50 protein-coding genes and 1 tRNA gene (1 of these 51 only partly in view) are annotated in these 56,697 nt (G+C 60.3%); 14 read left to right on the top strand and 37 right to left on the bottom strand.

What is annotated here, in order from left to right:
* Positions 1-318: 318 nt before the first annotated feature.
* Positions 319-2,487, bottom strand: a complete 2,169-nt coding sequence (locus tag B3229_RS07495; protein WP_286870238.1) for an ornithine decarboxylase — start codon at positions 2,485-2,487, stop codon at positions 319-321.
* A gap of 569 nt (positions 2,488-3,056) precedes the next feature.
* Here B3229_RS07495 and B3229_RS07500 point away from each other — a divergent pair.
* A complete protein-coding gene (locus B3229_RS07500; protein ID WP_286870239.1) occupies positions 3,057-4,040 on the top strand; it encodes an MDR family oxidoreductase in 984 nt (327 codons plus the stop codon).
* Here the strand turns inward: B3229_RS07500 and B3229_RS07505 are convergent.
* From B3229_RS07505 to B3229_RS07530, 6 genes are all read right to left on the bottom strand, one after another.
* Complete coding sequence (locus tag B3229_RS07505; protein WP_048782143.1) at positions 4,037-4,546, bottom strand: CinA family protein; 510 nt, start codon at positions 4,544-4,546, stop codon at positions 4,037-4,039. The genes B3229_RS07500 and B3229_RS07505 overlap by 4 nt on opposite strands.
* A gap of 96 nt (positions 4,547-4,642) precedes the next feature.
* Entirely contained in the window at positions 4,643-5,422 is a 780-nt protein-coding gene (locus B3229_RS07510; protein ID WP_286870240.1) for a heme ABC transporter ATP-binding protein, read from the bottom strand.
* Positions 5,419-6,417, bottom strand: coding sequence for a FecCD family ABC transporter permease (locus B3229_RS07515; protein WP_286870241.1), 999 nt, complete (start codon positions 6,415-6,417; stop codon positions 5,419-5,421). Before B3229_RS07515 ends, B3229_RS07510 begins: the two co-directional genes overlap by 4 nt.
* Positions 6,410-7,234 carry a heme/hemin ABC transporter substrate-binding protein gene (locus B3229_RS07520; protein WP_286870242.1) on the bottom strand — a complete coding sequence of 275 codons (825 nt, stop codon included), beginning with the start codon at positions 7,232-7,234 and terminating at the stop codon, positions 6,410-6,412. Before B3229_RS07520 ends, B3229_RS07515 begins: the two co-directional genes overlap by 8 nt.
* Complete coding sequence (locus tag B3229_RS07525) at positions 7,231-8,262, bottom strand: hemin-degrading factor (protein ID WP_286870243.1); 1,032 nt, start codon at positions 8,260-8,262, stop codon at positions 7,231-7,233. Before B3229_RS07525 ends, B3229_RS07520 begins: the two co-directional genes overlap by 4 nt.
* A 55-nt stretch (positions 8,263-8,317) precedes the next feature.
* Complete coding sequence (locus B3229_RS07530) at positions 8,318-10,660, bottom strand: TonB-dependent receptor domain-containing protein (protein ID WP_376781167.1); 2,343 nt, start codon at positions 10,658-10,660, stop codon at positions 8,318-8,320.
* A 248-nt stretch (positions 10,661-10,908) separates the two neighbouring features.
* Here B3229_RS07530 and B3229_RS07535 point away from each other — a divergent pair, with 248 nt between their 5' ends.
* Complete coding sequence (locus B3229_RS07535; RefSeq protein ID WP_286870244.1) at positions 10,909-11,196, top strand: SelT/SelW/SelH family protein; 288 nt, start codon at positions 10,909-10,911, stop codon at positions 11,194-11,196.
* 10 nt (positions 11,197-11,206) lie between these two features.
* On the opposite strand, the gene B3229_RS07540 is transcribed toward B3229_RS07535, so the two are convergent.
* The 8 genes from B3229_RS07540 to B3229_RS07575 all read right to left on the bottom strand — a co-directional run bounded on the left by B3229_RS07540 (position 11,207) and on the right by B3229_RS07575 (position 18,191).
* Positions 11,207-11,743: a PadR family transcriptional regulator gene (locus tag B3229_RS07540; protein WP_286870245.1), complete on the bottom strand. Its 537-nt coding sequence runs from the start codon at positions 11,741-11,743 to the stop codon at positions 11,207-11,209.
* A gap of 81 nt (positions 11,744-11,824) precedes the next feature.
* Entirely contained in the window at positions 11,825-12,616 is a 792-nt protein-coding gene (locus B3229_RS07545) for a siderophore-interacting protein (RefSeq protein ID WP_286870246.1), read from the bottom strand.
* Between the two features lie 232 nt (positions 12,617-12,848).
* Positions 12,849-13,052 carry a hypothetical protein gene (locus B3229_RS07550; RefSeq protein WP_048782150.1) on the bottom strand — a complete coding sequence of 68 codons (204 nt, stop codon included), beginning with the start codon at positions 13,050-13,052 and terminating at the stop codon, positions 12,849-12,851.
* Positions 13,053-13,237: 185 nt separating this feature from the next.
* Positions 13,238-14,104, bottom strand: coding sequence for a helix-turn-helix domain-containing protein (locus B3229_RS07555; protein ID WP_286870402.1), 867 nt, complete (start codon positions 14,102-14,104; stop codon positions 13,238-13,240).
* A 459-nt stretch (positions 14,105-14,563) separates the two neighbouring features.
* Positions 14,564-14,731, bottom strand: a complete 168-nt coding sequence (locus B3229_RS07560; RefSeq protein ID WP_065426289.1) for a DUF2474 domain-containing protein — start codon at positions 14,729-14,731, stop codon at positions 14,564-14,566.
* Position 14,732: 1 nt separating this feature from the next.
* Positions 14,733-15,737, bottom strand: a complete 1,005-nt coding sequence (cydB, locus tag B3229_RS07565; protein WP_033752337.1) for a cytochrome d ubiquinol oxidase subunit II — start codon at positions 15,735-15,737, stop codon at positions 14,733-14,735.
* 1 nt (position 15,738) lies between these two features.
* The gene (locus tag B3229_RS07570) at positions 15,739-17,163 is read right to left on the bottom strand and encodes a cytochrome ubiquinol oxidase subunit I (RefSeq protein ID WP_033752340.1); all 1,425 of its coding nucleotides are present in this window, start codon (positions 17,161-17,163) and stop codon (positions 15,739-15,741) included.
* Positions 17,164-17,819: 656 nt separating this feature from the next.
* Positions 17,820-18,191, bottom strand: a complete 372-nt coding sequence (locus tag B3229_RS07575) for a winged helix-turn-helix transcriptional regulator (protein WP_048782123.1) — start codon at positions 18,189-18,191, stop codon at positions 17,820-17,822.
* A 103-nt stretch (positions 18,192-18,294) separates the two neighbouring features.
* Between B3229_RS07575 and B3229_RS07580 the strand changes: the two genes are divergently transcribed.
* The 4 genes from B3229_RS07580 to B3229_RS07595 all read left to right on the top strand — a co-directional run bounded on the left by B3229_RS07580 (position 18,295) and on the right by B3229_RS07595 (position 23,572).
* Complete coding sequence (locus B3229_RS07580; RefSeq protein ID WP_286870247.1) at positions 18,295-19,149, top strand: SDR family oxidoreductase; 855 nt, start codon at positions 18,295-18,297, stop codon at positions 19,147-19,149.
* A 208-nt stretch (positions 19,150-19,357) separates the two neighbouring features.
* Complete coding sequence (locus tag B3229_RS07585) at positions 19,358-20,458, top strand: NADH:flavin oxidoreductase/NADH oxidase (protein ID WP_048782119.1); 1,101 nt, start codon at positions 19,358-19,360, stop codon at positions 20,456-20,458.
* 398 nt (positions 20,459-20,856) lie between these two features.
* Positions 20,857-22,515, top strand: coding sequence for an alpha,alpha-trehalase (locus tag B3229_RS07590; RefSeq protein ID WP_277268915.1), 1,659 nt, complete (start codon positions 20,857-20,859; stop codon positions 22,513-22,515).
* A 103-nt stretch (positions 22,516-22,618) separates the two neighbouring features.
* Positions 22,619-23,572 carry an aliphatic sulfonate ABC transporter substrate-binding protein gene (locus B3229_RS07595; RefSeq protein WP_286870248.1) on the top strand — a complete coding sequence of 318 codons (954 nt, stop codon included), beginning with the start codon at positions 22,619-22,621 and terminating at the stop codon, positions 23,570-23,572.
* A 202-nt stretch (positions 23,573-23,774) separates the two neighbouring features.
* Here B3229_RS07595 and B3229_RS07600 read toward each other — a convergent pair whose 3' ends face one another.
* From B3229_RS07600 to B3229_RS07610, 3 genes are all read right to left on the bottom strand, one after another.
* Positions 23,775-24,014 carry a hypothetical protein gene (locus B3229_RS07600; protein WP_286870249.1) on the bottom strand — a complete coding sequence of 80 codons (240 nt, stop codon included), beginning with the start codon at positions 24,012-24,014 and terminating at the stop codon, positions 23,775-23,777.
* Between the two features lie 388 nt (positions 24,015-24,402).
* Positions 24,403-24,567: a general stress protein gene (locus B3229_RS07605; RefSeq protein ID WP_071997459.1), complete on the bottom strand. Its 165-nt coding sequence runs from the start codon at positions 24,565-24,567 to the stop codon at positions 24,403-24,405.
* A 601-nt stretch (positions 24,568-25,168) separates the two neighbouring features.
* Complete coding sequence (locus B3229_RS07610; RefSeq protein ID WP_048780943.1) at positions 25,169-25,990, bottom strand: alpha/beta fold hydrolase; 822 nt, start codon at positions 25,988-25,990, stop codon at positions 25,169-25,171.
* 238 nt (positions 25,991-26,228) lie between these two features.
* Here B3229_RS07610 and B3229_RS07615 point away from each other — a divergent pair, with 238 nt between their 5' ends.
* On the top strand, positions 26,229-27,818 hold the full coding sequence (locus B3229_RS07615) for an MFS transporter (RefSeq protein WP_286870250.1): 1,590 nt from the start codon (positions 26,229-26,231) through the stop codon (positions 27,816-27,818).
* A 36-nt stretch (positions 27,819-27,854) separates the two neighbouring features.
* Here the strand turns inward: B3229_RS07615 and B3229_RS07620 are convergent, their stop codons facing one another.
* Positions 27,855-28,763, bottom strand: coding sequence for a LysR substrate-binding domain-containing protein (locus B3229_RS07620; protein ID WP_048780941.1), 909 nt, complete (start codon positions 28,761-28,763; stop codon positions 27,855-27,857).
* A 132-nt stretch (positions 28,764-28,895) separates the two neighbouring features.
* Here B3229_RS07620 and B3229_RS07625 point away from each other — a divergent pair, with 132 nt between their 5' ends.
* Positions 28,896-29,453: an antibiotic biosynthesis monooxygenase gene (locus B3229_RS07625; RefSeq protein ID WP_286870251.1), complete on the top strand. Its 558-nt coding sequence runs from the start codon at positions 28,896-28,898 to the stop codon at positions 29,451-29,453.
* 17 nt (positions 29,454-29,470) lie between these two features.
* Here B3229_RS07625 and B3229_RS07630 read toward each other — a convergent pair whose 3' ends face one another.
* On the bottom strand, positions 29,471-30,415 hold the full coding sequence (locus B3229_RS07630; RefSeq protein WP_286870252.1) for a sensor domain-containing diguanylate cyclase: 945 nt from the start codon (positions 30,413-30,415) through the stop codon (positions 29,471-29,473).
* A gap of 238 nt (positions 30,416-30,653) precedes the next feature.
* Here B3229_RS07630 and B3229_RS07635 point away from each other — a divergent pair, with 238 nt between their 5' ends.
* From B3229_RS07635 to B3229_RS07645, 3 genes are all read left to right on the top strand, one after another.
* A complete protein-coding gene (locus tag B3229_RS07635; RefSeq protein ID WP_286870403.1) occupies positions 30,654-31,439 on the top strand; it encodes an MBL fold metallo-hydrolase in 786 nt (261 codons plus the stop codon).
* A gap of 72 nt (positions 31,440-31,511) precedes the next feature.
* Positions 31,512-32,036 (top strand): TetR/AcrR family transcriptional regulator, encoded by a 525-nt coding sequence (locus tag B3229_RS07640; protein ID WP_048780938.1) that lies wholly within the window; start codon positions 31,512-31,514, stop codon positions 32,034-32,036.
* Positions 32,033-33,169 (top strand): MFS transporter, encoded by a 1,137-nt coding sequence (locus B3229_RS07645; protein WP_048780937.1) that lies wholly within the window; start codon positions 32,033-32,035, stop codon positions 33,167-33,169. Before B3229_RS07640 ends, B3229_RS07645 begins: the two co-directional genes overlap by 4 nt.
* Positions 33,170-33,394: 225 nt before the next feature.
* On the opposite strand, the gene B3229_RS07650 is transcribed toward B3229_RS07645, so the two are convergent.
* Positions 33,395-33,470: transfer RNA gene (locus tag B3229_RS07650), tRNA-Phe, on the bottom strand.
* A 194-nt stretch (positions 33,471-33,664) separates the two neighbouring features.
* Here B3229_RS07650 and B3229_RS07655 point away from each other — a divergent pair.
* Positions 33,665-34,987 carry a methyl-accepting chemotaxis protein gene (locus B3229_RS07655; protein ID WP_286870253.1) on the top strand — a complete coding sequence of 441 codons (1,323 nt, stop codon included), beginning with the start codon at positions 33,665-33,667 and terminating at the stop codon, positions 34,985-34,987.
* Positions 34,988-35,045: 58 nt separating this feature from the next.
* Here the strand turns inward: B3229_RS07655 and mrdA are convergent, their stop codons facing one another.
* From mrdA to B3229_RS07720, 13 genes are all read right to left on the bottom strand, one after another.
* Entirely contained in the window at positions 35,046-36,923 is a 1,878-nt protein-coding gene (gene mrdA / locus B3229_RS07660; protein ID WP_286870254.1) for a penicillin-binding protein 2, read from the bottom strand.
* A gap of 190 nt (positions 36,924-37,113) precedes the next feature.
* A complete protein-coding gene (gene deoD, locus B3229_RS07665; protein WP_286870255.1) occupies positions 37,114-37,827 on the bottom strand; it encodes a purine-nucleoside phosphorylase in 714 nt (237 codons plus the stop codon).
* A gap of 34 nt (positions 37,828-37,861) precedes the next feature.
* Positions 37,862-39,085, bottom strand: a complete 1,224-nt coding sequence (gene deoB / locus B3229_RS07670) for a phosphopentomutase (RefSeq protein WP_033752381.1) — start codon at positions 39,083-39,085, stop codon at positions 37,862-37,864.
* Between the two features lie 180 nt (positions 39,086-39,265).
* The gene (deoA, locus tag B3229_RS07675) at positions 39,266-40,597 is read right to left on the bottom strand and encodes a thymidine phosphorylase (protein WP_286870256.1); all 1,332 of its coding nucleotides are present in this window, start codon (positions 40,595-40,597) and stop codon (positions 39,266-39,268) included.
* A 59-nt stretch (positions 40,598-40,656) separates the two neighbouring features.
* Positions 40,657-41,436: a deoxyribose-phosphate aldolase gene (gene deoC / locus B3229_RS07680; RefSeq protein WP_033752383.1), complete on the bottom strand. Its 780-nt coding sequence runs from the start codon at positions 41,434-41,436 to the stop codon at positions 40,657-40,659.
* A 171-nt stretch (positions 41,437-41,607) separates the two neighbouring features.
* Positions 41,608-42,384 (bottom strand): TatD family hydrolase, encoded by a 777-nt coding sequence (locus B3229_RS07685; protein WP_048780967.1) that lies wholly within the window; start codon positions 42,382-42,384, stop codon positions 41,608-41,610.
* Positions 42,381-43,433 (bottom strand): patatin-like phospholipase family protein, encoded by a 1,053-nt coding sequence (locus B3229_RS07690; RefSeq protein ID WP_286870257.1) that lies wholly within the window; start codon positions 43,431-43,433, stop codon positions 42,381-42,383. The genes B3229_RS07685 and B3229_RS07690 overlap by 4 nt, the downstream gene beginning before the upstream one ends.
* A gap of 216 nt (positions 43,434-43,649) precedes the next feature.
* Complete coding sequence (locus B3229_RS07695) at positions 43,650-43,811, bottom strand: DUF1328 domain-containing protein (RefSeq protein WP_065426276.1); 162 nt, start codon at positions 43,809-43,811, stop codon at positions 43,650-43,652.
* Positions 43,812-43,910: 99 nt separating this feature from the next.
* Complete coding sequence (gene osmY / locus B3229_RS07700) at positions 43,911-44,525, bottom strand: molecular chaperone OsmY (RefSeq protein WP_033752389.1); 615 nt, start codon at positions 44,523-44,525, stop codon at positions 43,911-43,913.
* Positions 44,526-44,784: 259 nt separating this feature from the next.
* Positions 44,785-46,368: a peptide chain release factor 3 gene (gene prfC / locus B3229_RS07705; protein WP_033752390.1), complete on the bottom strand. Its 1,584-nt coding sequence runs from the start codon at positions 46,366-46,368 to the stop codon at positions 44,785-44,787.
* Positions 46,369-46,634: 266 nt separating this feature from the next.
* Positions 46,635-47,738 carry a M20 peptidase aminoacylase family protein gene (locus B3229_RS07710; protein ID WP_286870258.1) on the bottom strand — a complete coding sequence of 368 codons (1,104 nt, stop codon included), beginning with the start codon at positions 47,736-47,738 and terminating at the stop codon, positions 46,635-46,637.
* A 10-nt stretch (positions 47,739-47,748) separates the two neighbouring features.
* On the bottom strand, positions 47,749-48,222 hold the full coding sequence (locus tag B3229_RS07715; protein WP_286870259.1) for a YjiG family protein: 474 nt from the start codon (positions 48,220-48,222) through the stop codon (positions 47,749-47,751).
* The gene (locus B3229_RS07720; protein WP_286870260.1) at positions 48,212-48,883 is read right to left on the bottom strand and encodes a nucleoside recognition domain-containing protein; all 672 of its coding nucleotides are present in this window, start codon (positions 48,881-48,883) and stop codon (positions 48,212-48,214) included. The genes B3229_RS07715 and B3229_RS07720 overlap by 11 nt, the downstream gene beginning before the upstream one ends.
* A 443-nt stretch (positions 48,884-49,326) precedes the next feature.
* Here B3229_RS07720 and ftnA point away from each other — a divergent pair, with 443 nt between their 5' ends.
* The gene (ftnA, locus tag B3229_RS07725) at positions 49,327-49,839 is read left to right on the top strand and encodes a non-heme ferritin (protein ID WP_048780956.1); all 513 of its coding nucleotides are present in this window, start codon (positions 49,327-49,329) and stop codon (positions 49,837-49,839) included.
* A gap of 163 nt (positions 49,840-50,002) precedes the next feature.
* Here ftnA and B3229_RS07730 read toward each other — a convergent pair whose 3' ends face one another.
* Both B3229_RS07730 and B3229_RS07735 read right to left on the bottom strand, forming a co-directional pair.
* Complete coding sequence (locus tag B3229_RS07730) at positions 50,003-52,363, bottom strand: glycoside hydrolase family 31 protein (RefSeq protein ID WP_286870261.1); 2,361 nt, start codon at positions 52,361-52,363, stop codon at positions 50,003-50,005.
* Between the two features lie 10 nt (positions 52,364-52,373).
* On the bottom strand, positions 52,374-53,684 hold the full coding sequence (locus tag B3229_RS07735; RefSeq protein WP_286870262.1) for an MFS transporter: 1,311 nt from the start codon (positions 53,682-53,684) through the stop codon (positions 52,374-52,376).
* A gap of 238 nt (positions 53,685-53,922) precedes the next feature.
* On the opposite strand from B3229_RS07735, the gene B3229_RS07740 reads away from it, so the two are divergent.
* A complete protein-coding gene (locus B3229_RS07740) occupies positions 53,923-54,987 on the top strand; it encodes a LacI family DNA-binding transcriptional regulator (protein ID WP_286870263.1) in 1,065 nt (354 codons plus the stop codon).
* On the opposite strand, the gene B3229_RS07745 is transcribed toward B3229_RS07740, so the two are convergent.
* On the bottom strand, positions 54,984-56,697 hold the 3' portion of the coding sequence (locus B3229_RS07745) for an EAL domain-containing protein (protein WP_286870264.1). It continues 1,148 nt past the right edge of the window; 1,714 of the gene's 2,862 nt are visible here — the last part of the coding sequence; its start codon lies off the right edge, out of view; it ends in the stop codon at positions 54,984-54,986. The genes B3229_RS07740 and B3229_RS07745 overlap by 4 nt on opposite strands.

Genomic DNA, 56,697 nt, shown 5'->3' on the forward strand with positions numbered 1-56,697 from the left:
GTGGCGGCGGGGGGTGTGGGGGCCATCGCAGCCGCTGGGCGGAGGAAGGAGTCCAGGATGAGGCGACAGGACGTCGCCGAAAGCGCGGGCCAGGCCAGGACGGCCTGGCCTGCGCGGGCCGTCAGAAATCCTGGGAGAGCGAAGGGACCCGCGCAGCGGGCGGATGAGCTGGCCCGGGGCGCGGGTGCAGGGCCGGCGCCTACCGGCCCTGCTCGGTCGCCCGCAGCGGGCGAAATGAAACCCCCTCGCTGTCAGGCGAACGAAACCCGCACTGCTGTCAGGCAAACCTCCCGTCAGGCGGGACGGCCCCCGCCGCCGCTACCGCCCGGCCAGGCGCCCCTCCACCATCATATTCGCCACCAGCTGCAGACGCCCCTGCCCGTCATCCTCGGTATAGACCCCCTGCAGCTCCGGCGAGAAGCCCGGCAGCTGGTTGACGCCCTCTTCCAGCGCCAGGAAATAGCGCTGCACCGCGCCGCCCCACACCTCGCCCGGCACCACGCAGAGCACGCCTGGCGGATAAGGCAGCGCGCCTTCGGCGGCGATGCGCCCTTCGGCCTGCGCGATCGGCACCAGCTCGACGTCGCCGCGAATATAAGCCTGATGCGCGTCCTGCGGGTTCACCTTCACCGCCGGGAAACTCTTCTGGCGGAACATCGCCTTCTGCAGATCCTTTACGTCGAAGCTGACGTAGAGATCGTGCATCTCCTGGCACAGCTGACGCAGGGTATAGCCCTTGTAGCGCGCCTGATTTTTGCGATAAATCGTCGGCAGCACCTCCGCCAGCGGTGCATCCTCTCTGACGTGCTGTTCGAACTGCGCCAGCATCGCCACCAGATGCGCCATCTTCTCCGCGCTCTCCGCCGGCGTCAGCAAAAACAGAATAGAGTTAAGGTCGCACTTCTCCGGCACGATGCCGTTTTCGCGCAGATAGTTCGCCAGAATCGTCGCGGGAATGCCGAAGTCGGCGTATTCGCCGCTCGCCGCGTCGATGCCCGGCGTGGTCAGCAGCAGCTTGCAGGGATCGACCAAATACTGATCCTGCGCGTAACCGGCAAAGCCGTGCCATTTTGCCTCCGGCTCGAAGCTAAAGTAGCGGCTGTCGCGCGCAATGGTCTCCGTGGGCGCATCCTGCCATCGCATGCCGTCTACCTGCTCCGGCACAAACGGCAGGATCATCTCGCAGCGATCGAGGATCGCCTTGCGCGCCTCGATGCCGAGCGTCACGCATGACTGCCACAGCTGGCGGCCCGCTTCGCCCTGATGCATTTTGGCATTAACGTCCAGCGCGGCGAACAGCGGATAAAAGGGACTGGTAGAAGCGTGCAGCATAAAGGCGTTGTTCAGCCGCTTGTGCGGGCAAAAGCGCTTCTGACCGCGAATATGGTTATCTTTTTTATGGATCTGCGACGTCTGCGAAAAACCGGCCAGCTGCTTATGCACCGACTGGGTAACGAAGATGCCCGGGTCTTGCGCGGTAAGTTCCAGCGTCAGCGGCGAGGTGCCCGCCATCACCGGAATAAACTGCTCATAGCCGAGCCATGCTGAGTCGAACAGAATGTAGTCGCAGAGATGCCCGATGCGATCTACCACCTGACGCGCGTTATAAACCGTGCCGTCGTAGGTGCCGAGCTGAATAATCGCCAGCCGGAAAGGACGCGCTTCGCCGGCGCGCTGCGGCGCTACTTCTTTGATCCGCTCGCGCAGCCAGCCCTCGTCGAAGCAGTGCGCGTCGATGCCGCCGATAAACCCGAAAGGATTACGCGCCGCCTCCAGATAGACCGGCGTCGCGCCCGCCTGGATCAGCGCGCCGTGATGGTTCGATTTATGGTTATTGCGGTCGAACAGCACCAGATCGCCGCGCGTCAGCAGCGCGTTGGTCACCACTTTGTTGGCGCTGGAGGTGCCGTTCAGCACGAAGTAGGTTTTATCCGCGTTGAACACCTTTGCCGCGAACTTCTGCGCATCTTTCGCCGAGCCTTCGTGGATCAGCAGATCGCCGAGCTTTACGTCGGCGTTGCACATGTCGGAGCGAAAAACGTTCTCGCCGTAAAAATCGTAAAACTGCCGTCCCGCCGGATGCTTACGGAAAAACGCCCCGCCCTGATGTCCCGGACAGGCGAAGGTGCTGTTCTGCATATCGACATAGCGCGTCAGGGTGTCGAAAAACGGCGGCAGCAGGTTCGCCTCATACTCCGCCGCGGCCGCTTCCAGCGACGCCCACTCTTGCGCGGAGCCGTTCAGCTCGCCGGTCACGCCCGGCAGATGCAGCACCTCCTCTTCATAGGCGTTGGCGACAAATACCGGCAGATTGAAGCCGGTATGGCGCAGCAGCGCCAGCACGCCGCTGCGCGTATCGGCCAGCGAGACGACCACTGCCGCCACGTCGGTAAAGTCGGTGTTGTCCAGCGTCACTACGTCACGCCCGGTATTAAGGGTAAGGCTGGGAGCCACAGCGGCGCTGGCGGCAATTTTCAGTGGTGTCATAACACAAATCCCCAACGGTGAAGGATGAGTGGGTGCCAGAGGCACGGCAATAGGGAAGATTCCCCGGCGAATAACGTCAGGCGGAAGCGGAGCAAAAGGTAAAGCCGCACCCGATAGACATCAGTAAAGCCAGATCGCGTCTGTCTTTACGCATGCCCAACAGCGAACGTTTAGCTGGCCTCACCGCATGGCGCGCGGGAACGGCTGAAAGCGGCGAGCAGAGAGGAGCGCCTTGCGCAGAGGGCAAAGCGAGCGGAGGCAGGTGCGGCTGTGCATTGTTCCGGCCATAGCGACATCCTCGACGAACAGGCAAAAAGAGGCGCAATCATGTCATTTTTTTAGCATGGGAACAACCCGCCCAAATTAATAATCTCGCAAGGCATAAAATCTCAACACATTGATAAATAATAAATTAAATCAAGATAAGCTGAAATAAACGCTTAATTATCTTTGCTTTATGAAAAGTTATGCATTTATTAGCGCTTTCAGGCAGCGCCTGCGCCCTCTCTACCCCTTCCCGCCGAGGAGGAGTAGACTGGCCGGCACATTTCCTGATTGCCGGAGGCTGCATGTTTAAAGCATTAGTCATTGAAAATGATGAGCAAGGCTACCGCACCAACCTGAAAGATCTCAACGAATCCCAGCTGCCCGACCATGACGTCACCGTCGACGTCGCCTACTCCACGCTGAACTACAAAGACGCGCTCGCCATCTGCAATAAAGGCCCGATCGTGCGTCAATTCCCGATGGTGCCGGGCATCGATTTCGTCGGCCGCGTCACCGCCAGTCGCCATTCAGAGTGGCGGCTGGACGATGTGGCGCTGCTGACCGGCTGGGGCGTCGGCGAGAAACAGTGGGGCGGCCTGGCGCAGAAGGCGAGCGTGCCTGGCGACTGGCTGGTTGAGGTGCCCGCCACGCTTAGCCCGCTACAGACTATGGCGATCGGCACCGCGGGCTTTACCGCCATGCTGTGCGTGATGGCGCTGGAGAAACAGGGCGTGACGCCGGATCGCGGCCCGGTGCTGGTCACCGGCGCGAGCGGCGGCGTCGGCAGCTTCAGCGTCAGCCTGCTGGCGCGCCTGGGCTTCGAAGTGATCGCCGCCAGCGGACGCGCCAGCGACGAAGGTTATCTGATCGATACGCTCGGCGCGCATTCGGTCATCGACCGCAGCGAGCTGTCGCAGCCCGGTAAGCCGCTGGCGAAAGAGCGCTGGGCGGCGGCAATCGACAGCGTCGGCAGCCATACGCTGAGCAACGTGCTGGCCGCCACCCAGCGCGATGGCGTGGTCGCCGCCTGCGGCATGGCGCAGGGGCTGGATCTGCCCGCCAGCGTCGCGCCCTTTATCCTGCGCGGCGTGACCCTGACCGGCGTCGACAGCGTGATGTGTCCGAAACCGCTGCGCCAGCAGGCGTGGCAGCGCCTCGGCGAACTGCTGAACAGCGACACGCTGACCCAGCTGACGACGCTGATCCCGCTCAGCGAAGCGAAACAGGGCGCGCAGGATCTGCTGGACGGCAAGGTGCGCGGCCGCCTGATTGTCGACTGCCGTTAAGCGTTCTGATGCAGGGCGACGTCGCGCAGCAGCACCGCAAGGCGCTCCAGCGCGAACTGCGCGCCCTGCTCCATCACCGATTTCGGCTCGCCCTCGAAGCGTCGCATCTCCGCCACTACGCTGCCGTCGGGCAAGGTCCAGCCAAACCAGATGGTGCCTGCTGGCGTGCCGTCTTCGCCGCCATCCGGTCCGGCATAGCCGGTAATCGACAGGCTGACCGGCTCGCCAGAGCGCTCGCGCGCGCCGATCGCCATCTCGCGCGCCGTCTGTTCGCTCACCGCAGTATGTGCTTCCAGCGTTTCCGGCCGCACCCCGAGCAGCTGGCTTTTCGCGTTATCGCTGTAGGTGACGAAGCCGCTGGTATAGAAGTTGCCGCTGTTTTCCACTTTCGCCAGCGTCATGCTGATCAAGCCGGCGGTGCAGGACTCGGCGGTCGCTAACCGCCACTCAGAGGAGAGAAGCCGCTCGCCAAGCTGTTCGGCGGCCTGATCTAATGCATCGTTCATATCTTGCTTCCCTGTTCAGTGATTCAGAGTAGAAAGTATGGTCGAAAATCGGCGCGCCGCTAAGCGCTAACGCCATGAATAGTAAGCCAAACGGCTTTACGCACGCAGCTGGATCGTCGGCCTGCCGCTTTCGTGATGAGCGGAGACGCGCAGGTCCGCCCGATACCAGCGCGTCAGCGTCGCCTCGGTCATCACCGTCTGCGGCGCGCCCTGCGCCACCAGAGTGCCCTGATGCAGCAGCAGAATGCGATCCGCCCAGAGCGCGGCGAGGTTGAGATCGTGCAGCACGGCGCAAACGCCGAAATCGCCCCGGCGCGACAGCTGGTACAGCAGCCGCAGCGTCTTCTGCTGCCAGTAGAGATCGAGCGCCGAGGTCGGCTCGTCGAGAAACAGCCAGCCGCGCGGCGCCCCGTCGCGCCAGAGCTGCGCCAGCACGCGCGCCAGCTGCACGCGCTGCTGTTCGCCGCCGGAAAGCTGCCGATAGTCGCGCCCGGCCAGCTCGCTGCAGCCGGTCAGCGCCATCACCTCCTCGACGATGGCCGCCGCGCCTGCGGCAGGCCAGGGTGCGCGGCCCATCGCCACCACGTCGGCGACGGGCAGCGCGAAGGCGACCGGATTCTGCTGGCGCGTCACCGCGCGCCGCTGCGCCAGCTGCGCGCGCGGCCAGGCCGCTAAGGGACGATCGCCCAGCCGACACTCGCCCTCATCGGGCGTCAGAAAGCCGGTCAGCATCCGCAGCAGCGTCGATTTGCCTGCGCCGTTCGGGCCAATCAGCGCCACCAGCTCGCCCGACGCCAGCGACAGATCCAGCGCGTCGATCAGCACTCGCCCGCCGCGCGCATAGCGCAGGCTGCGCGCCTCTAACTGATCCATCATTCCACTCCTCGCTGCTGGCGCAGGATCTGCCAGAGAAACCAGGGACCGCCCAGCAGGCTGGTCAACAGTCCTACCGGCATCTCGGCGGGCACCACAAGGGTGCGCGCCAGCGTATCCGCCAGCAGCAGCAGGATCGCGCCCGCCAGCGCCGAACCGGGCAGCATCCAGCGGTGATCGCTGCCGAGACAGAAGCGCATCACGTGCGGCACGACCAGGCCCACGAAGCCGATAATGCCGCTGACCGAAACCGCCGCGCCCACCAGCAGTGCGCTCAGCGTCAGCAGCTGCCGCTGGGAGCGCCTGACGTCGAGTCCCATATAGTGCGCATCCTCTTCGCCCAGCTGCAGCAGGTTAAGATGGCGCGCGCGTCGCTGCGTCAGCAGCAGCGCGGGCAGGATAAAAACGGCGCAGACCGCCAGCACCGGCCACTGCGCCTGGCTCAGGCTGCCCATGCCCCACAGCGAAAGCTGACGCAGCTGCTGGTCGTTGCTGAGCCAGGAGAGCACGCCCACCGCCGCGCCGCACAGCGCGTTAATGGCGATGCCCACCAGCAGCAGACGCGCCAGGCTGCCGTGCGCCCGCTGGCTGAGGCTGAAGATCAGCGCCATTACCGTCAGGCTGCCGAGAAAGGCCGCCAGGGTCGGCAGCCAGAGCGCCAGCAGCGGGGGCAGCGTCAGCGGCAGAAGAAGAGCGATCGCCACCGCCAGCCCTGCGCCGCTGCTGATGCCGAGCAGGCCGGGATCGGCGAGCGGATTGCGAAACAGCCCCTGCATCACCGCGCCGGAGACCGCCAGCGCCATGCCAGTCAACACTGCCAGCAGCACGCGCGGCAGGCGGATATGCAGCCAGATCTGCCAGACCATATCGCTGAGCGGCGCCCGCCACAGCGCACGCAGCGACAGCGGCATCGCGCCGAGATTCGCCGCCAGCGCCATCGCCATCAGCATGCTCATCAGCATCAGCGCCAGCCAGCGCGGCGCGGCGGCATTACTCATGCCGCGCCGCTTCCGCCGCTTTACGCAGTTTAACGATGGCGCCTGGCGTATCCAGGCCGAAACCGAGCAGCGCCATCTCGTCGATCACCAGCAGGTTCTTATGCTGGCCAGCCGGGGTCAGCGCCAGGCCCGGCAGCTGCCACACCTTCTCTTCGTCGCCGAGGGTTTTCAGCCCATCGTCGCCGATCACCACCAGATCCGGCGCGGCGGCGATGACGCCCTCCTGCGACAGCGGCTGATAGTGCGGCACTGCCGCCATGGCGTTGATCAGGCCCGCGCTGCGGATAGCGCCGTCGGCGGCGGTATCGCTGCCCGCCGCCAGCGACTTCATGCCGCTGTGCGACATGATAAACAGCACCTTCACCGGCAGCGGCCGCTTCGGCAGCGCCGCCAGCGTCCGGTTAACCTGCTGCACCAGCGCCTGCGCCTCTTCGTCGCGGTGCAGCGCCTTGCCGATGGCGGCGATCTTTTTGGGGATCGCCGCCAGGCTGTTCTCACCGTTTATCTCCACCACCTTAACGCCAGCCTGAGCGACCTGCTGCAGCGCCAGCGACGGTTTCGCCAGCTCGCTGCTCAGCACCAGCGTTGGCTTCAGCGCCAGAATGCCTTCGGCGTTGAGTTGACGCATATAGCCGATATCCGGCAGCCGCTTCGCCAGCGCCGGATGCTGGCTGGTGCTGTCGCGCGCCACCAGCGCCTGCTGCGCGCCCAGCGCGTAAACGATCTGCGTAACGTCGCCGCCGATGGAAATCACGCGCTCCGCCGCCAGCGACGGCAGCGCCAGCAGCAGCGTTAGCCCGGCGATTATCCCTTTCATACGGCTTCTCCCGCCGCGCTCAGCGAGGTCACCTGCTCGCGCCAGCGCGCCTGCTCCGGCGTGCCTTCGCTGCGCTGGCCGTAGAGCTGGGCGATCTGCGTGCCGTCGGCCGCGAACAGCTCCAGGCTGGTGACGAAGCCGTCGCCGGTCGGTTTGCGCGTCACCCAGCTCTCATGGATCTGATCTGCCATCAGGTGCAAGGTAAAGTGTGGATTGAACAGATTGAGCCAGTTATCCATCGGCGCCACTTTTTCCACCGCGCCGGTAAAGATCTGGGTGCAGCCGCGATTGCCGACGAAAATCATGATTTCGTTGCCGTCTCGCTGCGCCAGCGTCAGCAGCCGCGCCAGCGCGTCGTTATCCACGCGCCATGCCAGATCGCTGCCCGCCGCGCGAAACGCCTGCGGTCGCGAGACGTTATGACGCTTCAGCAGAGCAAAAAACTGATGCACGTCGGTCATGGCGCGCCATTCGCTGTCGATAGCGGCGGCGTCGATATGCTCAGCGAAGCGGGCAGTTTCCACAGGCTCTGTATGCAGCGCGGCGGGCGCGTCGTCGACAAAGCGCGCGATCAGCGCCTGCCAGGCCGCCATATCGGTATAGTCGGTGGCGTAAATTTTCAGCACCGCGTCGCCGTGACGATCGAAGATCTGAATGCTCTGCCGCTCGCCGTGCGCGCTCTGCTCGCGCAGAAAGAAAGCGCTGCGCCACTGGTTGAGAAAGATGCGCTGATCGAGCGCGCGCGGATTCAGCACCAGCCCGGCGTGATCGCCCAGCGTCAGGTTCTGGTAACGGCCAAGATGCTCATGCACCGCATAGTCATTGCGGGTGATGCTTTTCGTTTCGCCCACCGCCTCCAGCGCCGGCAGCAGCTCGCGAAACTGCGGCTTTAGCGGCTGCGCCTCCTGGCCAACGCGCGCTGCGCACAGCTCCGCTTCGCTAATGCCCATCAGCGAAGCCAGCTCGCGGGCGTATTTTTTCGGATGACGGCTTTTCAGCGTCTGGTAGTGCTGCCAAAGTGAATTCATTGCGCCTTGCTCCCCTAAGAGATGCGCCCTGCGCCTGCGCAGGGCGTTCCAGTGATTAGAAATCGACGTTGACGCCCAGCTGGTACGTCCGGCCCGGCATCACCGCCAGCGCCACGTCGTTGCGATCCTGCGCCGTGTCGCTGGTCAGCTCGCGGCTGCTGGTGTAGTCCCAGTATTTGCGGTCGGTCAGGTTATAGACGCCGCCGCTCAGCCGGACGTTCTTCGCCACCTGCCAGTAGGCCGTTGCATCCACCATGCCATAACCCGGCACGCGCATATACTCGCCGGCGGCGTCAGCGAGCGCCGCGCCGCTGTTGCTGTAGCTTTCGCGGCCGGTCTCGGTGGCGCGCTTGCCTTTCACGAAGGTCGCGGTCACGGCCGCGCCATAGCCGCGCTGCACGTCGTCCCACGCCAGGCCGACAATCGCCTTCAGCGGCGCGACGCTGTCGAGATCGACATATTTGTCGCCTGAGTAGCTCGACTTCGACTTCCCTTCGTTATAGCCCAGCGCAAAGGTGGCGCTCAGCCCGTCGACCGGCTGGAACCAGCTGCCGAAGTTAAGTTTCGTCGCCAGTTCGGCGCCGTAGATATAGGCCTTGTCGCGGTTTTCCGCCTGGTAGGTGGTATAGATGTTGCCCGGCACGTTGACGAACTTATCGGGGTTGCCGGCGCGGGTATAGCGCGTGTAGGCGATAAAGTTTTTGTACTGGTTGTAGAACAGCGAGGCGTTTACCGTCACGCCTTCCACCGCCTGGCCTTTCAGTCCCCATTCGAAGTTATTGCTGGTTTCCGTATCGAGATCCGCATTGCCGACCAGCGCGTACTGGGCGCGCCCTGCGTAGCTGGATCCAAGGTTCCAGGAGCCGTAAAGCTGACTGGCGGTCGGGAATTGCACGCCGCGCTTGTACTGCAAATAAGTGATAAGCGCAGGGGTCAGATCGTACTGAAAGGTGAGCGACGGCAGCACCTCGGTGTCGCTGTTGCCGGAGCCGTAGAGCGTTTCCAGCTGTTCTTCGGTCAGCACGCTGCTGCCGGCGGTGAGATCGGCGAGGTTGCGCGGTTTGGTGTTCTGGTACATCACGCGCACGCCGGGGATCACCGCGAAGCCGTGGCTGTCGAGGTCGAAGTTGATCTTATCCTGCACAAAGCCGGCGACAGTGTAGCTGCGGCTGTCGGCCTGCGGCTGCATGATCACGCTGTACTGACTCGGCGTGGGCGACTGGCGGAACGGACGCTCGGTATCCTCAATGTGCGCGTTGACGCCAGCGCTCAGCTCGTGGCGGCCGGCGATTTTCGTGGCGCGCGTGTCGAAGCCGAGGCTGCGCGTGTTGTAATCCGAGTAAACCCGTTCCCAGGCGCTGGCGCTGCTCGGCATCCAGGTATTGTCGTGCGACTCGGTTTTCTGCCAGTAGAGGCGCGTGGTCAGCGTATCGAGCAGGTCGTTATAGGGCGTCCACTCGTCCGCCAGGCTGACGCCGAAGCGGCGCGTGTCGCTCTGCTGCTGCGAGGTGCCCCAGACGGTATTGCCAGAGGTGTCCCAGCCGTCATAGTGGGTGTGGTTAGTTTTATGGTAGTAGTCGAAGGTGGCGCTCAGCTTGTGCTGGTCGTTGGGCTGCCAGATGCCAGAGGTCATAACGGCGTCGGAGTGCCAGTTGGCCGGATAGGCCTGCTTCACGCCGCTGTTGTTTTGGGTTTCCTGCCCGTCGCGACGGCTGTAGACGAACAGGCCGCGCAGTTCCTCGTCGCCCGCCGCGGCCGTAATGCCGTTGTGCCAGCTGCGGTCGGCGGAGTTGTAGTTGCTCTGATAGCCGAAGTACGTGTTTTTGCTGCCGCTCAGGTAGTCGTCGGCGCTTTTGTTATGAAACGAGACGTTGCCGCCAATCGAGGCGTTGGGCTGATCGACCGCAGTCGCGCCCTTCTCAATCTCAATGCTGCCGAACATATAGGGATCGATGTAGTCGCCGCGGCCGATGCCGAAGGTATTGTTGCCGACGCGGCTGACGTAGGGACGGCCGGTGGCGTCGGGCAAGGGAATGCCGTCAACGTCAAGTCCAACGCGGTTGCTCTCCAGACCGCGAATGTTGTAGCCGCTGTAGCCTGCGCGGTCGAAGCCGCTTTTGCCCGAAGAAGAGCCGCCCGCCGAGCCGGTGGCGCTGATCAGCGGCTCGTAACGCATGATGGAGCCAAAGTCATTCGCGCCGCGCTTTTGCAGATCGGCTGCGGTCAGGGTGGTTTTATTGCCCGCTTTGGGCTTCGGCGCGGTAACGGTCATTACCGCATCGCCGCTGGTCGAGTCAACGAGAGGCGAATCGCTGGCGGCGTAGCCGCAGGCGGCATGAACAGATGAGGCGAGCAGCGCGATTTTACACAGACGCTGTTGGGTCAATCCCTGAAACATTAAAGACATAAGCGCAAATACCTTTTGATTGTTAGTATTTGCTCACTTACTTGCTGTCAGTAGCTAAATTTCGGCTTCGCACATAAAAACCGTAAAGAGAAACGTCATTTTTATAGGAATTATTTCGCCAGAAATGTAATGTAAGTGGTAATCATTATCAACTAGCTTTAGAGTAAGATGTATCTTACACCGCACGAATTGCCAAGCTGCGCCGTGCGCCCCCTCTCTTTTTCGCTACGGAAAACCCTATGACTGAGAAACCGTCCGTCACCATCCACTACTGCACGCAGTGTAACTGGCTGCTGCGCTCCGCCTGGATGGCGCAGGAGCTGCTGCAAACCTTCGCGGACGACCTGTCAGCGGTGACGCTTAAGCCGGGCACCGGCGGCGTTTTCGTCATTACCATTGATAGCGAGACGCTCTGGGAGCGTAAGCGCGACGGCGGTTTCCCCGATGCGGCGGCGCTGAAGCAGCGCGTGCGCGATCTCTGCTTCCCGGAGCGTTCGCTGGGGCATGTAGACAAGAAGAAGCCCTGAGGCAGCGGCGTTAGCTGGCGGCGATTTTATCCGCCGCCGCATTCAGCGCGTCGACCACCTTTTCCAGCGTTTCCGCCGAGATATCTTGCTGCGACAGGCGGCTATTGAGCGTGGTGCGTATGCGATGAATCGCCCGATCGACGTCGGGAAGGCTGCGGTTGTTCACCAGCACCGCCAGCGAGGAGAGACGCTCGATAAGGTGCGCAATATGCGCCTGCTGTTCAGCCAGCCGCGCGCGCCCTGCCGCATTTAACGTATAGGCCTTGCGCGACGCCTGCGCGTCCACCACGCGGATAGCGTCCATCTCTTCCAGCAGCGTCAGGTTGGGGTAAATAATGCCGGGGCTGGGAGAATATTCCCCTCTGGAAAGCTCTTCGATCGACTTGATCAGCTCATAGCCGTGCGCATCGTTTTGCGCGAGGAAGTGCAGCATTAACAGGCGGATATCGCTGGCGTCCAGCATCTTCTCACGACGTTTGCGACGACCGCCGCACTCACCGCGCGGAGCGGAATCCTGGTGACACAAGAAAGCCGGATCCTGTTTCATTGCCTGCCTGAAGGGAGTTTTTACGGGAGGATGATAGTAGTCCGCCGCCTGGCAAAATTCAACACGGGCGGCGGCGGCGGCCTATCTGGCGTGCCAGTAAGCGACGGCGCGCACGAAGGCGGCATCCAGGCCGCGACGCTCGACAAAGTATTCGCCGAGCGCTTTCGTGAACGCGCCTTCGCCGGTCAGCCAGATAAAGTAATCCTCCTGCGGCAGCCTGATGTTATCCAGCTCGGCGATGAGCGCCTCAAGCTTACCCGACTGCGCGGCGCCGCTGCCGAGCCAGCGCACATTCACCCCGGCCAGATCCGGCAGGTAGTCGCGGCCGGTCGCTTCATCCACGCAGGCGAACAGATGCATCTCCTGCGCCTCGGCAGCCGCCACGCGGCGCTTAAAGGCTGGCAGGCTGGTTTCGTCGCAGACGTAGAGCTGAAACGCGTAGTCGGTCGGCACCACCAGCGAGCCGCGCGGGCCGCCGATGATTAACCGATCGCCCTCTTGCGCCTGCTGCGCCCAGCTGCTGGCGACGCCGCCCTCATGAATATAGAAATCGATGGTCAGCGATGATTCGCCGTCAAAGGCGAGCGGCGTGTAGTCACGCGCCGGCGGACGCGCGCCGTCCGCCCATACCACGCCCTCGTCGGTCATCTGCGGCAGCGGCAACTCCGCGCCGCTCTCCTGCGGGAAAAAGAGTTTGATATGGTCGTCAAAGCCGGGTGAAGCGAAGCCCGCCAGATCGCTGCCGTGAAACACTACGCGCCAGAATTCACCGGCGACAAGCGTTTTGCTGGCGACGCTAATGCGACGGAAACGCAGTTCATTGCGCACGCGCTGCGGCGCGCGGCTGCGGGAGGCTCGGTTGTCGGAATGCATAAGTTCTCCTGTTACGCAGCTGGCTAGCGCCCTCGGCTGCAAACGTCAGTACGTGAGATATTTTTTAGAAATGATTCTCATTTGAGACGCTCAGATTACTCATGATATATCTTACGCGCAAGGATCGATTGTGCTGTTTTCGCGCAGCCGAAAGCCTGCGCGGGCAAATGCCTGCACAGCGATAAAAGAAGGGAGAAAGCGAAAGCGCGCGCCGGATGGGCGCGCGCGGCGATCAGACGTTGTCGTTTAACACGTCTGAGCTGAACTGTTTTTGCGACTGCTGCGGCAGCGCATTGTCGCCCAGGATTTCGTGCTGGGTCGGCTGGGCATGCGGGTGCAGGCCGGCAGGCGGCGTAAAGGGTTCAGCCATCTGGGCGCTGGCGAAAAGCGGCAACGCAGCAAGCGCCGTAACAAGGAACAGCGTAGAAAGTTTCATGATTGTCGTCGTTTTAACTGTCTGGTTCGGAACGAACCTGAAAGGCAGATGAATATCCAGTCCGGCAGGCCAAATGCACGATATCTGCATGGCTCCCGGGTTAAGGCAGGAATTTTACGCCAGAAAGCGCATCTATTTTATAAAATCGTGCGGTTTATCACACTTCACCGCACGAAAAGCCGTTTTCAGCTCTGGGCGACCGGTATCGAGAAGAGCCCCACCAGCGCATCCGGCGTCGAGGCTTTCATATCGAGCCGCAGCAGATCTTTGCCCTGACGGCGCGCGACGCCCAGCGCGGGCAGATGCACGTAGTAGAGATCGGCGATAAAGCGCGTTAGCTGCTCGGGCGCGCCCTGCCAGGGAAAGGTGGCGTAGAGGCCGCGCGCCGAGGTCCAGTTAACGATTTGCGATCCCAGAATGTCGGCGTGCTGGCACTCCAGCGCCTGGAGCAGGCTGATATGCTGCTGCTCCGCCGCCGAGCTGCCCGGGCCGTACTGAAAGCCGAGCCAGCCGCGTTCAACATGGGGCGCGGCCAGCTGCACGAAGTGGCGCGCCTGCTGCGCGACAGTTTGCGCATGGTCGCGCACGTAGTCGCCGAATTTGCACTCCCACTCGATCAGTTCGCCGCGCAGCTGCAGTTCATCGCGCTCCACCAGCTGCGCCTGCAGCATTTCGCCATATACGGAGATAGGCCCGTGAAAGCTTTGCAGCTGCAGGTCAGGCACGCGGCGGAAGGCGCCCGGCGTAAGCGAGAAGTGACTTTTGAAGACGCGAGTGAAGTTTTGCTGGTTATCAAAACCAAAACGCACCGCGATGTCGATCAGCGGCATGCGGGTCAGGCGCAGCGCCATAGCGGACATGGTGAGACGACGCTTGCGCGTGTAGGCCGCCAGCGTCTGGCCGGTCATCTCTTTGAACATGCGCTGCATGTGCCATTTGGAGTAGCCGGATTTCAGGGTAATCAGATCGATATTAAGATCGTCGGTCAGATTCGCCTCAATCCAGTCCACCAGATCGCTGATGTACTGTTTTTTAACGTTCAGGCTGAGCATTTCGGTGCGGATCGTAGAAAGTATTGCGAGATTAGTCACATAATCATAACAAAAACGTCTTACGCATGTAAGGAAGGGTAAAGGGAGCGTAAGCAAAGCGCGGAGAAAAGGCATTTAATGCTTAGCCTGATAACCAAACAGAACAGGCTGGCAAAGCTGGCCTTCTTATTATGGATGATGGTGATGGTGCGGTGCGGTGCGGTGCTGGTGCAGACGCGGATGGCATGGCCCGATCGCAAAGTCGCTTTACGCATCCCTGCTCGCTCGGCCCGCGACATCCCTGTCGCGGGACGCTTTGCTCTTCGGTCCATGCTATCCGCGTTTCAATATCTGTGCGGTTTTTACAAGGCTAAAACCCCGGATGCTCTTCGGTCCATGCCATCCGCATCCACTCCAATACTCACACCAGCATAAAAAAAGGCTGGCAGAGCCAGCCTTCACATCATCAACCAGAAACCACTAGTGGCTGCGCATCCCTGCCGCTGTCATCATCATCCGGAACAGCGTGGCCACGACGCCGAGCGCCAGCACGCTTGCTCCATAGATCACCACCAGCCACAGAATGCGTTTCCACAACGGGGCTTTGGGTTCCTTGTGGTTTTTCACGCTGCCGACCTCGGTTCGCATATCAATGGTATCCTTCGTCTGCTTTGACTTTCCCGCGGAACACGTAGTAGCTCCAGAAGGTGTAGCCCAGGATCATCGGAATAATCAACAAACTGCCCACCAGCATAAAGGCCTGGCTAATCGCCGGCGACGCCGCCTGCCAGATAGTCACCGAAGGTGGAATAATATTCGGCCACACGCTGATACCCAGGCCAGAGAAGCCGAGGAAAATCAACGCCAGCGTCAGCAGGAACGGCGAATAGTGCGCCTCGCGCTTAATGGCGCGCACAATGCCCCACGAGCAGAGCAGCACCAGCACCGGAACCGGCAGGAACCAGTAAAGGTTTGGACGGGTAAACCAGCGCTGCGCGATGGCGTCATGGCTGAACGGCGTCCAGAGACTGATAATGCCGACCACCACCAGCAGCGCGATCACCAGCGGCGTCGCTAGCGCGGACATCTTACGATGCAGCTCGTTCTCGGTTTTCATGATCAGCCAGGTACAGCCCAGCAGCGCATAGGCGATAACCAGACCCACGCCGCAGAACAGCGGGAACGGCGCCAGCCAGTCCATCGCCGAGCCGCTGAAGTGACGGCCCGTCACCTTAATGCCGTCGAGCATGGCACCGACCGCCACGCCCTGACTAAAGGTCGCAAGCACGGAACCTGCAACGAACGACTTGTCCCAGAATGCGCGGTGCGTCTCGGTCGCCTTGAAGCGGAACTCGAAGGCGACGCCGCGGAAGATCAGGCCGATCAGCATCGCCGTCAGCGGAATAGAGAGCGCATCGGCAATCACCGAATAGGCCAGCGGAAAGGCGCCATACAGGCCCGCGCCGCCCAGCACCAGCCAGGTCTCGTTGCCGTCCCAGACCGGCGCGACGGTATTCACCATCATGTCGCGCTCAACCGCGTCCTTATTAAAGGGAAACAGCAGTCCGATACCGAGATCGAAACCGTCCATGACGATATACATCAGGGTGGCGAAAACAATAATCGCGAACCAGATAATGGAAAAATCGATCATTTTATTTTCCCTCCTGCGGATCGTTCAGACTTTCATGGGCCGCAGAGAGCGGACGAGCCGGGGTCTTGCCGTGGCCTGGACCGCCGTGACGCACATCCTTGCCTTCGCCGGTAAGCGGGCCTTTCTTAATCAAGCGCACCATATAGACGTAACCCACGCCAAACACCGCGGAGTAAACCACGATAAAGGCCAGCAGGCTGATGCTCATATGCAGATCGCCATGACCGGAAACCGCGTCGATAGTGCGCTGCACGCCGTAAACCACCCACGGCTGACGGCCGATTTCCGTGGTGAACCAGCCCGCCAGCAGCGCGATCAAGCCAGACGGCCCCATCAGCAAAGCAAACCACAGGAAAGGACGCGACTGATAGAGACGGCCTTTATAGCGCAGCCACAGGCTGACCACGCCGAGCGTAATCATCAGCAGCCCCATCGCCACCATCACGCGGAAAGACCAGAAGATAATCAGCGAGTTAGGACGATCCTCTTTCGGGAAGGTCTTCAGCGCCGGCACCTGCTTATCGAGGCTGTGGGTCAGAATCAAACTGCCGAGATAGGGAATTTCCACCGCGTATTTGGTGCGCTCTTCATCCATATCCGGGATACCGAACAGGATCAGCGGCGTCGCTTCGCCCGGCGGGTTTTCCCAGTGGCCTTCAATCGCGGCGATCTTCGCCGGCTGATGCTCAAGGGTATTCAGGCCGTGCGCATCGCCGATCATCGCCTGAATCGGCGCGACAATCAGCGCCATCCACAGCGCCATGGAGAACATCTTGCGGATCGCCGGATTGTCGTTGCCGCGCAGCAGATGCCATGCGCCGGATGCGCCGACAAAGAAGGCGCTGGCGAGGAACGCCGCCACCGACATATGGAACAGGCGATAGGGGAACGAGGGGTTGAAGATGATTTTAAACCAGTCCTCCGGCACCACAATTCCGTTCTGGATCAGGTAGCCCTGCGGCGTATGCATCCAGCTGTTGGAGGCAAGGATCCAGAAGGTGGAGATCAGGGTACCGAGCGCCACCATACAGGTTGCGAAAAAGTGCAGACCCGGACCGACGCGGTTCCAGCCGAACAGCATCACGCCGAGGAAGCCCGCTTCAAGGAAGAAGGCGGTCAGGACTTCATAGGTGAGCAACGGACCGGTAATACTGCCCGCAAACTGCGAGAAGCCGCTCCAGTTGGTGCCGAACTGATAGGCCATCACCAGACCCGAGACCACGCCCATACCAAAGTTAACGGCAAAGACTTTGGACCAGAAGTGATAGAGATCGCGATAGGTTTCGTTACGACTTTTCAGCCACATCCCTTCGAGCACGGCCAGAAAGCTGGCGAGACCGATGGTAATGGCGGGAAAAAGGATGTGAAAGGAGACAGTAAACGCGAACTGTATCCTGGCCAGGTGAAAGGCGTCTAATCCGAACATTGCTTACCTCGTTGCCACATATAACACCATATATTTACTTATAGTTAACAACTAAAGCACAGCGTTAATATTTACGCTGCGCTTAAGCCAATTGCTGACGCGAATTTATAAGAACTCGCGCCTGACAAACAGAAACAGTCTGGGATGCAAAAACTATAACAGCGTTTTTTGATTTTGGTCATTGTTTTTGTCCGCAATTACCTATTTTAACGCAATGCTTTAGGTTAATTCACAGGCATCAATGTGACATCTTTGTTATTTATTGTTGCATGATTACAGCGGAGAAGAAGGTGTGCGGCGCAGCGCCTCTTTACTGGCGCAACGCCCTGTTTAGGCATGTTATTTTATCTATACCCACAGCTGAAAAGCGGTCAATTTTGCGGTTCGACGCGGCGCTTAATGAAAGCAAATTAGGCATTTAGGCCATTAAGAATTCTTTTTAAGGCGTTACGTTTAAAAAACGTCATTTATCACCTTCAGCCATTATCGCTATTTCCGCCACGTTTAATTAACCCGCTGCGCAAACATGAAATAAAGTTGTTAATAACAATCGGAGGTTGCGCAGCGGGAATAAATGAATCAGCGCCGCTTTTTATTCAGGACGAATATTGCCCATACCCCTTTGCCTGCCGTCGCGCTGCCGGGCGGGAACGCCGTCAGACTTTTTCCCGCTGCGCCAGAATCCGGTCGACGTTAAGCTCCAGCCAGTCCGCCAGGCCGACCACCTGCCCTTCCAGCTCGCGGCCGAGCGGCGTCAGGCGATATTCTACATGCGGCGGCACGACGTTATAGGCGATGCGCTCGACGAAGCCGTCCTCTTCCATATGGCGCAGCGTCTGCGCCAGCATGCGCTCGCTGACGCCGCCCACCGCGCGGCGCAGTTCGCTGAAGCGCAGCGTATCGTTACGCAGCGCGAGAAAAATCAGCACGCTCCAGCGGCTGGTCACGCGCTTTAGCACCTCGCGCGACGGACAGTTGACGTTGAGCAGTTCGCCGCGGCTAAATTTTTCACTTATCTTTTCAGACATTTAATCTCGTTTCTCTAAACTAACAAAGTTGTAAGTACTTACGAAAAGTTAGCTTATATCCTACTCTTGCTTTCGACAACGACAAACGCAAAGGAGAGAGAAAATGATTGCAGTGACAGGCGCAACCGGCCAGCTAGGCCGTCTGGTTATTGAAGCCCTGCTGAAAAAAGTGCCGGCAGAGCAGATCGTCGCCGCCGTGCGCTCGCCGGAAAAAGCCGCCGATCTGGCAGCGAAAGGCGTGACGGTGCGTAAGGCGGACTACAGCCAGCCGGATACCCTGATGTCAGCCTTTTCCGGCGTGGATAAGCTACTGCTGATCTCCAGCAGCGAAGTGGGTCAGCGCGAAGCGCAACATAAGGCGGTGATTAACGCGGCGAAATCGGCCAGCGTAAAATTCATCGCCTACACCAGCCTGCTGCACGCCGACAGCTCGCCGCTGGGCCTCGGCGTAGAACATCGCGCCACCGAAGCGCTGCTGCAGGCCTCCGGCATCCCCTTCGCGCTGCTGCGCAACGGCTGGTACACCGAGAACTACGCGGCCAGCATCGCGCCTGCGCTGACGCATCACGCCTTTATCGGGTCGGCTGGCGAAGGACGCATCGCCTCGGCGGCGCGCCAGGATTACGCCGAAGCGGCGGCAGAGGTAATCAGCCGCGACGACCAGGCGGGCAAAATCTATGAGCTGGCGGGCGACGACAGCTATACGCTGGCGGAATTCGCCGCAGAGATTGCGCGCCAGTCCGGCGAGCAGGTGGAGTACGTTAACCTCTCTCCTGCCGAATTCGCCGCCGCGCTGAAAGGCGCTGGTCTGCCGGACGGCCTGGCGGAGATGCTGGCGGATTCTGATAAGGGCGCGTCGCAGGGCGGCCTGTTCGACGACTCACGCAGCCTGAGCAAACTGATCGGCCGCGCCACCACGCCTTATCAGGAGGTCATTAAGGCGACGCTGGCGAAATAAGGCGAAAACCAGAGGCGCGATGCTTGAGTGCATCCGCGTCGCGTCTCTGACGCAGCACAGGCAGCGTAGGCTGCGGGAGATGTCTCAGGGTACAGTGCTCGGCGAATCGGTCCTGATATTTCCCTTTCCGCCTCCGCCTGTGGCGCTTCGGCGGCGCGCTCTGACGGGAAAACCAGCGGCTGAAATACCATATGACCAAGAGGGTGCTATGTCTCTGTTTTCTGAATTTCGTCTGAAAGAGGTTACGCTGCGCAACCGCATCGCGGTGCCGCCTATGTGCCAGTACAGCGCCGAGCAGGGTCTGATCAACGACTGGCATCGCGTGCACTACGCGGCACTGGCGCGCGGCGGCGCGAGCCTGGTGATTGTCGAAGCGACCGCCGTTTCGCCGGAAGGCCGCATCACCCCCGGCTGCCTGGGCTTATGGAATGACGCGCAGGCCGAAGGGCTGGCGCAGGTCGCACAGGCGATCAAAGCGGCGGGCGCCGTGCCGGGCATTCAGATCGGCCACGCCGGTCGTAAAGCGAGCGCAAATAAACCCTGGGAAGGCGACGACCATATCGCGGCTGACGACGGACGCGGCTGGGAGACGATTTCGCCTTCCGCCGTTGCTTTCGGCAACAACCTGCCGCAGGTGCCGCGCGCCATGACGCTCGACGATATCGCGCGCGTGCGCAACGACTTCGTGCAGGCGGCCATCCGCGCGCGCGACGCAGGCTATGAGTGGCTGGAGCTGCACTTCGCGCACGGCTATCTGGCGCAGAGCTTTTTCTCGGTGCACGCCAACCAGCGTACCGACCAGTACGGCGGCGACGCTGCGGGACGCAGCCGCTTCCTGCGCGAAACCTTCGACGCGGTGCGCGAAGTCTGGCCGGAAAATCTGCCGCTGACCGCACGCTTCGGCGTGCTGGAGTATGACGGCCGCGACGAAGAGACGCTGGCGGAAGCAATCGATCTGACGCGCTACTGGCGCGCCAACGGTCTGGATCTGCTGAGCGTCAGCGTCGGCTTCTCCACGCCGGACGCCACTATTCCGTGGGGCACGCCCGCTTTCCTGGCGCCGATTGCCGAGCGCATTCGCCGCGAAGCGGATATCGCCGTCGCCTCTGCATGGGGTATCGACGCGCCGCAGATCGCTAACGCCACCATCGAGAAAGGTCAGCTTGATCTGGTGATGGTCGGCCGCGCGCACCTGAAGAATCCGCACTGGCCATATCAGGCGGCGCTGGCGCTCGATAAGCCGCAGCCGTCATGGGTACTGCCTGCGCCCTATGCACACTGGCTGGAGCGCTACCGCGTCAGCGAGTAAAGCGGCATCGCTTTTAAAGCGCGATAAGCGACGCCGCATACCTGTATGCGGCGGGCAATTTCGCGCTCATCCCGATGCCCTCGCTAGAGGGCATCGCCGTTAACTGCGCAAAAATGCCACAAACTGCTCAATTCGCAGCGCAACGGCAACGTCGGTTTTTGTCAATTTTTGCCGCTTTTTTTCAACTCTCCGCGATTTATTTCTGTTCTTGAAAGATTACTCCTAAATAGATGTTTTAAGCGCAGCGAGTTATTTACTTGATAACCAGAGCAATTCCGCTAAATAACCCATTGATAGACAATTTTTATTACGTTCATAGATATTCTGCATTGTTGTTTGGGCCTGCCATAAGTCTATAATTTTTCTTTTATGAAACCCTCAGACTCCAGGAGGCCGCTATTAATACTTATCGCCAGCAACTCAACGCATTCGATGAGGTTCGCAAAGGGGCGGAAGTTGAGTATCAATACGATCCCCACGAGCTCAAGCTTGATCGTATGCAGGATTCCGAGCCGGAACCGGAGCTGATTGAAGGCTTACCGGCGCCAGACGCGCTCACGCCTGCCGATCGCTACATGGAGCTGTTCGAGCATGTGCAGATGTCGCGCATCTTCGAAGACAGCAAAACCTTTCCGGACTGCTCGCCTAAATACGATCCGCTGGACGTTTTAATGCGTTATCGTCGTCAGAAACGCAGCCGCGATTTCGATCTGGCGCGCTTTGTGGCGGACCATTTTTATTTACCGGCGATAAACGAAAGTTTTTATGTTTCGAATCCAGATAAAACGCTGAACGAGCATATCGATGCGCTGTGGCCGGTGTTAACCAAAATGCCGCAGCAGCATTTGCCGCATTCGTCTCTGCTGCCGCTGCCGAAACCCTACGTGGTGCCCGGCGGCCGCTTCGGCGAGACCTACTACTGGGACTCCTACTTCACCATGCTCGGCCTGGCGGAGAGTGGACGCGACGATTTGCTGCGCCATATGGCGGACAATTTCGCGTGGCTGATCGACAACTACGGCCATATTCCCAACGGCAACCGCACCTACTACCTGAGCCGCTCGCAGCCGCCGGTGTTTGCGCTGATGGTCGAGTTGTTTGAAGAAGATGGCGTGCGCGGCGCGAAACGTTACCTCGACCAGCTGATGAAAGAGTATCAGTTCTGGATGGACGGCGCGGGCGCGCTGATGCCGCGTCAGGCCTACCGCCACGTAGTGCGTATGGCTGACGGCTCGCTGCTGAACCGCTACTGGGACGACCGCGATACGCCGCGTGACGAATCCTGGATTGAAGATGTCGAGACGGCGCGTCACTCCAGCCGACCGGCGAGCGAAGTGTATCGCGATCTGCGCGCGGGCGCGGCATCCGGCTGGGACTACTCTTCCCGCTGGCTGCGCGATCCTAAACGTCTGGCCAGCATTCGCACCACGCAGTTCATTCCGATCGATCTGAACGCGTTTCTCTACAAGCTGGAGCTGATGATCGCCACGCTCTCCCACGCGAAAGGCGAAGAGCTGACCGCGCTGGCGTGGCAGAAAAAGGCGGAAGCGCGTAAACGCGCGATCAACCGCTACCTGTGGGACAGCACGGCGGGCGTCTACCGCGATTACGACTGGCGCCGCGAGCGCTTCGGCGCCTTTACCGCCGCCGCCGTGGTGCCGCTGTTTGTCGGCCTTGCCACGCCGAAACAGGCGCACCTGCAGGCTATCGCGCTGCGTCAGCTGCTGCTTACCAGCGGCGGTCTGGTCGCTTCCATGGTCGAAAGCGGCGAGCAGTGGGACAAACCCAACGGCTGGGCGCCGCTGCAGTGGATGGCGATTGTCGGCCTCAACCAGTACGGCGAAGAGACGCTGGCGACGGAGATCGCAGTCAACTGGCTTACTACGGTGAACAATTTCTATCAGCTACACCATAAGCTGGTAGAGAAATATGACATCAGCGGCGATCGCGCCCGTCCCGGCGGCGGCGGCGAATATCCGCTGCAGGACGGCTTCGGCTGGACCAACGGCGTCACGCGTCGCCTGATGGCGATGTATGGCCATCTGATGGCCGACTAGCGCATTTCCGCGCTGGCGCAAAGCTTATGCGAAAAAGGCGTTTAGCGCGTCCCTGACGCGCTTTTATCATCAGCCTGATGATAACCCTCTGACAGGAACGCCCATGAAACCCTTTAGTCCGTTACTGGGCGGTGCGCTGTTGCTCACCGCCCTTTTCTCGTTCTCTACGCACGCAGATGAAACCCTTCGCATCGGCTATCAGAAATCCTCTACGCTGCTGACGCTGATCAAGCAGCGCGGCGATCTCGACAAAGCCCTGGCGGCACAGGGCGTAAAGGTAAGCTGGCATGAATTCTCCAGCGGACTGCCGCTGCTGGAGGCGCTTAATCTTAATAACGTCGATCTTTCGGCCGATGTCGCCGACACCGTGCCGCTGTTCGCCCAGGCGGCGGGCGCGAACCTCACCTACTATGCGCGTGAAACCCCGTCGCCGGCGGCGCAGGCGATCCTGGTACCTGCCGATTCGCCGATAAAAACGCTACAGGATTTAAAAGGGAAAAAGATCGCCGTGACCAAAGCGGCGGGCAGCCACTATCTGCTGATTGCCGCCCTTAAGAAAGCCGGGCTGAGCTTCAGCGACGTTTCGCCCGCCTGGCTGACGCCCGCTGACGGACGCGCGGCGCTGGAGAACGGCAGCGTCGCCGCCTGGGTCACCTGGGAGCCCTACGTCACCAGCGCTCAGGTAGAACAGCACGCGCGCGTGCTCGCCAGCGGCAGCGGGCTGGCGAACTATCAGCGCTACTACCTTGCGTCGACGCCCTACGCCAGCGCGCATCCGCAGGTACTGAACAGCGTTTATCGCGCGCTGAAGCAGGAAGCCGCCTGGCTGAAAGCAAATCCTGCCCAGGCAGCGGCGCTGCTTTCGCCGCTGTGGGGCAAACTGCCTGCTGCGACGATTGAGAAGGCGAATGCTCAGCGCAGTTACCAGGTTGAGCCGGTGAAGAAAAGCGATCTGGCGGAACAGCAGATCATTGCTGATGCCTTCTACGATGCGAAGCTGCTGCCGACGCGCATTGATGCGCAGGCGCCGACCGTCTGGCAGCCCGCAGCGCCCTGATCTTTTCGCTGGCTCAGCCGAGCCAGCCTGTTTCGTACGTCAATCGCGGGAAATAGTAAGTACATACTTTCAATAATCGCACTGATATATCTGAATTTTGACAAAAATCTTATTAACTCTGTTTCTTTTCTTCTTATCCAGATTTGTTTTCACTGCGCGCCAGCGATATTTAAGGTGCTGGCGCCCACGCCGTTACCTCGCGCTAACCTGCTGTAATCAGAACGATGTTGATGCGCACGCCTCTCTGGCGCAACGCAATCAAAGAACTCCCGACTCTTCTCTGTACAGGCAGGCCGCTATCAGATGCGGTTATTCCTTTTTTAATGTAAAAAGGATGGTTTCCACCAGGCCTGCGGTCTTTCATCGAACCGCGATAAAAAAGCCTTCTTTGCCCCGGTGCAATTTCATAAAAGATTACCCCGCTATTCAGCAAAAGTGGCATGCAAAATGCATTTTTCCATTTACAGCAAGGAGTTAGCTAAATTTACTTTTTTCTCTGCTGCTCAACTTAAATGTCATTTTCTCGCGGATAATTGTACAAGTTGCAGATTCCTGTATAAATTAAAGCGGTGTTCAATAATCGACATTAGTCGCGATGCGCCATGTAAATCTGAAAATTAACTTTCCTGCTGCGCCATTTTTACAAAAAACAATAAAAAAACCGGACAGGGAAAAGACCGAGTCCGGTTTAATTATGGCGATCCTGATTTTCAGAGAAAGACAGGAACATGCTCTTGTCAGGTGTGTTTCGCAAGGAGAACTAAAAGAGAAAAAAGATGACTCACCCGCGGTCAGATGTTGACAGCCACTACATCTAACTTACTGATATTTCAGCTACGACGGCTAATCTTACCTCCTTTCCGCCCGGCTTCGATTGCGCGCTCAGGGTTATTTTTGAAATTGCCGCCGCTCTTCTGGCCGCCTTTTCTACCTGCTTCTGCTGCACGCTCACGATCCACCGCAAAGTTCCCGGCTCCACCACGATATTGAGACATACTGTGTTCCTCTTAAGGATTAATAATAAAAATATCACAGCCTACGCTGCATCAGCGTCGATGGCGCAGGGTTAAATGTAGCTTTTAAAAATAATGGATCAAGTATTGGTTGCCAGCGAATTTCAAAAAGTTGTCGGCAATTACAAACAAATCAATGTGCCAACTATTTCTTGAGGAAATCATCTTTTCCCGTTATCAGCGTGTAAAAAACCTCAGATCTTTCCTGTTATTTAGCCTTATAAAGGCGCAAAACAACTCTATTTAACCTTCGCTCAGGAGGAATAGCATTATTTAAGCGAAGCGTGAAAGAGGGAAAGGCAGGCATATTTAAGCGAAGCGGTTGATCATAAAACGATCGCTTTAGACAGAAAAATAGGATAATTCCTCACTCAATAAGCGAGGCGTAAAACGTTAATAAAGCGAAGCGGTATAAAAGGCCATTGCATGGGCTAAAGAATTAAAAACGATCAATAAATAACCTGACCCTCAGCTTATTGAGGCTGCGCTTTCCTGAACCTTATTTGGCGCATGCGCGTTAAGCGAAGCGTAAATAAAAAAACGCCCGTACGGGCGTTTAGCGTCAGATTTACAGAAAATGTGATTAATGCTGCTGTAAAAACGTCAGCAGATCCTGATTAAGCTGCTCCTGATGTGTCGCGGCGAAACCGTGCGGGCCGTTGTCGTAAACCTTGAGTTCCGATCCGGCGATCAGCTCGTGCGCCAGCTTGCCGGTCGCTTCGAACGGCACGATCTGGTCGTTGCTGCCGTGAATGATCAGCGTCGGCACGTCTACTTTCGCCACGTCGCCGCGGAAATCGGTTTGCGAGAAGGCGGTAACGCAGTCGATAGTGCCTTTCAGCGACGCCAGCAGCGCAATATTCAACGTCTGCGTCAGCACGCCGTCGGAGACGGTCTGCCCGGCGTTGATGCCGTAGAACGGCGTGGCGAACTCTTTGATAAACTGCGCGCGATCTTTCCGCAGCCCGGCAATAATGCCGTCGAACACCGCTTTTTCCGGCCCTTCCGGATGATCGGCGGTTTGCCCGAAGATCGGCGTGACCGCGCCAAGCAGCACCAGGCTTTTCACTTTTTCCGTGCCGTAACGGCCGATATAGCGCGTCACGTCGCCGCCACCCATAGAGAAGCCCACCAGCGTAACCTCGCTCAGCCCCAGATGTTCAATCAGGCCGTGAATATCCTCGGCAAAGGTATCGTAGTTGTAACCTTCCCACGGCTGATCGGAACGACCAAAACCACGACGGTCGAAAGCAATCGCACGGTAGCCGTTTTCGGCCAGGTGAACCAGCTGGCTCTCCCACATATCAGCATCGAGCGGCCAGCCGTGGCTGAACAGAACCGGCTGCCCTTTGCCGTAATCTTTGAAGTAAATGCTTACGCCATCTTTCGTCGTGAAGGTGCTCATATCGGGTCTCCGTTATCAGTGAGGTTGTGTCTCGCTAATCAAGCTAACCTGGACGTACCGTAAAACCTAAAGCAGAAATTTTAATAAGTCGTTAAAGAATTTTAGCGACCGCCGTTGTGAAAAAATCCTGGACAAGTTGCCGCAGATATTCCGCTATCAAGCCTGGCAGAGCGCCCGTAATGTTCCAGCTATCGCGACTTAATCACGCTGCGCTAACCGGCGCGGCCGGAGACAGAAGATGAGCCAGAATATGACCTCCACGCCTGCGGGCGGCGCCTTTTCCCCTTTTCGTTACGCCATGTTCGCCCTGATATGGAGCGCTTCGGTGCTGGGCAATACCGGCAGTTTTATCCGCGACGTCGCCAGCTCCTGGCTGATTACCGGCCTGTCGGATAATCCCGCCGCGGTGGCGCTGATGCAGACCGCCGCCACGCTGCCGGTGTTTTTGCTGGCGCTGCCGGCGGGCGTGCTGTCCGATATTTTTGACCGTCGCCGCCTGCTGATTGCGATTCAGATACTGATGGCCAGCGTCAGCGGCGCGCTGCTGATCCTCTCTCATAACCACTGGCTAACGGCGGAGTGGCTGATTGGGCTGACCTTCGTCGGCGGCATCGGCGCGGCGCTGTTCGGGCCGGCCTGGCAGGCGATTGTGCCGGAGCTGGTGCCGCGCCAGGAGATGAAAAACGCGGTCGCGCTTAACTCGCTCGGCATTAATATCGCGCGCGCCATCGGTCCGGCCACCGGCGGCCTGCTGCTGGCGAGCCTTGGCGCGATGGCGGCCTACGGCGCGGATGTCGCCAGCTACTTTATCGTTATCGCCGCCCTGCTGTGCTGGAAGCGCCCGGCGAAAGCGCAGGATGCGCTGAACGAGCACTTCTTCGGCGCCTTTCGCGCCGGACTGCGCTACGTCAAAGCGAGCCGCGAGCTGCACCGCGTGCTGTTTCGCGCCGCGATGTTCTTTATCTTCGCCAGCGCGCTCTGGGCGCTGCTGCCGCTGGTGGCGCGCCAGCTGCTGCAGGGCACGGCGGGTTTTTACGGCATGATGCTCGGCGCGGTGGGCATCGGTGCGATTGCCGGCGCGCTATTGCTGCCGCGTCTGCGCGCCAGCATGAGCGCCGATGCGCTGCTGCTGCTCGCCGCCGCCATCAATGGCCTGGTGATGCTTGGTTTAGCGCTGACGCCGCCGCAGTGGCTGGCGCTGATGCTGATGCTGGTGCTGGGCAGCGGCTGGATCGTGGCGCTGACCACGCTGAACGGCGTCGCCCAGGCGGTGCTGCCGGACTGGGTGCGCGGCCGCGGGCTGGCGGTTTATCTGATGGTGTTTAACGGCGCGCTGGCGGGCGGCAGCCTGATGTGGGGCCTGGTGGCGCAGCAGGCGGGCGTGGTGGCGACGCTGGTGGTCGCGGCGGCGGCGCTGATGCTGAGCGCGCTGCTGCTGCGTCGCAAAACGCTGCCGCAGGGCGAGGCGGATCTGCAGCCCGCGCTGCACTGGCAGGAACCGGCGGTGGCGCAAAGCATCGATGCGCGTCGCGGTCCGGTGATGGTGCAGATCCACTACCGCGTGGCGGAAGAGGATCGCCCCGCCTTCCTGGCGGCCATCAATAAGCTGGCGCTGGCGCGTCGTCGCGACGGCGCTTACGCCTGGGGCGTCATGTCGCATACGGAAGACGCGGCGTTGATTCAGGAGTGGTTTTTAGTGGAATCCTGGCAGGAGCATCTGCGTCAGCATCAGCGCGTATCGAAAGCGGACGCGGCGCTGCAGGCGGCGGTGCTGGCGTTCCATCAGGACGAAGGCGCGCCGAAAGCGCACCACTTTATCTCGCTGTAGCCTCAGGCGCGCGGCGAGGCGGCCGCGCGCTTTTGCTCAGGGCGCGGCGTAAATGTCGCGCAGTCCCTCCAGAGTTTGCAGCCTTTCGCGCCACCAGCGCGCCGCATTGCCGCCGGCGCTCTCATTCCATGCCATATAAGCCATATCGCGCCGCGTTTCACTGTCGAGCCGGCGCGCCACCAGCGTGCCGTCCGCCAGATGCGGCGCGGCGAGATAGCCCGGCAGATAGCCGCATCCCAGCCCCGCCAGCTGCGCCTGCAGCTTGGCATGAAAATCGTGCACGCTCAGCGTTTTCTGTTCGTCCAGCACGCGCAGATCCACGCCGGCGCCGTGGCGCGAGGAGTCGTGCACCGTGACCGCGCGATACTGGCGGATCTGCTCGCGCAGCAGCGGCTCCGGCATTTGCGCCAGCGGATGGGACGGCGCGACGGCAAAAACATAGTCGAGCCAGCCCAGCGCCACGCAGCCGATATCTTTGCGCGTCGCCGGCTCCTGCACCGCGCCGAACACCAGATCCGCCTCGCCGTAGCTCAGCGCCTCCCAGCAGCCCGCCAGCACATCCTGACGAAACTGGAGCTGCGTATGGGGATGCTGCTGATAGAACTCGTCAATCAGCGGCGACAGCAGGGAAAACGGCACCGAGGCATCAACGCTAATGGTCAGGTTGCTCTCCCAGCCGCTCTCGACGTAGCGCGCCTGCTGTTCCAGTTCGTTGACGGCGCGCAGCAGCGCGCGTCCTTTTTCCAGCATCAGCCGTCCGGTTGGGGTGAAGGTAGCGCGGTGACCCGAGCGATCGAGCAGCGTGATCTTCATGTCGCCTTCCATCTTCTGCACCGTATAGCTTAGCGCCGACGCGGTTTTAAACAGCCGCGCCGCCGCAGCCGCGAAGGTGCCGTGACGGTCGAGCGCATCCAGAATCAGCAGCGCCTCGAGGTTTAATCGCATTCCTCAGTTCTCCCCAAAATTTGTTGAACAACAACCCAAAATCATTCCGCTAACAATAAAGATTCTCATCTCGTATTTTTGTATCCAACAGCGCCACTGCTGTAAATCACTTTCAACGCGCCGGGAGGCGATATGAACAATTCGCATCAGGCCAGCTACGTCACGCTGGTGATCACCCACAGCGTTCAGGCGGAGAAACAGCAGGCTTACGAGCAGTGGCTGGAACAGATCATGCCGCAGGCGGCGCAGTTTCCCGGCCATCTGGGGGTAAACGTACTGCGTCCGGTGCACGGCGAAAGCGTCTACACTGTGCTGATCCGCTTCGACAGTCTCGATAACTTGTTCAACTGGACCCAGTCCGAGGCGCGCAAGACGCTGATCGCCGAGCTGCCGCAGCTGCTCTCCGGCCCGGAGCATATCGACGTGCGCCCCGGCGCTGCATTCTGGTTTACGCCCGCCAGCAAGGCGACGCCGCGTCCGGCGAAGTGGAAACAGTATCTGCTGACGCTAGGGGTGATTTTTCCCTCGACCCTGCTGATCCCGCCGCTCTGGGCCGCGCTGCTGCCCGCCAGCCGCGGCACGCTGTGGGGACATTTTTTAGGCGATGCGACCGTGGTCGCGCTGGTGGTCTGGCTGTGGATGCCGCTGCTGACGCGCTGGTTGAAAAACTGGCTGCTGCCGCGAGGATAGCGCCGGCGTCTGGCGGATCAGCCCAGCCCGACGCCGTTTTTCCCGTTGCGCTTGATGCGGTACATCGCCTCGTCGGCGCGGCTCACCGCCGCGCTGAATCCTTCCTGCGGCTGCGCCTGCACGATGCCGATCGAGGCGCCGATCGTCGCCGTGCCGTTATCCAGCTCAAACGGGGTCAGCGCCGCCTGCAGACAGGCGCGGCTTACCTGCTCTACCCGCGGATCGTCCTGACCGTACGGCATTAGCAGCACAAACTCGTCGCCGCCCAGCCGCCCCGCCAATACCGGCTCAGGGCAAACCGCGCTCAGGCGCTGGCTGAGCTGGATCAGCAGGCGGTCGCCGCTGCGATGGCCGAAGGTGTCATTCACATGCTTGAAATCATCGAGATCGATAAAGGCGACGCAGAGCGCGTTCTCTCTGCGCATCTGGCTGAAGGCGTTGCGTAAGGCGTGACGATTGGCGAGCTGCGTCAGGGGATCGTGATTCGCCAGCATCGCCAGCTGCGATTCATACTGCTTCTCTTTGGTCATGTCGATATGGGTGCCGGTGACCTTCAGCGGTCTGCCCTGCTCATCCCATTCGCTGATGCGGCCGCGATCCAGCACCCAGGTTACGCCGCCGTTTTTGGCGATCATCCGGTGCAGCGCCTCATAGTAAGGCGCCTTGCCTTCGATATGGTCGTAAAACGCTTTTAGCACCTCGGCGGCATCGTCGGGATGCAGGCTTTCTTGCCACTCGGAAAAAAGCGCTCTGCTCTCTTTCGGCTGATAGCCCAGCATCGCGCCCCAGCGCCGGTTAAAGATCACCAGCTTGCCCGAGGGAATATCCAGCTGCCACAGGCAAAGGCCGGTGCCGTCCAGCGCCGCGTCGAGCTTGCTGCGGGCGTCGTGCGCTATACGCTTGAGTCGCGCATTATGCTTTTTCAAAATCTGTATCTGCTGGCGCAGCGCTTCGTCAGACATGGCACGCGGACGTTGAGAAATAAGATGTATTTTGCCTGTGCGGATATTTCTGTAAAGAGAGGCGCTGGAAACGTGATCAGCGGCGCTTTATCGGCTTAACCGCAAGATTTTATCCGGTTTAAATCACGCTTTCCGCATAGTCAGCGGCAGCGTGCGCAAAATCCGCCCCTTGCAGGGCGATCCTTCGCCTGTGCGCTCACCGGCTATAGTCAGAGTAACATTTATTCTGGAGACGATAATCATGCAACTTTGCGCCACCTGCGGCACCGCCTACGCTGAGGTTTCGCCGCAGCGCTGTAAAATTTGCGAGGATGAACGGCAGTGGGTGCCCGCCGCCGGACAGCAGTGGACCGATTTTGCCGCGCTCATCCGCAGCCATCAGAACAAATGGCAGCAGCTTGAACCGGGCCTGCTCAGCATTAAAACCGTGCCGAACTTCGCCATTGGCCAGCGCGCGCTGCTGCTGCGCAGCGGCGGCGGCAATATTCTCTGGGACTGCATCGCCAACCTGGATCCCGCCACCGCCGAGCTGATCCATGCGATCGGCGGACTTTCGGCTATCGCTATCTCGCATCCGCACTACTACACCACGATGCAGGCGTGGGCGGAGGAATTTAACGCGCCGATCTATTTACACGCCGACGATCGTCAATGGGTGATGCGCGACAGCGACGCCATTCACTTCTGGCAGGGCGAGACGCTGCCGCTCAACAGCGAGGTCGATATCGTGCGCGTCGGCGGTCATTTTGCCGGCGGCAGCGTGCTGCACTGGAAAGCAAACGGCGGCGTGATGCTGGCGGGCGATATCATTCAGGTCACGCCGGGCAAAGATGCGGTCTCCTTTATGTGGAGCTATCCCAATATGCTGCCGCTCTCCGCCGCGACGGTAAGCGAGATGCTGCGCCGCTGCGACACGCTGGCGTTTTCGCGGCTTTACGGCGCGTTCGAAGGGCAGGACGTCGCGCAGCAGGCGAAGGAGATCGTGATGCAATCCGGGGCGCGTTATCTACGCTGTCTGACCTAATCTGGCCCTGTCGGAAAAATAAATCGCCGCCGCCATTACGCAAAAGTAAAACGATCGGTTTACTTTTAAGAGATGAACAAACGCGACGATATTTTGCAGGCGGCCGAAAGGCTGTTCTACAACAACGGCTTTCATGCCACCAGTACCGACCAGATTTGCCGGGAAGCGGGCGTCTCGACGCGCACGCTCTATCACCACTTCCCCTCGCGCGAGGCGCTGACCATCAGCGTGATGGCGGCGCGCCGGGCGCGTTTTTTCGGCGACCTGCTGCCTGCGCAGCATCCGCAGGCGCTGCGGCGGCTGTTTGAGACGCTGGGGGAATGGACAGAGCAATATGGCGCGCAGGGCTGCTTTTTTATCAAGGCCTGGGGCGAGTATGCGGAGAAAGACGCGATGCTGGCGGCGCACGCGCTCGACTATCGCTATGCGCTGCGCCGCTATATCGGCGACTGCGTGGCGGATGAGCGCCTGGCGAACGCGGTCTGGATGCTGTTTGAGGGCGCGGTGATCTCGGCGCTGATGCTCGGCGCGGATGCGGCAAAGCATGCGGGCGACGCCGCCGCGCGGCTGATGCTGCTGCGCGAGGAGCAGCCATGAAATCCGCTATTGCGCTGGGCGTGACCGGCTTTTCGCTGATTGCCGTCACCTACGGCATGGCGCGTTTCGCATGGGGCCTGATGATGCCGGCGGTGATGAAAGAGATCCCGTTCAGCGTCCATCTCGCCGGCATCGTTACCGCCTGCAGCTATATTTCCTACTGCCTTTCTACCGCCGCCGCGCCCTGGCTGGTGGCGCGCTTCGGCGCCAGAGCTTCAGCCTGCCTCGCCGCGCTCTGCGCCGCAGGCGGGCTGCTGCTGCTCGCCTGCGCCTTTTCGCCGCTGATGCTCGCCGCCGGGCTGTTTATCGCCGGACTGAGCGCGGGCGTCGCCTCGCCCGCCATCGCCAGCGCGGTGGGCGAGGCGCTGCCGCCTGCGCAGCAGGATTCCGCCAATACCGCCATCAACGCCGGCACCAGCGCGGGCATTATGCTTTCCGTGCCGGTGCTGCTGCTGTTGCCCGGCGGCTGGCGCGCCGCCTGCGTCGCCTTTGCGCTGCTGGCGTTGCTCTGTTTGCTGCCGGCGCGACGCTATCTGCCTGCAGATCGGCGCACCGGGCAGAATGATCGCGCGGGCTGGCGCGATCTGATGCGGCAGCGATCGCTACTCCGGCTGGCAATCGTCGCTTTTATCAGCGGATCCGCCAGCGCGGCCTGGTGGAGCTTCGGCCCCGATATTCTGCGTAATCATCTGCATCTCGACGCGCGCGCCAGCAGCCTGCTGTGGCTGATCGGCGGCGGCGCCGGCATTGCGGGCGCGCTGACCGGCGCGGCGCGACGATCGCTCAGCCTGGGGCAGATCTATCGGCTGTCGCTGCTCTGTATGGCGCTGCCGCTGCTGCTGCTGGCGAGTCTGGAGGGCTTTTCGTGGTGGCTGTTTCCCGCCGTGGCGCTGGGCGGCGCGGGCTACGTGACGCTTTCCGGCGTGCTGCTGGTGTATGGCGCGGCCGCCACGCCCGCTGCGCCGGCGTCAGGCGTCGGCGTGGCGTTCTTTATGCTGGCAGCCGGTCAGGTTGCGGGCTCGGCGCTGTTCGGCGCGGTTTATGCTGGCCTGGGCGCAGGCACGGCGCTGCTGGGGTTTGCCGCGCTGGCGCTGGCGATGACGGCGGTGCTGCCGGGAGAGAGTAAGCGTTAACTGGAAGAACAGGTTCCGCACAAAAGCAAAAACCCAGCCATAGGCTGGGTTCTTTAATTTTGGTGCCCGAACCCGGACAAAAATGCCGGGAGCATTTTTGCTTTGTCGCGCCTGCGCGGCAAACCCGCAGGGCGAGCCGCAGGACGCGGCGAGGTCATCGAACCGGTTCGATGACGGGTTCCGCACAAAAGCAAAAACCCAGCCATAGGCTGGGTTCTTTAATTTTGGTGCCCGAACCCGGAATCGAACCAGGGACACGGGGATTTTCAATCCCCTGCTCTACCGACTGAGCTATTCGGGCAACGGGGCGCATTAAACCTTAATGGCCTCACAGCGTCAAACGCTTTTCACCAAATCGCTCGCTGACTGCTGCGTTTTATAGCAACCAATAGACCGTCTGGTAAAAAAAAGCGCAACCGCGCCGCACTACGCTTACTTTTTCGCCGCCCCGGCCGATAACGATAGCGTCACTACATACCCATAATAAGGTGCACCATGTTTTCCACTATTTCATCAGCTCTTCTGTCACGCCTTGCGTGGCAAAAACAAACGCGCCCTTCGGCGACGCTCAACTCGCTCAACGACGCTATCGCGATGATCGAGTTTACGCCTGACGGCATCATCCTTAACGCTAACCCTTTGTTTCTCGACCGCATGGGCTATGCGCTGAGCGACATCGTCGGTCAGCATCACAGCCTGTTTTGCACCGCCGACTTTGCGCAGTCATCACTCTATCGCGACTTCTGGCTGCGCCTGAAGCGCGGCGAAAGCTTTAGCGACAAATTTCTGCGCCTGGCGAAACACAGCCGTCCGGTCTGGCTGGAGGCCAACTATGTGCCGGTGCAGGATCGCAACGGCCGCGTGGTAAAAATCGTCAAGCTGGCGACCGACATCACCGCGCGTATCGTCGACGCCCAGGAGCAGCGCGCTATGACCACCGCCATTGATCGGTCGATGGCGGTTATCGCCTTTAACCTCAAAGGTGAAGTGCTGACGGCGAATGCCAACTTCCTCAAAACCATGGGCTACCGTGCCGACGAAGTAATCGGCCTGCCGCACAGCCGCTTCTGTTCCGAAGCGCTGCGTCAGAGCGCTGAATACAAAGCGTTCTGGGAAAAGCTCAACCGCGGCGAGTTTATCTCCGGCCAGTTTCAGCGGGTAAATAAACAGGGCCGCACCATCTGGCTGCGCGCCACCTATAACCCGGTGTTTGATGGTGAAGGCACGCTCTATAAGGTGGTGAAGTTCGCTACCGACGTGACGGCGCAGGTGGAGAAAAATCAGCAGGAGCGCGACGCGGCGCAGCAGGCCTACCAGACCGCGCTGCAGACCCGCGAGAGCACCCGCCACGGCGCCAGCGTGATCGAAGAGAGCGTACAGACCATTAATGCGCTGGCAGGCGAGCTGCACGGCATCTCTGACGATATCGCCGATCTCAGCGACTCCTCCGACCGCATCGGCGCCATTGTCGCCAGCATCCGCCGCATCGCCGATCAGACCAACCTGATCGCGCTTAATGCCGCAGTCGAGGCGGCGCGCGCCGGCACGCACGGTCGCAGCTTCGCCGTGGTGGCCAATGAGGTGCGCACGCTGGCGGCCAATATCAATCAGGCCACCAGCGAGATCGAAAACCGCGTGCGGCAGAATCATCTGCTGGCGTCCAAAGCGCTGAAAGGCATCGCCTCCAATATGCAGCGCGCCGATCACGGCGTGGTGCTGGCTCAGCAGGCGGGCGGCGTGATCGGCGAGCTGCGCGACAGCTCGTCGGAGGTGGTGCGCGCCATCAGCCACGTTACTCAGACCTTAAGCCAGGAGTAGCCCGCAAGGCCGGCCATGTGCCGGCTTTTTCGCAGCAACTGTGCTGCTATAGCCGCTTTTACGGCTGCTGCGCCATCTCGACCGGCGCCGACGTCGGCGGCGGCAGGAAGATATGGTCGAGGATCTGGCGCATCACCGGCGCGGCGGTCACGCCTTCATTGCCGCCATTCTCCAGTATCAGCGCCACCGCCACCTTCGGATTGTTAAACGGCGCGAATGCGGTATAGAAGATATGGTCGCGCAGGCGCACCGGGATCATCTTCGCGTTATAGGTCTGGTTCTGCTTCAGGCTAAACACCTGCGAGGTGCCGCTCTTCGCCGCAATGCCGTAAGGCGCGGTATGAAAATATTTATAGCCGGTGCCATTCGGCGCGTTGGCCATACCGAACATGGCGCGACGCACCAGCGCCCAGTAAGGCGAACGGGCGTCGCCGATCTGCGGCTGCGGCAGCGTCGGCTGATAGGGCTCCACGGTTTTGCCGCGCTCGGCTTTCGCCAGCAGATGCGGCGCAATCACTTTCCCGTTGTTGATCAGCGCCACCATCGCCTTCACCATCTGAATCGGCGTGGCGATCCAGTAGCCCTGCCCGATGCCCACCGAGACCGTATCGCCCTGATACCACCCTTTTTTATGCACCTTGAGCTTCCATTCGCGGCTCGGCAGCAGGCCGCTGTACTCTTCGTTAAGATCGATGCCGGTGGATTTGCCATAGCCGAACTGACTGAGCATGCTGTGAATACGATCGATGCCCATCATAAATGCCACCTGATAGAAAAAGGTGTCGGCGGACTCCTCAATCGCTTTGGTAACGTCCAGCATGCCGTGGCCGCTTTTTTTCCAGTCGCGATAGCGGCGATCGGTGCCCGGCAGCGTCCAGGTCGGCGCGCCGAAGAAGCTGGTCTGCGGCGTAATCACGCCGGTCAGCAGCGCCGACATCGCCATATAGGGTTTTACCGTCGACGCAGGCGGGTAAAGCCCCTGGGTGACGCGGTTAATCAGCGGCAGATTTTTGTCCTGCAGCAGGGTCTTATAGGCCTGATAGCTGATGCCCTTGACGAAGGGATTGGGATAGTAGCTCGGGCTGGAGACCATCGCCAGCACCGAGCCGTCGTGCGGATCCTCCACCAGCACCGCCGCGCGCTGCCCGGCCAGCAGGCTCTCTACGTACTGCTGCAGATGCAGATCGATGGTCAGCGTAATATTTTTACCCGCTACCGGCGGCACCTCTTTCAGCACGCGCACGATGCGGCCGTGGTTATCCACCTCGACTTCCTGATAGCCTGGCTTGCCGTGCAGCAGCGACTCGTAGTAGCCCTCGATGCCCTGCTTGCCAATATTGTGGTCGGCGGCGTAGTTCTCGGCGATGCCCGCGGCGTTGAGACGCTTGTAGTCGTTATCGTTGATTTTCGAGACGTAGCCGACGACGTGCGCCAGGTCGGCGCCGTAGGGATATTCGCGATCCTGATAGGTCTCGACGCTGACGCCGGTGAAGCGATACTGGTTCACCGAGAAGCGCGCCACCTCTTCGTCGGTCAGCTCCTCTTTCAGCACTACCGGCTTGTAGCGGCTGCTCTGCTTCAGCGTGCGGGTAAAGGCGTCGATCTCGTCCGGGGTCAGATCGACGATCGGCGTCAGCGCCTTCAGCGTCGCCTGCATATCGTCGATCTTGTACGGCGTCAGCGTGATGTCGTACCAGGTGACGTTATGCACCAGCGGAATGCCGTTGCGATCGAAGATCAGCCCGCGCGTCGGCGCGATGGGGATCATTTTGATATCGTTCTGGTTCGATCGCGTCTGATAGTAGCCGTGATCGCGCACCTGCAAACGATAGAGATTGACGCCGAGAATAGTGAAACAGATAACGACCAGCGCAAAGGCGACCAGCGCGCGGCGCGCGAAGAGCTTTTCTTCAGCTTCGAAATTACGGAAATTCATTAGGCGGCATTGGCGGACAGGTTATTTTTTTGTTGTCGCGCTAATGATAGGGAGCTAAGAGGTCAGCGCCAGCAGGAAGATGCACAGGAGTCGGGAAAAGTGTGTCATTTGGTGAGAATGTTACGAAAATTGCCTGAAACTCCCCGCCTCACGCAGCAAAGCGCGAGACGGGGAACAGGCAAGCGCAGGCTTAGTCGCCCAGCAGCACCGACTCCAGCGCGATCTTAATCATATCGTTGAAGGTGGTCTGGCGCTCGGCAGAGGTGGTCTGCTCATGGGTGCGGATATGGTCGGACACGGTGCAGATGGTCAGCGCTTTCGCGCCAAACTCTGCCGCCACGCCGTAGATGCCCGCCGCTTCCATCTCCACGCCGAGGATGCCGTACTTCTCCATCACGTCGAACATCTGCGGATCCGGGGTATAGAAGAGATCGGCTGAGAAGATGTTGCCGACGCGCGCGTCCACGCCCAGCGCTTTCGCCGCGTCAACGGCGTTGCGCACCATGTCGAAGTCGGCAATCGCCGCGAAATCGTGATCCTTGAAGCGCATGCGGTTGACTTTAGAGTCGGTGCAGGCGCCCATGCCGATAACGATATCGCGCAGCTTCACGTCGGCGCGCACCGCGCCGCAGGAGCCGACGCGGATGATCTTTTTCACGCCAAAGTCGGTGATCAGCTCTTTGGTGTAGATCGAGCAGGACGGAATGCCCATGCCGTGGCCCATTACGGAGATTTTGCGACCTTTGTAGGTGCCGGTGTAGCCCAGCATGCCGCGCACGTTGTTCACTTCAACCGGATTTTCCAGAAAGGTTTCCGCGATGTGCTTCGCGCGCAGCGGATCGCCCGGCATCAGTATCACGTCGGCGAAGTCGCCCATTTCTGCATTAATGTGAGGAGTTGCCATTGTTGTTTATCCTTTTTAAATTCAGCGGCTCTGTTTACAGCATGCTCTTGCCGTAGTCCATATCGGACAGGCCAAAATAGTGCGCAATCGTCTGACCGATGTCGGCGAAGGTTTCGCGATAGCCCAGCGAGCCGGGTTTCACTTTCGGGCCGTAGATCAGAATCGGAATATGCTCGCGCGTATGCTCGGTGCCCTGCCAGGTCGGATCGCAGCCGTGATCGGCGGTGAGGATCAGGATGTCATCCTCTTTTACCAGCGCCATCAGCTCCGGCAAACGACGGTCGAACAGCTCCAGCCCGCCCGCGTAGCCGGCGACGTCGCGGCGGTGTCCCCAGGTCGAGTCGAAATCGACGAAGTTGGTAAAGACGATCGACTGGTCGGGCGCCTTCTTCATCTGCTCGATGGTGGCGTCGAACAGCGCGTCCAGGCCGGTCGCTTTCACCTTCTGCGTGATGCCCTGCTGGGCGTAGATATCGGCGATTTTCCCCACCGAAATCACTTCGCCGCCCTTTTCGTCCACCAGCTTTTTCAGCATGGTCGGCGAAGGCGGTTCCACCGCCAGATCGTGACGGTTGCCGGTACGCTCGAAATGGCCCGCTTTGTCGCCGACAAACGGACGCGCGATAACGCGGCCGATGTTGTAGCCGCCTTCGGTCAGCTCTTCACGGGCGATTTCGCACAGCTCATAGAGGCGATCGAGGCCAAAGGTCTCTTCATGACAGGCGATCTGGAACACCGAGTCTGCAGAGGTGTAGAAAATCGGCTTGCCGGTTTTCATATGCTCTTCGCCCAGCTGGTCGAGGATCACCGTGCCGGAGGAGTGGCAGTTGCCGAGATAGCCCGGCAGCTTCGCGCGCTCGACCAGCTTGTCGAGCAATTCCTGCGGGAAGCTGTTCTCTTTGTCGCTGAAATAGCCCCAGTCGAACAGCACCGGCACGCCGGCGATTTCCCAGTGCCCGGACGGCGTGTCTTTGCCGGATGAGATTTCGCTGGCGTAGGCGTAGGCGCCGGTGATTTCCGCATTGGGATCGAGGCCCAGCGGGAAGCGGCCAGTAGAGAGCTCGGCGGCTTTACCCAGCCCCAGCGCGGTCAGGTTCGGCAGATGCAGCGGGCCTTTGCGCCCCTGATCCGCTTTGCCGTTAAAGCACGCTTCGGCGATGTGGCCGAGCGTATCCGATCCTGCGTCGCCGAATTTATCGGCGTCTTTGCTTGAGCCGATTCCAAAGGAATCGAGCACCATAATAAAAGCACGTTTCATGCAAGTCTCCTGCGCCTGCGCGCGTGACAAGTCAAAAAAAAGCGATCAGATCAGTATACCCGAATGAGTGCGCAGCGGCAGCATAAAGCCGCATTTTTGCGGCTTTTTTGCGACGGGATCGCGGACAACGGCGGCGGTTTGCAAAGAGCGCCGCTCGGCCGCTGTTATCCGTTTTTATGCTTAGCAGTCGCCGGCGCGCACCCGACGGTAGATCGCAGGCAGCGCCTCGGGGGCGCTGTCGCTCAGCGTAACCGCGGCACGCACCGCGGCGGCCGCCTGCTGCCAGCTCGCCTCGCTGCTGGCGTGCACGATCGCCAGCGGACGTTGCCCATCGGCGCGTTCGCCCAGCGCGATCGTCTCGCTCAGTCCGACGCTGTAGTCGATAGCGTCGCTGGCGCGCTGGCGTCCGCCGCCCATCGCCACCACCGCCATCCCCAGCGCGCGCGTGTCCATGCTGCTGACGATGCCGGGACGATCGGCGTAGACCGCCTTGCTGAGCATCGGCTGCGGCAGATAAGCCTCGTGCCGTTCGACAAAATCGGCGGGGCCGCCCTGCGCGGCGACCATACGCGCAAAGACGTCCGCCGCCTGGCCGTTATCCAGCACCTGCTGCAGCTTGCCGCGCGCCTCATCTTCGCTGGTCGCCAGCTTGCCGGAGATCAGCATTTCGCTGCACAGCGCCAGCGTCACCTCCAGCAGACGCGGGTTGCGCTCCGCGCCGGTCAGGAAGCGTACCGCTTCGCGTACTTCCAGCGCGTTGCCCGCGCTGGAAGCGAGCACCTGGTTCATATCGGTAAGCAGCGCGGTGGTGGTGCAGCCCGCGCCGTTGGCCACGCCGACGATCGCCTGCGCCAGATCGAGCGACGCCTCGAAGGTCGGCATAAAGGCGCCGGAGCCGACTTTGACGTCCATCACCAGCGCGTCCAGCCCTTCCGCCAGCTTTTTCGCCAGAATCGAGGCGGTGATCAGCGGTATAGAATCCACCGTGGCGGTGATATCGCGCGTGGCGTAGAAGCGCTTATCCGCCGGCGCCAGCGAGCTGGTCTGGCCGATAATCGCCACCCCGACCTGTTTGATAATCTGGCGGAAACGTTCGTCGTCCGGGAAAATATCGAAGCCCGGGATCGCCTCCAGCTTGTCCAGCGTGCCGCCGGTATGGCCGAGGCCGCGTCCGGAGATCATCGGCACATAGCCGCCGCAGGCGGCCACCATCGGCCCCAGCATCAGCGAGGTGACGTCGCCGACGCCGCCGGTGGAGTGCTTATCAACCACCGGCCCGTTGAGATTCAGCGCCTGCCAGTTCAGCACGGTGCCGGAGTCGCGCATCGCCATGGTGAGCGCTACGCGCTCCGGCAGCGACATATCGTGAAAAAAGATGGTCATCGCCAGCGCGGCGATCTGACCTTCGGAAACGCTGTTATCGCGCACGCCGTTGATGAAGAAGCGGATTTCCTCTTCGCTCAGCGTCTGGCCATCGCGTTTTTTACGGATAATTTCTTGCGGCAGAAACACAATCGCCCCCATGATCAGGGTTGAGATGAGAATGGCGGCCAGCGGCCGCCGTCACGCAATCAGTAGCCGGTTTTGCTGGTGGCGGTCTGATGGCCCAGCGCGTTCAGCAGGCTGGCTAACAGGCTGGACGCGCCGAAGCGGAAGTGGCGCGCGTCGGCCCAGCCTTCGCCAAGGATATCGTCCGCCAGCTTGAGGTAGATGGCCGCGTCATCCGCCGTGCGCACGCCGCCCGCCGGCTTAAAGCCCACTTTCTCTTTCACGCCTTTGTCGCGGATAACGCTCATCATGATCTGCGCTACTTCCGGCGTGGCGTTGACCGGCACCTTGCCGGTAGAGGTCTTGATAAAGTCCGCGCCTGCGTCGATGGCGATCTCAGAAGCCTGACGGATCAGCGCCTCCTCTTTCAGCTCGCCGCTTTCGATGATCACCTTCAGCAGCACGTTAGCCTGCGCGCACGCCTCTTTGCATGCTTTCACCAGATCGAAACCGATCTGGGCGTTGCCGGCGATCAGCGCGCGGTAAGGAAACACCACGTCGACTTCGTCCGCGCCGTAGGCGATGGCGGCGCGGGTTTCCGCCAGCGCGATGTCGATATCGTCGTTGCCGTGCGGGAAGTTAGTGACGGTGGCGATGCGGATGTCAGGCGTACCCTGCTCGCGCAGCGCTTTGCGCGCGACCGGAATAAAACGCGGATAGATGCAGATCGCGGCGGTGTTGCCCGCCGGCGATTTTGCCTGACGGCAGAGCGCGATCACCTTCTCATCGGTATCGTCTTCGTTCAGGGTCGTCAGGTCCATCAGTTGCAGCGCGCGCTGCGCGGCGGCGGTAATGTCAGTCATGTTGTTCTCCAGATAACAAACAGACGCGGAAGCGCCGGTGTAATGTGATAATTCTAACAATATAAGGCGGCAGATAATGTGTATTTCATCACACCGCCGTCAGCAACTGTTAGCAATAGCGTCATTATAACGCAGAGAAGCGTAATGTTACTATTATCACATCAGGAGAGATTAGTCAGGCAGGTTGAACAGCGTGCGCGTATTGCGCCACAGCGCCTCGGCGATAACCTGCGGCGGCTCCGGGCGCAGTTCGCACAGGGTTTGCCACACCAGACGCGCGCGCTCCGGCCGGTTCGGCTCGCCCTGAAAGCCGTGCAGCGGCATATCGGGCGCGTCGGTCTCCAGCAGCAGCGCGTCGAGCGGCAGCTGCGCCAGCGTGTTGCGGGTTTTGCTGGCGCGTTCATAAGTCAGGGTGCCGCCGACGCCGATCGCGTAGCCGAGTTTGATAAACGCCTGCGCCTGCTGCAGGCTGCCGGCAAAGCCGTGCACCACGCCGCGCCGCGGCAGATCGTGGCGGCGCAGGTGCAGCGCCAGCTTGTCGTGGGTGCGGCGCGAATGCAGGATCACCGGCAAATCATACTGCTTCGCCAGCCGCAGCTGCGCGTCGAGCAAAAACTCCTGGCGCGCAAACTGCGGATTCTCCATATAGAGGTCGAGGCCGATCTCCCCTATTGCCGTCAGCTTCGTCGGTTGCTGCCGCAGCCAGTTTTCCAGCTGCTCGAGATGGGCGTCTTCGTGGCGCTCAATGGCGATGGGATGCAGGCCGAGCGCGGCGTAGAGAGCGGAATGCTGCGCCGCCAGCGAAACGATGCGCGCAAAGCGGCTGGCCTCCACTGCCGGCACGATAATGCGCTCTACGCCCGCTTCGGCGGCGCGCGCGATGCTGGCAGGCTCATCGCCGACGAAGGGCGGGAAATCGAAATGGCAGTGGGTATCGGTAAATCTCATGCCAGCGAACCTTCATCGTAGTCTGCGTCGTTGCCCGCCACCGGCGGCGTCATAATCGGCCGGTTGTCGGGCGCGTTGGCGACCGGCGCGGGCGGCATAACGGTGGTATAGCGCACGAACGGCTCGGCGTCGCTGAGCCACTGCCCCAGCGTGGCGAGGAAGTAGCGGCCGCAGCGCCGTCCCAGGTGATAATCCTGATTTAACGCGGCGACGCGGCTGCCCAGCGCCATGCTCGCCAGCACATGCGGCGGATAGATTTCGATGATACGCAGGTCGTCGGGCGGCTGCTCGATAAACTGCTGAATCTCGCGGTAGCTCGCTTCATGGTGATGCAGGATATTGATCATCGGCTGCAGCGCGCTGGCGTTGAGCCAGCGCTCCATACGCTTCATCCATTTTGGCGTATAGAACATCTGCGACGGCACGGTGCGGATCACCACGATGGTGTCGGCGCCGCGTCGCGCTGCTTCGCGCACGGGAATGGCGTCGCTGATGCCGCCGTCGAGATAGCTGATGCCTTCCAGATCGACGCCAAGACGGTAAAAGCCGGGGATGGCGCTCGATGCCTTAATCAGATCGTGCCAGTTGGCGCTGGTCGGTGCGAAATAGCCGGGCGAGTAGTCGTCGCTGCGGCAGGCGCACATATAGAATTCGCGCCCGCTGTCAAACAGCAGTTTAGCGCTGTCCAGCGCCAGCGGCAGTTCGCGCTGGGTGACGTCTATCAGCCAGTCGAGATCGATCAAGTTGCCGCCGCGCACGAAACGCAGCGGATCGAAAAAGAGTTTGCTGGTGGTGTAGCGGGTAATAACGCGCCGCGCATAGCCCTGCTGTCCGCAGACAAAGGCTGAGAGATTCTGCGCGCCAGCCGAGGTGCCGATAAACAGATCGAAGGGATTGAATTTGGCCCGCTGAAATTCATCCAGCACGCCTGCGGTGAAAATGCCGCGCTGACCGCCGCCTTCGCACACCAGGGCGATTTTTCGCGCTTTAAAAGGAGAAAGGGCTAAGGGCTCAATCGCGCCCAGCGTTACAGGGATCCGGATACCCACTTCTGTTCCTCAGAAAGGGTTCTGAGGTTTGCCGTTGCGTTTATCCGCTTTAGGTCGACAGCATCCCGGAGAACCAGCCATGTTTTACTCCTGACCTGCCGCCAAAAAAACTGGCGGCAGCCGCCGCGCCTGGTGCGTATTCCTTTACGCGGCGCGGCGGCTGGCTGGTCTCCGCTTTACGCATGCTCGTTGCGAAGATCAGAATGACACAACCGGTCAGGGTCGTTTGCGGCCGGTAAACAGGCTCACGAGGAACAGGATAATACCAACAACGAAGACAACTTTAGCCGCCCATGCTGCCGTACCGGCGAGGCCGCCAAATCCTAACGCCGCCGCGATCAGTGCAATTACCAGAAAAATAATACCCCAACGAAACATAAGCCTCTCCTTACCATAGTGAAATCGAACTGCTCGTTTCTTCCCAGTTTGGGTTTTGTTTTGTCAGCGCGGCGCCACGCGGACGCCGCGCTCACGACGTTAAGACTTCACAGTCAGGTCATTCTTAACGCTTTTAACGCCTTCAATGGCTTTCGCGATACTTTCAGCGCGATCCGACTGCGCTTTAGTGGCGACGGTTCCTGAAAGCTGGACCACGCCGTCAGTGGTTTCTACCTTGACGTTACGTGACGGGACAATGTCGTCGGCTAACAGTTTAGCTTTAATTTCGCTAGTCGTTGCCGCATCGCCGGCATATCCCTTCATACTTTGTGATTTGCTGTCTTTAACGTGCAGTTTGTCGCTGACGGATTTAACACCTTCTACGTTTTTCACAACGGCGACGGCTTTTTCAGCCTGATCCTGCGAGGTGACAAAACCGCTCAGGGTCACTACGCCATCATGGGTTTTCACGGAGATATCCGTACTTTTTATTGCTTCGTCATCTACCAGAGCCGCTTTGGCTTTTGCAGTGACGGCGCTGTCATCCATAAATCCATCGACTTTTTTCATAGAACTATTGATTTTCGCACCGGCGTTATCCGCGCTTTGCTGCGCTTTTTGCGTCAGCGAGTCGTCAGCCAGGGCGCTGCCGCTTAACAGGGCGGAACCAACCATTACCGCCATCAGCGTTTGGGCAATCTTAGTCTTATTCATCGATATCTTCCTTCTGTCAGTGAGCTCACCCACAACCGTGGGCGCAACAGCAGCAAACGGCGCTGCTGCATCGTTGGACGTAAGCGAGAAGCAATTTCTCTTTTCCCGTCCGACAGAATAATCATAGTCGGTGTTTGGCGTTTTGCTTGAATAACTGGTTGATAGCACGCCAGTTAAGCGAAAAAACAGAGTTTTTAGGAGGAGTCTGGAGAGAGAGAACAGGGCCAGCCAAAGCTGGTCAGCCCTGTTGCAGCGCGGATTAATGCTCGCGCGTTTTACGGAAAATCACGTCAGGATAACGCTCTTGCGTGATGTTCAGGTTAACCATGGTCGGTGCGATGTAGGTCAGATTATCGCCGCCGTCCAGCGCGAGGTTGACCTCGTTTTTACGCTGGAACTCTTCGAATTTCTTCGCATCGCTGCACTCGACCCAGCGCGCCGTCGAGACGTTGATCGCTTCGTAGATCGCTTCGACGTTGTATTCGCTTTTCAGACGCGCCACGACGACGTCGAACTGCAGCACACCCACCGCGCCTACGATCAGATCGTTGTTGTGCACCGGACGGAACACCTGCACCGCGCCCTCTTCCGACAGCTGCACCAGCCCTTTCAGCAGCTGTTTCTGCTTGAGCGGATCGCGCAGGCGAATGCGACGGAACAGCTCAGGGGCGAAGTTCGGAATGCCGGTGAACTTCATGTTCTCGCCCTGGGTAAAGGTGTCGCCGATCTGAATGGTGCCGTGGTTGTGCAGACCGATGATGTCGCCCGGCCAGGCCTCTTCCACGTGCGAGCGGTCGCCCGCCATAAAGGTCAGCGCGTCGGAGATCACCACATCTTTGCCGGTGCGCACCTGACGCAGCTTCATGCCTTTTTCATACTTACCGGAAACCACGCGCATAAAGGCGACGCGGTCGCGGTGTTTCGGGTCCATGTTCGCCTGAATCTTGAACACGAAGCCGGTGAACTTCTCTTCCTGCGCGGTGACGGTACGCACGTCGGTCGCGCGCGGCATCGGCGCGGGCGCCCAGGAGACCAGGCCGTCGAGCATATGATCGACGCCGAAGTTGCCCAGCGCAGTGCCGAAAAAGACCGGCGTGATATCGCCGCTCAGGAACAGCTCGCGATCGAACTCGTGCGACGCGCCTTTAACCAGCTCCAGCTCTTCGCGCAGCTGCGCCGCCAGCTCTTCGCCGACCGCGCTGTCCAGCTCTGGGTTATCCAGCCCTTTGACGATGCGCACTTCCTGAATGGTGTGGCCTTTACCCGTCTGGTAGAGATAGGTTTCGTCGTTATAGAGGTGGTAAACGCCTTTGAACAGCTTGCCGCAGCCGATAGGCCAGGTAATGGGCGCGCAGGCGATTTTCAGCTCGCTCTCCACTTCATCCAGCAGCTCCATCGGATCGCGGATGTCGCGGTCGAGCTTGTTCATAAAGGTCAGGATCGGCGTGTCGCGCAGACGGGTGACTTCCATCAGCTTACGGGTACGATCCTCGACCCCTTTGGCCGCGTCGATCACCATCAGGCAGCAGTCCACCGCCGTCAGGGTACGGTAGGTATCTTCCGAGAAGTCTTCGTGCCCCGGCGTGTCGAGCAGGTTGACCAGGCTCTCGCGGTAAGGGAACTGCATAACGGAGGTGGTAATAGAGATGCCGCGCTGCTTCTCCATCTCCATCCAGTCCGATTTGGCGTGCTGGCTCGAGCCGCGACCTTTTACCGTACCGGCGGTCTGGATAGCCTGTCCGAACAGCAGTACTTTTTCAGTGATGGTGGTTTTACCGGCATCGGGGTGCGAAATGATCGCAAAGGTGCGGCGGCGCGCCACCTCTTGCATGAAATTAGACATGAGTGAGTTCTTCTCATCGAGGCAACGTCACACAGGAGGACGCTGCAGAGTAATCATGATGGCCGGAAATCCGGCAGGTAAACGGAGCCAGGCGTGACGCAACGGCGTCAGAAGGCGATGGTTGATGCGCGTTCTACATTGGCGGCGATTCCGGTTACCCAGTCTTCGTTAAGGCGGCATAGCATACAATATTTTGCGCGCGGCGGCGAACAGGGCCGGGAAAATTTCAGCGCCGCCCGCAGGCATGCGGGCGGACGGCCTCTTGTTTACCCCAGCACCCTTTTTACGCAGGATTTAAAGATATTCACGCCGATCTCCAGCGCGTTGAGATCGAAGCGCATGTCGGGATGGTGCAGGCCCGGCGTCAGGTTGGTGCCGAGTCCCCAGAAGCCCGCCTTGACGTGCGGGCGCTTGACCGGATAGAAAAAGAAATCTTCGCTGCCCGGCGTGGTTTTCGCCTCCAGCAATCCCTCTGCGCCCAGCACCTCGGTAATCGCTGCACGGATTACCGCCGTCGCTTCATCATGGATCTCCGCCGCCGGCATCTCTTTCAGCACCACTACCTGTGCCGTCGCGCCCAGCGCCGCGACGCTGTGCTGGATCGCCTGCGTGACCTTCTCTTTCAGCACCTCCATCGGCGCGTTCTCCTGCGAACGCAGATCCCAGACCACGCGCGCCTCGTCGGGCACCGAGTTAGTGACGCCGGCGTCGCAGAGAAAGCGGGTCGCCTTCACGCTCCAGTTAAGCCCCGGCGAGAGATGAATCGCGTTGACCGCATTGACCGCCTGCACCGCCGCGTCCAGCGCGTTGACGCCGAGATGCGGACGCGCGGCGTGCGCGGGCGCGCCTTTGATGGTGGCCTCCAGCGTCGAGCAGGCGGAGTAGAGCACCGCTGGCGTTGCCTGGCCCACCACGCACTCCTCCAGCGGCCGCAGATGGAATCCGAAGATCATTTCCACGTCATCCAGCGCGCCGCCCTCTACCATCGCCAGCGCGCCGGCGCCCAGCTCTTCGGCCGGCTGGAACAGAATTTTCAGCCGCCCTTTTTTCACTGCGCCCTCCGCCAGCAGCTCCTGCGCGGCGGTCAATACCACGGAAGAGTGGCCGTCATGGCCGCAGGTATGGCGCGCGCAGGCGACGCCATCGATGATATGGCCGAGCGCGTCCATGTCGGCACGCAGCGCCAGCACCGGACCCGGTACGCCGCTGTCGATCTCCGCCACGATGCCGGTGGTCTGATTGATATTGCGCGTCACTTTCAGCCCGGCTTTCTCAAGCTGATCGGCAATATAGGCGGACGTTTTAAACTCCTGAAAGCCCAGTTCTGGAATCTCATGCAGATAGTGATAGTGCTCTAAGACCTTTGACACCGCTTCTCTCCTAAACAAAAAGACGCATAACGAACATCGCGATCGCCGCATTGATGACGCTTACCAGCATCAGCAGCGGCCAGTATTTTTTCGGCACGTCGGCTACGCCCAGCAGGCGGCCCATGTACTGCAGCTGCGATCCCATCAGGAAAATGGCGGGTGCCAGAATAGTGACATCCGCGCCGGTCAGTATCCCTTTAGCCAGCAGGCTTACCGCTACGCCGGTACCGGCTGAAGAGGAGAGCCAGGCGGTCAGCAGAACGGTAATCGCTTCGCCCGGCAGGCCGAACAGCCCCATCACCGGCGCGAACAGCTGGCCGAGAAACGGCATAATACCGAGTAAATTAAGCACTTCTGCCAGCACATAGGCCATCACTACGTTCGGCATCAGATTATGAATGGCAATATGGAAACCTTTGCGCGCGCCGGCGACAAAAATATCAAAAGGGTTGTGACTGCTTTTTACCGCGCCGTTATTTTCCATCGCTGAAATCCTTTTTATAAACACTGTTTAACACACAACGCGTCAGCGCCGCACCGACAAATTTAAGAACGAACATCAAGGCGAGCGGAATAATAATCGGCAGCGTCATCGAGGCGAACAGCGCCGACCCGATAGCAAAATAGTTATTGATCAATCCCGCGCCGGAATATTGCCAGGCGCTCATCACCACAATATCTTTTTTCGTTACCTGTCCGCGGTCATACATCTCTTTGGTCAGCGCGGCGCCCGCATCGGTACTCTGCAGATCGGTAATCAGCGCCAGCCCGCAGCGCCCCGGCAGTCCCATCAGCGGCTGCAGCAGCGGCGTCAACAGCTTGTGCGCCGCGCGCATCGCGCCGTAGTGAGTAAAGATTTCCAGGACGCCCAGCGCCAGCATGACGGTCGGCGTCAGCGAGAGCGCGAAGAGAAAGCCCGCTTTGGCGCTCAGCCCGCCCGCGCCGAGAAAGGTATTGCTGGCGGGATCCTTCATGGTGCCGAAGCTGCCGCCGAGCGTGGTGAAGTCAAAGGCGCCCAGCCAGTGAAAGCCGTCGACCTGGTAGAGCAATCCTGAAAAAAAGAGGATAGCCACAATCAGCGCCAGATAACTTCCTTTGCTGGCTGAAACCTGTTCGCCTGTCAGCGTTATTTTTTCTTCAGACATGGTTATTCCCTGCGAATCGTTTATCAGTTGCGATATATGGAACTCAGACGGTTGCAGGATTTATGCCAGCCGCCGCATAACGTCTCTTTTGAAAATAAAGTTTTCCTCTCTTTCGCTTTTAAATAAATAATCGATTAAATCTGCATCGTTTTATATTTCTCAGCGGCAGCCTGACGCGGCGAATATCGCGCCTTTTTTACATCGCCACAGAAAATAAGCCTCCCTGCACCATCAATGCGCAACGGCTGCGCACTGACATAGTGCGAAGCTTAACTGGTCGAGGAATGATAATCGCTCGCATTCAAATAGCTAAATAATTCTATTTAAATCAATTAGATAAAATGTGATTTTTAAGTAAAAAACTATCTTTCACTACGCCTCATGGTGCATAATTCACCACTTCTCACCTGTTTACTTATTCTGCTTCTATAAAGGAATCGCTCATGCTGACTGCTGAAATGACTGCGCGTCTTAACGATCAACTTAACCTCGAATTTTTCTCCGCGAATCTCTATTTACAGATGAGCGCGTGGTGCAGCGATAAAGGTCTGGAAGGCGCAGCGGCGTTTCTGAAAGAGCACTCCCGCGAAGAGATGGAGCATATGCAGCGCCTGTTCGACTACCTGAGCGATACCGGCGCGATGCCGGTGCTGGGCTCTATCGCCGCGCCGCCGGTCGCCTATAACTCGCTGCCGGAGCTGCTGGAGCAGGCGCTGGAGCACGAGAAGCTGATCACGCGCAAAATCAACGAGCTGGCGCATGCGGCCATTACCTCTCTCGACTACTCCACCTTTAATTTCCTGCAGTGGTACGTGGCTGAGCAGCACGAAGAAGAGAAGCTGTTTAAAACCGTACTGGATAAGCTGGCGCTGGTGGGCAACAAAGGCGAAGGCCTGTTCCTGATCGATAAAGATCTGGCGCGTATGAATGCGGAAAGCCACGGCGCTAATGGCTGAGACGCCTGCGCGGGCAGGATGGCCCGATCGCAAAGTCGCTCAAGGCATCCATGCTCGCTCGGCCCGCGCCGTCCATGGCGCGGGACGCTTTGCTCTTCGGGCCATCCTGCCCGCGCTTTAGGTGCAGTGCGGTTTGCCATGAACGCCCCACCCTTGTTACAGATTACAAGTTAAACCGCCCGCTCTTCTCGCCGTTGATCCACAGCTCGCGCCGCTCGCCTGCGGGCAGCAACACTTCAATCTCACGCCACGCCGGCTGATAGTCGCCGCGCTTCTCCAGCGTCAGCTCAAGCCGATCGCTGCTGCTGCGCAGCGCCCAGCGTATCCAGAGCGCATTGCCCTGCCGCCAGCCGTGACTCTCGCCGTCGTCGTCGAAAAACTCGCCCTCGGTGCGCGCTTCGCCCGGCGCAGGCCACAGCTGCAGTTCGCGCACGCTGTCGAGCCGCGCATCGGTGGTGCTTTCGCAGCGTCCCAGCGGAATGGCGGAACCGGCGCGCGCCAGCAGCGGCAAGCGATCGAGCGGCGCGTCCAGCGTCACGGTCTGACCGCCCGCCAGCCACTGGCCGCTGTGCCAGTCATACCAGCCGTGGGCATTGCGCGGCAGATAGACCTCGCGCTCCCGGCTGCCCTCCTCCACCACGCTGGCCACCAGCAGATCGCGCCCCAGCAGAAAATCGTCGTTTTCCCGCCAGGTCTCGCTGTCCTCTTCGTGATCGAGGAAAGTGGGACGCAGCATCGGCTCATCCTGCGCGCTCGCCTGCCACAGCAGCGTGTAAAGATAGGGCATCAGGCGGTAGCGCAGACGGATCGCCTCGCGGATCAGCGGCGTCACCTCCGGATACATCCAGGGTTCGTTCACGGTGTGATCGTCGTTCCAGGAGTGGATGGTGAAGCGCGGATGCATCACGCCGTTCTGCACCCAGCGCACAAACAGTTCGGCGTCCGGCTTGTCGCCGGAGAAGCCGCCGACGTCGTGACCGACGTTAAACAAGCCCGAAAGGCTCATGCCTAGTCCCATGCGGATGTTATAGCGCAGCGTCTGCCAGCTGGTGCGGTTATCTCCGCTCCACGTCTGCACATAGCGCTGCATCCCGGCGCAGCCGGAGCGGGAGATCAGATAGGGTCGCTTCTCCGGCGCGAAGCGCTGCTGCGCCTCCAGCGAGGCGCGCATCATCAGCAGCGGCATCACCGGGCGAATGTGTTTAATGGCGATGCTCTGCCCGAACCCGTGGCAGCGCGCTTCGCCGTCCCACACCTCATATTCGTTGTTGTCGTTCCAGGTCGCGTCGATACCCTTTTCCAGCAGCTGCGCGGTGACGTTCTCCTGCCACCAGCGCACCGCCTGCGGATGCGTAAAGTCGAGATGCGATCCTTCATCGTCCCAGAACACCGAACGCTCAGGGCGATCCAGCTCCGAGTCGCGAATAAACAGCCCCTGCGACGCCACTTCCTGATAGCGCGGATGATCCTGCAGCAGGCAGGGTTTGATATTGGCCGCCAGCTTCATGCCCGCCGCGTGGAACGCCGCGCTCATGCCGTTGGGGTTCGGCACCTTGTCGTAGTTCCAGTTAAAGACATAGCGCTTGTTGTTGATCGAGGTATAGCCCGAGGAGAGCTGAAACGAATCGCAGGGGATCTCATGTTCGCGGCAGAGGCGGATAAAGCCCTGCAGCTGCTGCTGCGCATCGGGGGCGTCGGTGTAGTGCATGGTCGAGCCGCTGTAGCCCAGGCTCCACTTCGGCTGAAAAATAGTCCTGCCGGTCAGGCGCACGAAGGCCTGGGTGACATCCAGCAGCCTCGGCCCCAGCATCAGGTAGTAGTCGAGATCGCCCGCTTCGGCGCGGTAGCGGCGATACGGCAGATGGTAGTTGTCCAGTTCGTTGCCGAGATCGAGCCAGCTGCTGCTCAGGTTGTCGTAGAACAGGCCGAAGCTGACGCCGTCGCGCTGCGTCAGGGTAAAGGGAATATGCTTATAGAGAGGATCGGTGCTGGCGGCGTTATAGCCCATTGCGTCGAGGTTGCGCATCTCGAAGCGGCGGCCGCTGCGGTTCAAGTCGCCGCTCTTCTCGCCGAGGCCGTAGACGCGATCCTGCGGCTGACGACGCTGATAGTGCTCCACGCCGTCGCCGTGCGCGTTCAGCAAATAGGCGCCGGTGTGGCGATCGGCCGCCAGCGGCTGCCACTGCCCCTGATGATAATGCTCCCAGCTCAGGCAGAGCGGATGATGCACCGTCACGCGCAGCCGGTCGGTGCTGATGCGCAGCTGGTTCGCCTCGTGCTCCAGCTGAAAGCCCGGCAGCCCGAAGCCGTCGAGGGATTCGCGATCGCGCCCTTCCCAGGGCACGTCGTCGCCTGGCGCAATGCTCCAGGTCCGGTTCAGCGCCAGCTCGCCGTCGCGCTTCAGCAGCACGCGCATCAGACCCGACTCCAGCACATACAGGCGCAGCAGATGGCGGTTATCCACCTTTAGCTCGACAAAATGATCGGCGTGCTGACTCAGCGTCCAGTTCTTCAGGGTTTTCATAACGGTGTCCTTATTGTTGCGCGCTGCGCTGCCGACGTTCGGCGATAAACATCACCAGGAAAATCGCGCCCACCAGGTCGAAAAAGCCCATGGCGACGAACAGCGGATTGAAACCAATGGTGTCGGCGGTGACGCCGATAATCAGAGAGAAGATAAAGCTGGCGATCCAGGCGCAGGATCCGCGCATGCCGTTAACCGTCGCCATCTGGCGGCGATCGAAGCGCTCTACCACCAGCGCGCTGAGCATGCAGGAGATCACCTGATGGCCGAAGCCGCCGATCGAGATCAGGGCGATCGCCAGATACGGATCTTTAACGAGGGTCATCAGCGCCAGCGAGATCATCAGCACGGCGCCGGTGATCGAGCTGGCGACGATAGAGTTGACGCGCGTCAGGCCGAACCACTTCACATAGATTTTGGTCAGGTAGCCGCTGGCGACGCTGCCGAGATCGGCGGCGAGAAACGGCAGCCAGGCGAACATCACGATCTGCTTAAGATCCATGCCGCGCTCGTTAGCCAGATAGAGCGGCACCCAGAAGCTCAACACCGCCCAGGCGGGCTCGGCGAGAAACGCCGGAATGGCGATGCCGTAAAATTTCTTCTCTTTGCCGATGGTTTTCAGCGCCTGAAAGAACGGCAGCTTTTCGCCCACGGCTTCGTTGTCCTGCTTAATCCAGGCACGCTCTTCGTCCGAAAGTCGGGCATGCTTTTCCGGCGACTGATAGCCCCACCACCAGAGACCGACCCACAGCAGTCCCAGCCCGCCGGTGAGCAGAAACGCGCCCTGCCAGCCGAAGGTGATATGCGCCACATAGATGATCGGCGGCGCCAGCATCGCGCCGACCGAAAAGCCGACGCCCGCCCAGCCTGCGGCGACCGGCCGCTCTTTTTTCGGGAACCAGTCGCCTATCGCCTTGGCGTTGGCGGGCGTCGCCGCCGCCTCCGACGCGCCCATCACAAAGCGCAGCAGCGCCAGATGCAGCCAGCTTCCCGCGCCAGCATGCAGCAGACAGGTCACCGACCAGATGAGCGCGCAGATCAAAAAGCCCATCTTCAGGCCGATGACGTCGATCAGCCAGCCGCAGAGCGGCTGAAACAGGGTATAGGCAAGCTGAAACGCCGCCACCACCCAGGAGTAGTGTTCGGTGCTCATATTGAGGCTGGTTTTCAGCTCCGGCGCAAGAATGCCGAGTGAATTGCGCGTCACATAGTTTACCGTCACGCCCAGCAGAAACAGTCCCAGCATCCACCAGCGGAGATTTTTAACGGCGCGCAGCGTTCGCGCGGCGCCGATTGGCTTAGTCGTTGATTCAAGGCTCATTTGTCAGCTCCTGTGCAGGCTTTTAACGGCCGGTTTGATCCTTCACACCGCCCTCCGGCGTACTGCGTGAACCTGTCTGGCACCTTAAAAAAGCGGGAAACGTCGGTATAGCCTCTTTTTTGCAAACTTTTTCGTGGCAAACTTTTTGGCGCGTTTTAAGCGGCCTCTTTGCCTTATCTGACGCGATTCAGCACGCAATGAAAATTTTTTCATCAGCAGATTTGAGGACGATCACAAAATGAAACAAAGGCTAAAAATCAGCGAAATTGCGGCGCTGAGCGGCGTCTCGATCAGCACCGTGTCGCGCGTGCTGGCCGGCAAAGCCAATACACGCGCCAGCACGCGCGATAAAGTGCTGGCGGTGGCGCAGCAGCAGGGCGTGCTGGATAACCTGCACAGCGGCCGCCTGCTGCTGAATAATCTGATGGTGTTCGCGCCGCCCCGCGCGTTCGATGTGCGCAGCGATATCTTTTACTACAAGGTGATTCAGGGCATCGCCCAGGCGATCGCCCCGCACGAGGTGCGTTTACGCTACTGCGCGCTGGAGGAGAATGAGAGCGACACGGCGCTGTTTCTGGAGAAGATGCAGCAAACCGACGCCGCGCTGCTGGTCGGGATCGACGACGATCATATCCACCAGCTCGCGGCGGAGATCGATAAGCCCTGCGTGTTGATCAATGCGATGGATCGCCGTATGCGGCTCTCTTCGGTCTCGCCGCATCATCAGCTGATCGGCGAAAGCGCCGCCCGCTATCTGTTTGAGCAGAGGCACCGCCAGATTTTGTCGCTGCACTGCCTGCGCCGCTACACCATGGAGCAGCGTCTGCAGGGCGTGCGCGACGCCTGGCACGCCATGAATCTGCGCTTCGACAGCCGCCAGCATCTGTTGACGCTTACCAGCTTCAGTCGGATCGAGGCGGCGGAGAGACTGAGCGAATACCTGAAGCACTGCCCGCACGCCCAGCGCCCTACCGCGATTCTGGCCAGCGGCGACTATATCGCCGCCGGCGCGGTGGAGGCGCTGCAGCAGGCCGGACTGCGCGTGCCGCAGGATATTTCGGTGATGAGCATGGACGGCTTCAATCTCGCCGCTATTCACGACATTCCGCTCACTTCCGTGCAGGTGCCGCGCGACGAGCTGGGCGCAGAGGCGGTGCGCATGGTGCAGAACATGCGCCTGAACGCGCAGACGCTGCCCGGCACCCTGCTGCTGCACGGCAAGCTGGTGGTGCGCGAGTCGGTGCGCCGCATCCGCGACAACCTCAGCCACGCGCCGGTGCAGCAGCACGGCCTCTACGATTAGCTCGGGTCGGAGAGCGCCTTCAGCCGCAGCTCCGACGGCTGCGGACGGCCGAAGTAGTAGCCCTGAAACAGGGTGCAGCCCTCTTCACGCAGCTTCGCGAACTGTTCGCTGCTTTCTACCCCTTCGGCGGTAATCTGAATATCCAGGCTGCGGCTCATGCCGGTAATGGCGCGAATAATCGCCAGCGCCTCGCGGCTGTCGCCCATATCGCTGATAAAGGACTTGTCGATTTTGATCTTGTCGAACGGGAAAGATCGCAGATAGCTGAGCGACGAGTAGCCGGTGCCGAAGTCATCCAGCGCGATTTGCACGCCGAGTTTCTTCAGGCTCTCCAGCGTGCGGATATTGCCGAGCGAGTCGTCGAGCAGCACCGACTCGGTGATCTCCACCTCCAGCCGGCTCGGCTCCAGGCCGGAGTCGCGCAGCGCGGCCTCCACCACCGAGACCAGCGAGCTGTTTTTAAACTGCAGCGGCGACAGGTTGACCGACACCGACTGCTTGCCGTCCCAGGTGGTCGCTTCGCGGCAGGCTTCGAACAGCGCATAGGCGCCAAGCATATGGATCAGCCCGCTCTCTTCCGCGATGGGAATAAAGTCGTTCGGCATAATCAGCCCTTTCACCGGATGGTGCCAGCGCATCAGCGCCTCGTAGCCGATAATCGACTGCACCGCTTCGCCGTCGGTAATCGGCTGATAGTAGAGCTTAAGCTGCTGGCTGCCGATCGCCTCGCGCAGATCGTTCTCGATCACGCGGCGGCTGCGCGCCACGTCGTCCATCTCCAGCGTAAAGTGCTCGTAGCGGTTGCGCCCGTTGCGCTTGGCCTCATAGAGCGCCATATCGGCGCAGCGCAGCATCTGCTCCGGCGTGTTGGTGATGGTCGCGCTCAGGGCGATGCCGACGCTGAGGCCGACGCTCAGGTTATGGCCTTCGATATTGACCGGCGGACGTATCGCTTCGATTAGCCGCTGGGCGACCAGCGCCGCCTCTTCCGCGCTGCCGATAGCGGGCAGCACGATGGCGAACTCGTCGCCGCCAATGCGCGCCAGCGTATCGCGATCGCGCAGCGCGGCGCGCAGGCGTTTAGCCACCGCGCGCAGCAGTTCGTCGCCGATCTGGTGGCCGAGCGCGTCGTTAACATTCTTAAAGTTGTCGAGATCGAGGCAAAGCGTGGCGGTGTGTCGGCCGCTCTGGCTGTCGCCGCGCAGCGCCTCGCTCAGGCGCTGCCGGAACAGAATACGGTTCGGCAGGCTGGTGAGGTTGTCGTGATGCGCCATATGGTGAATGCGCGCGTCGGCGGCGCGCTGATCGGTGACATCCTCGACGAGCAGCATAATGTAGTTTTGCCGCGCGTCCTGTCCGCGAATGATGGTGGCGCGAGTATGCAGAATGCGTTCGCCGCTGGCGGTAAGCAGCTGCTGTTCGCGCTGGTGGATGCCTTCGCTGCGCAGCGCGATATCCGCCAGGCTGTTGAAGTAGTCGCTGAGTTCGGCCGACATGCATTCGTGCGGCTTTTTGTTGACCAGCAGCGCTTTCGAGACGCCGAACAGCTTTTCCGACCGGTCGTTAACCAGCAGGATTTCGCGCGTAATGGCGTCCTCGACCACCACGCAGGAGGGAATATTGGCGATGATATTGTCGAGGAATTTCGACAGCGCCGACATTTTCGCGCTCTGCGCTTCGGCCAGATCTTTGGCGCGCAGCAGTTTCTGC

Source organism: Pantoea sp. UBA5035, from assembly GCF_002415245.1.
In the GTDB taxonomy this organism is placed as follows: Bacteria; Pseudomonadota; Gammaproteobacteria; order Enterobacterales; family Enterobacteriaceae; genus Pantoea; species Pantoea septica.

What these genes read in the sequence shown, in the direction of transcription:
- B3229_RS07495 (WP_286870238.1), bottom strand. Translation starts at nt 2,487, where the DNA reads ATGACACCACTGAAAATTGCCGCCAGCGCCGCTGTGGCTCCCAGCCTT.
- B3229_RS07500 (WP_286870239.1), top strand. Translation starts at nt 3,057, where the DNA reads ATGTTTAAAGCATTAGTCATTGAAAATGATGAGCAAGGCTACCGCACC.
- B3229_RS07505 (WP_048782143.1), bottom strand. Translation starts at nt 4,546, where the DNA reads ATGAACGATGCATTAGATCAGGCCGCCGAACAGCTTGGCGAGCGGCTT.
- B3229_RS07510 (WP_286870240.1), bottom strand. Translation starts at nt 5,422, where the DNA reads ATGATGGATCAGTTAGAGGCGCGCAGCCTGCGCTATGCGCGCGGCGGG.
- B3229_RS07515 (WP_286870241.1), bottom strand. Translation starts at nt 6,417, where the DNA reads ATGAGTAATGCCGCCGCGCCGCGCTGGCTGGCGCTGATGCTGATGAGC.
- B3229_RS07520 (WP_286870242.1), bottom strand. Translation starts at nt 7,234, where the DNA reads ATGAAAGGGATAATCGCCGGGCTAACGCTGCTGCTGGCGCTGCCGTCG.
- B3229_RS07525 (WP_286870243.1), bottom strand. Translation starts at nt 8,262, where the DNA reads ATGAATTCACTTTGGCAGCACTACCAGACGCTGAAAAGCCGTCATCCG.
- B3229_RS07530 (WP_376781167.1), bottom strand. Translation starts at nt 10,660, where the DNA reads ATGTTTCAGGGATTGACCCAACAGCGTCTGTGTAAAATCGCGCTGCTC.
- B3229_RS07535 (WP_286870244.1), top strand. Translation starts at nt 10,909, where the DNA reads ATGACTGAGAAACCGTCCGTCACCATCCACTACTGCACGCAGTGTAAC.
- B3229_RS07540 (WP_286870245.1), bottom strand. Translation starts at nt 11,743, where the DNA reads ATGAAACAGGATCCGGCTTTCTTGTGTCACCAGGATTCCGCTCCGCGC.
- B3229_RS07545 (WP_286870246.1), bottom strand. Translation starts at nt 12,616, where the DNA reads ATGCATTCCGACAACCGAGCCTCCCGCAGCCGCGCGCCGCAGCGCGTG.
- B3229_RS07550 (WP_048782150.1), bottom strand. Translation starts at nt 13,052, where the DNA reads ATGAAACTTTCTACGCTGTTCCTTGTTACGGCGCTTGCTGCGTTGCCG.
- B3229_RS07555 (WP_286870402.1), bottom strand. Translation starts at nt 14,104, where the DNA reads ATGCTCAGCCTGAACGTTAAAAAACAGTACATCAGCGATCTGGTGGAC.
- B3229_RS07560 (WP_065426289.1), bottom strand. Translation starts at nt 14,731, where the DNA reads ATGCGAACCGAGGTCGGCAGCGTGAAAAACCACAAGGAACCCAAAGCC.
- cydB (WP_033752337.1), bottom strand. Translation starts at nt 15,737, where the DNA reads ATGATCGATTTTTCCATTATCTGGTTCGCGATTATTGTTTTCGCCACC.
- B3229_RS07570 (WP_033752340.1), bottom strand. Translation starts at nt 17,163, where the DNA reads ATGTTCGGATTAGACGCCTTTCACCTGGCCAGGATACAGTTCGCGTTT.
- B3229_RS07575 (WP_048782123.1), bottom strand. Translation starts at nt 18,191, where the DNA reads ATGTCTGAAAAGATAAGTGAAAAATTTAGCCGCGGCGAACTGCTCAAC.
- B3229_RS07580 (WP_286870247.1), top strand. Translation starts at nt 18,295, where the DNA reads ATGATTGCAGTGACAGGCGCAACCGGCCAGCTAGGCCGTCTGGTTATT.
- B3229_RS07585 (WP_048782119.1), top strand. Translation starts at nt 19,358, where the DNA reads ATGTCTCTGTTTTCTGAATTTCGTCTGAAAGAGGTTACGCTGCGCAAC.
- B3229_RS07595 (WP_286870248.1), top strand. Translation starts at nt 22,619, where the DNA reads ATGAAACCCTTTAGTCCGTTACTGGGCGGTGCGCTGTTGCTCACCGCC.
- B3229_RS07600 (WP_286870249.1), bottom strand. Translation starts at nt 24,014, where the DNA reads ATGCCACTTTTGCTGAATAGCGGGGTAATCTTTTATGAAATTGCACCG.
- B3229_RS07605 (WP_071997459.1), bottom strand. Translation starts at nt 24,567, where the DNA reads ATGTCTCAATATCGTGGTGGAGCCGGGAACTTTGCGGTGGATCGTGAG.
- B3229_RS07610 (WP_048780943.1), bottom strand. Translation starts at nt 25,990, where the DNA reads ATGAGCACCTTCACGACGAAAGATGGCGTAAGCATTTACTTCAAAGAT.
- B3229_RS07615 (WP_286870250.1), top strand. Translation starts at nt 26,229, where the DNA reads ATGAGCCAGAATATGACCTCCACGCCTGCGGGCGGCGCCTTTTCCCCT.
- B3229_RS07620 (WP_048780941.1), bottom strand. Translation starts at nt 28,763, where the DNA reads ATGCGATTAAACCTCGAGGCGCTGCTGATTCTGGATGCGCTCGACCGT.
- B3229_RS07625 (WP_286870251.1), top strand. Translation starts at nt 28,896, where the DNA reads ATGAACAATTCGCATCAGGCCAGCTACGTCACGCTGGTGATCACCCAC.
- B3229_RS07630 (WP_286870252.1), bottom strand. Translation starts at nt 30,415, where the DNA reads ATGTCTGACGAAGCGCTGCGCCAGCAGATACAGATTTTGAAAAAGCAT.
- B3229_RS07640 (WP_048780938.1), top strand. Translation starts at nt 31,512, where the DNA reads ATGAACAAACGCGACGATATTTTGCAGGCGGCCGAAAGGCTGTTCTAC.
- B3229_RS07645 (WP_048780937.1), top strand. Translation starts at nt 32,033, where the DNA reads ATGAAATCCGCTATTGCGCTGGGCGTGACCGGCTTTTCGCTGATTGCC.
- B3229_RS07655 (WP_286870253.1), top strand. Translation starts at nt 33,665, where the DNA reads ATGTTTTCCACTATTTCATCAGCTCTTCTGTCACGCCTTGCGTGGCAA.
- mrdA (WP_286870254.1), bottom strand. Translation starts at nt 36,923, where the DNA reads ATGAATTTCCGTAATTTCGAAGCTGAAGAAAAGCTCTTCGCGCGCCGC.
- deoD (WP_286870255.1), bottom strand. Translation starts at nt 37,827, where the DNA reads ATGGCAACTCCTCACATTAATGCAGAAATGGGCGACTTCGCCGACGTG.
- deoB (WP_033752381.1), bottom strand. Translation starts at nt 39,085, where the DNA reads ATGAAACGTGCTTTTATTATGGTGCTCGATTCCTTTGGAATCGGCTCA.
- deoC (WP_033752383.1), bottom strand. Translation starts at nt 41,436, where the DNA reads ATGACTGACATTACCGCCGCCGCGCAGCGCGCGCTGCAACTGATGGAC.
- B3229_RS07685 (WP_048780967.1), bottom strand. Translation starts at nt 42,384, where the DNA reads ATGAGATTTACCGATACCCACTGCCATTTCGATTTCCCGCCCTTCGTC.
- B3229_RS07695 (WP_065426276.1), bottom strand. Translation starts at nt 43,811, where the DNA reads ATGTTTCGTTGGGGTATTATTTTTCTGGTAATTGCACTGATCGCGGCG.
- osmY (WP_033752389.1), bottom strand. Translation starts at nt 44,525, where the DNA reads ATGAATAAGACTAAGATTGCCCAAACGCTGATGGCGGTAATGGTTGGT.
- prfC (WP_033752390.1), bottom strand. Translation starts at nt 46,368, where the DNA reads ATGTCTAATTTCATGCAAGAGGTGGCGCGCCGCCGCACCTTTGCGATC.
- B3229_RS07715 (WP_286870259.1), bottom strand. Translation starts at nt 48,222, where the DNA reads ATGGAAAATAACGGCGCGGTAAAAAGCAGTCACAACCCTTTTGATATT.
- B3229_RS07720 (WP_286870260.1), bottom strand. Translation starts at nt 48,883, where the DNA reads ATGTCTGAAGAAAAAATAACGCTGACAGGCGAACAGGTTTCAGCCAGC.
- ftnA (WP_048780956.1), top strand. Translation starts at nt 49,327, where the DNA reads ATGCTGACTGCTGAAATGACTGCGCGTCTTAACGATCAACTTAACCTC.
- B3229_RS07730 (WP_286870261.1), bottom strand. Translation starts at nt 52,363, where the DNA reads ATGAAAACCCTGAAGAACTGGACGCTGAGTCAGCACGCCGATCATTTT.
- B3229_RS07735 (WP_286870262.1), bottom strand. Translation starts at nt 53,684, where the DNA reads ATGAGCCTTGAATCAACGACTAAGCCAATCGGCGCCGCGCGAACGCTG.
- B3229_RS07740 (WP_286870263.1), top strand. Translation starts at nt 53,923, where the DNA reads ATGAAACAAAGGCTAAAAATCAGCGAAATTGCGGCGCTGAGCGGCGTC.